This is a genomic window from Paenibacillus nuruki (assembly GCF_963311185.1).
Taxonomy (GTDB): domain Bacteria; phylum Bacillota; class Bacilli; order Paenibacillales; family Paenibacillaceae; genus Saccharibacillus; species Saccharibacillus nuruki.
This window is the reverse complement of record NZ_OY725677.1, coordinates 265,344-323,014: the sequence shown is the minus strand read 5'-3', so window position 1 is coordinate 323,014 and position 57,671 is coordinate 265,344. Positions and strand designations below refer to the sequence as shown.

Sequence of the window (57,671 nt, the reverse complement as noted above, 5' to 3'; positions counted from 1 at the left end):
AGCCTGAGGTGTTCAGAAGAGCTTATTTTTGAATCGGTCATTCATTGCTCAATAACTTTCTTCCCATGGGTTGAACATTTCATGCTTGAAGTACGTGCTGTCTGCTGCTTTTTCGTTCCAATCCCACAATTTTTGGCTTGCTTTTTCGATCTCATCATTTTTGATTTGACGAATTTCATCAAGAATAGTAAATGATTTGCCTGATTCTTTTTGGTGTTCCCAGATTACGAACATAATGCTATCTAAATTATCACCATAACCTACAACATTCACTTGGTTAGCGTGATCGTTTAATCCCACATTTAGAAAATCATTAGTTACGATATATTTGTCATTAGCTACGTGGTAAATTGCTGCCCATTGTTCCATTTCATTAGCATTGTTTTTAATTTCGCTATTTTCTACAAATCGGAACCATCCACCAGAAGTTGCTTTAGCTTTTTCCATAATTTTTACGTTGGATAATTTAGTATAATTCATAGGTTGAATCCCCCTTAGATTTTAGGTAATATTGGAGTCTTTCATGCGACTTTGTGCCTGTTATATAGTTTATCGGTAAATTTTGCATAATATTTATAGCACTTTCCTCTCATTCGTTCTTTTTCGACATTTTTATATTCCTATATATAGGTATAGGAATAGGAATAGCATGTCTATAGAACCATAAATCAATAGGAGTAAGTAGGTATTATTACTCATCAGTAACTTTTATAATGAGGCTGATAAGTACTGTTGTATATATTGTAACCACAGTGTATCAAACAAATCTGAAAAGGAATATTTAGTTATTGACCAAGCCTTATTCTGTTTCAAAGGTGTTCTACTTATATATACGTAAAAAACAAAGAAAACGATTAGTATTTTATCAAAAAACATTCAAATTTTACCACTTTTTTTATATTAAAAATGTAAAGAAAATATAATAAAAAAAGCTTTTACCCCTATAAAAAGGATAAAAGCTTTTTGGATAGACTATGCAGCTCATAGGTTTAATGAATGTGTTACTTAAAAACCGCCACCTGTTGCAAAAATATAAAGTATTAAAAAGATATTTAAAGCAACAATAATGACTGTAGCGATCCATGCCAAAATTTTGACCCATGCTGGATTTACAAATGAACCCATCTTCGCCCGGTCGCTTGTAAAGCGTACCAATGGAATAATTGCAAATGGTAATTGGAGACTCAGTACTACCTGACTCCATAATAGCAATTCTCCTGTTCCTTTAGCACCTGCAATCCATGTCACAATAAAAGCAGGAATAACGGCTAATAAACGAGTAATGATTCGGCGTAACACTGGCGAGATACGTAAGTTGATAAATCCTTCCATTACTATCTGCCCTGCAAGTGTACCTGTAATCGTAGAATTCTGCCCTGAAGCCAGTAAAGCTACTGCAAATAATGTACTGGCAATTCCTACTCCTAGTGTTGGACTAAGTAAGGCATACGCATCTTCGATCCCACTTACATTCAATCCTGTTCCAAAAAAAGCAGAAGCTCCCAAGATAAGAATCGCCGAGTTGATTAGAAAAGCGACCGATAATGAAAGAATCGAATCGATATTCGCAAATTTCACAGCTTCTTTACGACCTTTTTCGGTTCGCTTGTATTGACGTGTCTGTACAATCGATGAATGTAGATATAGATTATGTGGCATCACTGTTGCACCCAAAATCCCCAAAGCGACAAATAACATCGCTGGATTCGTAACAATCTCGAACTTCGGTACATATCCACCTAATAGTGCATGAATTTCCGGCTTAGAAATAATCACTTCAAACACAAAGATACAGAAAATCGTTGCCATCAATACGATAATAATGGATTCGATAATCCGAAATCCTTTTTCTGCAATAGTAATAGAAGTAAAACGTCAAATGTAGTGATGACAATACCCCATAATAGTGGAATACCAAATAATAAATTCAGTGCTATTGCGGAACCGATAACTTCAGCTAGATCGGTAGCAATAATCGCAAGCTCTGTCAGTATCCAGAGAAACACAGCTGTTCTTTTGTTAGTCGTATCACGGGTAGCCTGTGCCAAATCTCGACCTGTTACTATTCCTAATTTGGCAGACAGACTTTGTAATAACATAGCAATGAGATTAGAAATCAGTACTACTGATAATAGGGCGTAACCAAAGCGTGCTCCTCCTGCTATTGAAGTTGCCCAGTTCCCCGGGTCCATATATCCAACAGCAACCAATGCTCCCGGACCGGAAAAAGCGAAGAATTTGCGCCAGAATCCAGCATTTTCAGGAATCTTAACGGTATTATTGACTTCTTCCATACTGATACTTGAACTGGAATGTAACCAGTTTGATTTTTTGACATCTATCTTTGCATTTAATTCTGTGTTGGAATCCATTCTTCATCTCTCTCCTTTCTCTCTATCCTTCTATATATTTGACTGATTTGATTTAGAATATAAGCGCAACAGCCTATCTATCTTTATATCAATAGCAACATAATACATTGACCATATTTTGCACTAGGGAAACATATTTGTCAACAGCTAATTTTTATGGCTAATGACAATATAAAAGGCATCGCTTTGCCATGTTCATATTATAAAATATGTATATGATCTATTACACATTACCCATTAATCTTATCGTTATGATGTTGCTACAAAAATTATTTTTATATTCTCATGCCCTCTATACGGTATCTACGATTTTAAAAGAGGGTTTGAACATCAATCGATTTGATTTGTGGTTAAAATTTTCGCAATTGGAGCAAAACGTAGTAAAATAGAAACATACGCTTTTTGATGATAGAAATGATCTATCAGATTTAAGCAATGATCTCTATTTCCCAAGGAGGATTATATAATGACGAATTATGCTACATATTTTCAAGAAAACCGTGAACACCATTTAAATGAGTTAAATGAATGGTTATCGATTCCAAGTATTTCTGCTATTTCAGAGCATAAGCCTGATATGCAACGTGCGGCTGAATGGTTAGCTGCAACATTGAAAAAAGCAGGTTTAGAACATGTAGAGATTCATCCAACAGCAGGTCATCCGATTGTTACTGCTGATTACCTTCATGCCCCTGGCAAACCAACGGTATTGGTCTATGGTCATTATGATGTACAACCTGTTGATCCATTACACTTATGGGAGACACCTCCATTTGAACCTACGATTCGTGGCGACAAATTATTTGCTCGTGGTGCAACCGATGATAAAGGTCAAATCTTTTTGCATATCAAAGCAGTTGAAGCCATTCTGAAGCAAGAAGGAACCCTTCCGGTTAACGTCAAATTCTGTATCGAAGGCGAAGAAGAAATTTCAAGCGCAAATCTACCTGGCTTTTTGGAAAGCAATAAAGAAATGTTATCTGCGGATGCGGTATTAATCTCAGATACGTCTTTGATCGAAAAAGGTAAACCAGCGATCTGCACTGGATTACGTGGACTATGTTCACTTGAATTTACAATTCATACTGCCAATACAGATCTACACTCTGGTAGCTTCGGTGGTGGTGTTCCAAATGCTCTTCATTCGATTGTAGAACTGTTGAACTCTTTGCATGACAAACAAGGTCGTGTGCTGGTGGATGGATTCTATGAAGGCGTATTGCCTTTGTCTGATGAGATGCGTAATGAATTTATCAAACAAGCTTTTGATGAGAAGAAATTACAACAATCTTTAGCTCTTGAATCTCTTCATGGAGAAGAAGGCTATTCGTTTGTAGAGCGTGTTGGTGCTCGTCCGACACTTGAAATTAATGGATTGTATGGTGGTTTCCAAGGCGAAGGTAGCAAAACCGTTATTCCTAAAGAAGCAAGTGCCAAAATCACTTGTCGTCTAGTGGCTAATCAAGATCCAGCTTATGTATTGGATCAAATTATCAAGCACTTGGAAGCCAATGTACCAACAGGTGCAACGATTGATATCAAACCGGGTGAAAAAGCACGTGCATTCAATATCGATCCTTCTAGCGAATTGTTGCAAAAAGCAGCTGATGCATTCAAAACGGTCTATGGAACACGTGCCTTATTTACCAAAGATGGCGGTTCCATTCCAATCGTTGAAGCTTTCTCTCGTCTGATTGCTCCTACAGTAGTATTGATGGGCTTCGGTCTGCCTGATGAGAACCTTCATGCACCGAATGAGCATTTCAACTTGGAGAACTTTGATAAAGGCTTGCTTACCATTGTAGAATATCTAAACCAAATCTAAATGGATAGCTACATTTAATACTGAATTGTCTTTCTTTCTATAATTAGATGATTATTTCTCAAACAAAACAGACTGCTTTCTAGATACCTGTATGTCGGTATGATAGAAAACAGTCTGTTTTTAATTATGATGAAGTTTCTTTTTCAAGCATACCTATTCATCTATCTATTCATTATTCATGTGTGAAGTGGTCGTTACTGCTTGGGTAGCTCGCCATGTCTTTATAGCATGATGCAATCGCTCCATCGCTTTTTCTAATAAAGAACGTGAACAAGCGATATTCATACGCATATATCCTTGACCTGTTATCCCAAATGCATTGCCATCATTCAGCGCAATTTTGGCATGATCCAGTAGGAAAGAAACTAAATCCAATTGTTCCATTCGCAGCTTACTACAATCGATCCATAGCAAATACGTAGCTTCTGGTAGACGTACCGATAATTCCGGTATATGCGTAGCGATATATTGCTGTACATATTCCATATTTCGATAAGTATAGACTTTGCACTGCTCTAACCACTCTTCGCAATACGTATAAGCGGCTTGGGTGGCTACAGCACCAAATGTATTAATTTGTCCCACACCGAATTGATTGATTTTTAACGCAAATGCATTCCGTAATTGTTCATTCGGGATAATAATATTAGATGTATTCATACCGGCGATATTAAATGTTTTGCTTGGTGCTGTACAAATAATACTACGGTTCATCGCAGATTCAGACAGACTGGCATACGGAATATGAGCATGAGGTGCATAAACAAGATCGCCATGAATTTCATCGGACACGACAATAATATTCCACTTCGCACATAAATGTTCTAACTGTTCTAACTCTGTACGCGTCCACACTCGCCCTATCGGATTATGTGGATTACACAAAATCAACATTTTCACCTGTTCGTCCAGCACAGTCTCTAACTGTTCAAGATCCATACGATAATCTCCATACTGATCTTGCATAAGGGGATTTTCGACCAATTCTCGTCCATGCCCTTTGACTACATTATAGAAGGGAGGATACACCGGTGTCTGAATAATCACTTTATCTCCAGGCTCCGTATAGGTTTGCACCGCAAAGTTCAAGGCAGATACAACACCAGGTGTGAAAACAATCCAGTCGTTTTCTATCGTCCATTGATGCTTACGCTCCATCCAATTTACAATAGATTGATGATACTCATCGGTACGAAATGTGTATCCAAGTACGCCATGTTCAATCCGTTGACGTATAGCCTCCTGTACAGGCAAAGGTGCCGCAAAATCCATATCTGCTATCCACAAAGGAATAATATCTTCTTTGCCAAAATGCTTATGCAGTGCATCCCATTTCTCTGAACCAGTCCCTATGCGCTCAGGTGTATGATCAAATGTTGAAGTATAATCCATACAAGTCCCTCCATATCCATCTATCCAAATATTCTATCTATTCATTGTCTTTATCCCAGAATGAATTTAAGATATATTCATCATATCAGGTTTTGGAGGGTGTTCAAGTTATAATACTAATTCAAGCAATTCATCGACACTTTCCAGATAGTAGTCTGCATCTGAACTACGCAATGTTTCACCTACAGCAGCCACATTCATTTTACCTGCAATCGCCGCCTCCACACCTGCTAACGCATCTTCTACAACCAGACATTCTTCCGGTACGATATCCAGACGAGTTGCCGCTAGCAAAAAGACTTCAGGATCAGGCTTACTGCGAGTAATATCGTTACCATCTGCTATGGCATCGAACTCTTTATCCAGACCAATCTGCTTCAGAATAGTCGGTGTGTTTTTGCTCGAAGAACCAATCGCGATTTTGATATTATTTTGTTTCAATGTTTTTAACGTATATTCTACTCCCGGTAAAAGATCACTTGGGCTTAAATGTTGCAATGATTGACGATAGTACTCATTCTTTTTCTCTGCCAATTGCAATTTCTCTTCATCCGAGTATGTTTTGGTCGCACGTTGCAAAATAATATCCAGACTCTCCATCCGGCTTACTCCGCGCAACTGATGATTGATCGTTTCATTAAAAGGAATGCCTTCTTCTTCACTGATTTTACTCCATGCCTCAAAATGATACTGATCTGTCGATACAATCACGCCATCAAGATCAAAAATAACTGCTTTAATTGTCATTATTACTTCCTCCTCGGGTATGTTCAATGATTTGTAGTGATGGGTTAACAAATTAAGTATGTTCTTTATTAAACAAGAAACAAGGATACTAGACAGAGAACGCTAAATTATATTTGCAAATGAAGTTGAAAAATAGGTACTTTAGTGTGAAGTGAATCGCAGATATGTGAGGCTGGTAAAGGTCATTCCGCTACCCAAACGGATCATTCTTCTGATCGCTGTTAAGAATAGATATCTTTGAAATCTGCTGTCGCAGAGGATATCTATTCTTAAAGGCGAACGCTCCGCTTCTCCAGAACGATTCCGTTTGCTCCGCTAGAGGTGCTTATCTACATTATTGTTTTATATATCATTTCTTACTTTAGCATATGCCCGTAAAGTTAATTTCCCTCTAAAATTAAGCAACAAGATTAAACAATACAATTAGATGAATCTATTTTAATAACAAATAAGATTTGTATGTTTTATCCATTCATCCTTCACTCATTCCAAATAAAATATAACTATATTTTATTCCCTTATCCTCTTTTCTACCTCCTCCCCCCTGATTGAAAATAAGCACTCCCTACTAAACACCCGGCAAAGGTGCTCACCGAACCTAGCGGAGGTAAAGGAATCCTTCAGCAGAAGCGAAGCGTTCGCCTTTAAGATCGGATATAATCTGTTGAAAACAGAATTCAATATATCCGATCTTAACAGCGATCGTATGAATGATCCTTTACCAGAGCGATATTCTCTCACACCCTTCGCCACTCCCCCACCCCCCGTCTTATGTTCAATCCCCCTTGTATCCATTTACATAAAAATAAAGATTGACGCTCTTATCGTTCACCATTATGATAGATTAATAATTGAGAACGATTATCATTATTAAGGAGTGTAATTTAATGAAAGCACGTGTAACTTTACCAGCTACAATTCTTTTATCTTCTGTACTGTTTGCCGCTTGTGGGAATCAAGCTGCTACCAATACAACCACAGCTCCAGCAACAACAGAAGCAACGACTACAACACCAGCAGCGTCTACCTCATCTACCGAAGCAACAACTACAACAGCTGATTTTAAAAATGAAACCGAACAATATCGTACATATGCGATCGGTGAGATTGATTCCTTTGTAACAGAGACAGAGAAATTTACGGAAGCGGTCAAAGCAGGGAAATTAAAAGAAGCTCAAGCGCTATATGCTCCAGCTCGTATGCATTATGAACGGATCGAGCCGATTGCCGAAGCGTTAGGAAATCTTGATCCTGATATCGATGCTCGTGCAGGCGATGTGGATGATAAAGACTGGCGTGGATTCCACAAGATTGAACAAGCTCTTTGGGAAAAGAAAACAACCGATGGTATGAGCGAATATGCGGATCGTCTTTTGCAAGATGCACAGTTGTTACGTGCTAAAGTCGAAACGGTTGAAATCGATGCAAGTATGCTTGTGGTTGGAGCCGTTGAACTACTGAATGAAGTTTCTTCTTCCAAAATCACAGGTGAAGAAGAACGTTACTCTCATACCGACTTGTATGATTTTGTAGCCAATGTAGAAGGTGCAGAAAAAATCTACGAAATTCTCAAACCACGTTTGGCTGAAAAAGATCCTGATTTAGAAAAACAAATCGGCGAACGTTTTGATGCGTTAAATAAAGAATTGGCTCCTTTTGCTACTAAAGACGGTGGATATGTTACGTATGACAAATTAACTAAAGAAGATATTCGTACATTAAGTCAGAACCTTGATGCTTTGGCTGAACCTTTATCCCAGATGGGTACAATTTTAGGGGTGTAATTATTATGAGCAAAAAAGACTCTTCCGAAAATAAAACAAACTCAACTCCTGTTCAATCTGATGTCGATTCTTCTACAGAAGTGTCGACAGAATCTCAAACTGGAGTATTCAAAAAGCCTGTTAGCCGTCGCGATATGTTGCGGTTAGCAGGCGCTTCTGGCGTTGGGCTTCTTTTAGGAGGTTCAGGCGCGCTTGGAATTATGAAAGCTACGGGACTGACCAAACAACCTTTATCAGATACGCCGGGTAGTGCTGAAAATGTAACGACAGGTATTACGAACGTAGGCGATGAACATTCTTTTTATGGCACTCATCAATCAGGGATTGTTACACCAAGTCAGAACTTTATGTGCTTTGCTTCTTTTGATGTAACGTTAAGTGATGCAGCAGGTTTACGTCGCTTATTTCAAGCATGGACGAAAGCCAGTGCTTCGTTGATGGCTGGCGAATTGTTAGATGGGCAAAATGAAAATCCGAATCTTCCGCCTGCTGATACGGGTGAAGCGGCTGGACTTTCTTCTTCCAAGTTGACGATTACATTTGGCGCAGGCCCTGCTTTATTTGATCATCGATTTGGACTATCTGGCAAAAAGCCTGCTAATTTTGCAGACTTGCCTGCCTTTAATGGAGATAATCTACAATCGGAATGGTGCGGTGGCGATCTAGCCGTACAAATTTGTGCAGATGATATGCAGGTCGCTTTTCACGCAATGCGTAACTTGATCCGAATTGCTCGTGGTTCTGCGGTTCTCCGTTGGAGTCAAGAAGGATTCCAGCGCAGTAGTGCAGCAGATCCGAATCAAGCTACTCCACGGAATCTAATGGGCTTCAAAGATGGTACAGCTAATCCAAGTGTCAAAGACAACTCGATGATGAATGAAGTTGTCTGGGTGCAACCGCAAGATGGTGCAGGTTGGATGACCAACGGCAGTTATATGGTCGTTCGTCGTATCCGGATGCGTATCGAAGTATGGGATCGCTCCAGTCTAGCAGATCAGGAAAATACGTTTGGACGGGAACGGGTCAGTGGTGCTCCAATCGGTTCACATCACGAATTTGATCGGGGCGATATGGAAGCCAAAGACGCTTCAGGCAAACCTGTTATTCCGATGAATGCACATATGCGTGTGGCTCGTGGAGATGGAAGTATGCAGATTTTGCGTCGTCCTTATTCTTACTCCAGTGGGATGGATAAAGTTACCGGACAATTGGATGCAGGATTGTTTTTTATCAGTTATCAGCGCAGTATCGACAAACAATTTATTCCTATGCAGCAAAGACTCGCACAGATTGACGCATTGAATGAATATATTCAGCATATCGGAAGTGCTGTTTTTGCTTGTTTTCCGGGTGTACAGCAAGGCGGTTATATCGGAGATGAATTGATATAACCGCTCGTTATTTATTTTGATATAGAAAAGAGGGTTCTAGGCTATGCGTAAAAGTGCCCTGTTGATCAGGTTTATGCTTTGCTTGAGTCTATTGATTGTTTTAGGTGGAACACCTTTGAGCGTAGGAATATCTACTGCACAAGCATCTGCTACCGATTCTTCCTCTATCGATCAACTGTTACCGCTTGTAGGTAGTGCGCTTGTCGATGCTGGACAGCAGAAATGGACAGATGCCAAGCAGGAATTAGATACTTTCGCCACAGCATGGCAAACGATTGATACATCTACCGCTCCAACAGAAGCTGGCGCAGTCAATACAGCTCTGACGGATGCACAGACAGCGCTTGCTGGGGCTTCGTCTGATCCCAAAGCTGCTACCTCTGCGCTAGGTACACTAGCACGTGCAGTCAATACGTACGCAGAAGCAAGTCAAGCCAAAGCAAGCGGTACAACGACAGATAACAATGGACCTTCTCAGCAAGGATTGACCGCTGTGAAAGTGATTCTTCCACTTGCAGATACCACGATTCAACATATTGATGAGCGTAACTGGCAAGCCGCTCAAGATAGTTATAAACAGATCGTCAATTCATGGCCGGATGTTGAAAATGCGATTCGTGCCGATAATTTTACGGTGTATAGTCAACTAGAGATCAAAATGAGTATGATTCGTGTAGCTTTACAGGCTGATCCTCCACGTGAAGAACAAGCCAAAGCAGACACTCAAGCTCTCATTAAACTACTCAACGAATATGCCGCAGGTGATATTGCAGATACGGCTCCTGCGAGTGGTACCGTTCGCTTAAGTGATGCTGTAACGTTACTTCAACAAGTACAGACAGCAACAACAGCTCAAGATCAGAACAAAGCGTCTGATCTGATGACTCAATTTATCTCGATGTGGCCTCTGGTCGAAGGAGAAGTACAGATTTCTTCGGCTTCGACCTATACTTCGATTGAAAATGAAATGGCTGAAGTACAAGGATATTTAGTATCTAATCCTCCTGTATGGACACAAGCTAGTACTGTAATTCAGACCATGCTGGATGAACTCACTCCTTTAACATCCAAAACATCATATACAGCTTGGGATGCAGCGATTATTTTATTACGTGAAGGTCTAGAAGCGATTCTGGTATTAGCTGCTCTACTCGCTTATGCCAAACGTAGTGGTAGCCGTACCGCAGGACAGTACATCTGGTCTGGTGCTATTTCAGGTCTAGTGCTCAGTGGTGTTATGGCGGTGATCTTTGTCTATGCGTTCTCTCAAGTATCAAGTAGCGGTAGTACACGTGAAATGATCGAAGGCATTACCGGCCTCGTCGCTGTTGTGATGATGCTTAGTGTAGGACACTGGTTACATCAGAAAGCCAACTTAAAAAATTGGAATACTTATATTGAAAATCAAGTCAGTGGTGCTTTAGAACGTGGTAGTCTATGGTCATTAGCGATTGTCTCTGGACTCGCCATTTTACGTGAAGGTGCTGAAACAGCGATTTTCTATATCGGTATGGCTCCTGCGATTGCTCTTTCGCAATTCATTTTGGGTATAGCGATTGCCCTTGCTATTCTGATTGTAATTGCTGTACTGATTATCAAGTTCAGTGTGAAATTACCGATTCGTCCGTTCTTCTTAACGGCAACAGTATTGATTTATTATCTGGTATTTCGTTTTCTGGGCGAAAGTATTCATGCCCTTCAAGTGGCGGGTAAATTCCCTGCACATACAGTGGCAGAATTACCTTCGATCAGTTGGATCGGTATGTATCCGACATGGGAGACCTTTATCCCTCAAATGATTGTCTTGATCTGGATGGTATGGAGATTGATTTTACCAGAATATCGCAGTCGTAAGCAGACGGCTTAACTAGGGTGTTATGGAGTTAAGAATGATAGTGTGATCCGCTCTACACCATAATAATGATGAGATGAAGTAAATTTAGAGAGTCTGTATCCTTTTGTATAAGGATGCAGACTCTTTTTGTTAATATATTATATGTAGTCCATTCTAAGCACGATTCATTATGCTAAAGGAGAATACGATGAAAATTATTTTTATACGTCATGGTCAAGGAGAACATACATTATCTCCACCTGAAAGTTTGCAAATGTCTGATGCCACTCTGACGGAAAAAGGAGTTCAACAAGCCCAACAATTAAAACAGACTTTTCCTTTAACGAATAAAGATATCATCATTATCAGCCCTACTCGTCGTACGATTGAAACAGCACTTATATGGGCAAAAAAAATCTCTTGTACATTGTACGTTCATCCTTTAGTGAGTCCGCGTATGTTCCCTTTGTTAAACCCTGATCAAGCCTATGCTTGTGATCAAATACTTCACTATACCAAAATCAAAACAGATTACCCTTCCCTACATATCATTGAAAGCTCAGAAGAAATATGGACAAACGGAATAAATACAATAAGTGAGGAAGCATTTCATAGAGTAGCTAAAGCATTTACGATCTGGTGTAAACAACTAAACCAACACACATTGTATATTGTTTCTCATGATGGAACGATTAATGCTTATCGTTCATTTTTGGGGGAATCCGTTACTCGTGATCATTTTTTAGATGAGTCCGGATCATATATTGTACATCTGTAATGGAGCAACATTTCATACTTCATCCACTCTAATCTGCTTTATTTATAATCATGCCCCAAAATAGAAATTTATGAGTTGCAATCTTTGTTAGGGTGCTTTAAGATAATGGTGAAAGAAAATAATTTTCTATATATATTATTATAAAATAAAAATAATTTTCATTAGGGAGGGTTAAACTTGTCTCCTATTTTGCATATGTTGGAGCAACGCATCGAAAGTTTATCTCCTCAAGAGCGCCGACTGGCTCATTATATTTTGCAACAACCTTCCACTGTTATTCGGCTTGGGATTACACAGTTAGCGACTCAATGTGGGATCAGTCCTGCTACTGTTACTCGCTTCTGCAAAACATTTCATTTCGAAGGCTTTCCTGATTTCAAAATGAAGTTAGCTAGTGAATTAGCGCAACAGTCGATTCCAAGTTCGTATCAAGATATTATTGCAGGTAATCCGCTTGCCGAGATTGTTAAAGCGATTGAAACCAATCATATTACATCGATCAACGATACTACCCGTTTACTCGATTTACCCAAGCTTGAGCAAGCGATAGGTTACCTTACCCGTGCACGTCGGATTGATCTGTATGGTATCGCCACTTCATCTATTGTAGCGCAAGACTTTTATCAGAAATTGATTCGAGTCGGTAAAAACAGTACATCGTTTTCTGATTCTCATATGCAAATCACTTCTGCTTCTACACTTTCTTCAGAAGATGTAGCGTTAGCGATTTCGTATTCTGGGGAAACTAAAGAAACGATCGATGCATTATCGTGTGCCAAAGATAATGGTGCGACTGTATTATCACTGACTCAATATAGCAATAATAAGCTCGCTTCGATGGCAGATATCGCTTTATTTTCATCATCATTGGAACAAGGTGTTCGTCGTGGAGATATGGCTTCACGGATTGCTCAACTGCATATTATTGATATTTTATTTACCGGTATGATTAGCGCCCAATTTAACGATTCTGTAGCGAAGTTGGAGCTATCTTATAAAAATGTGCAACGTTATCGCAAAGACTCAGGAGGTTTTGAATAATGGCTAATGTAATCAAAGTGACTCATGAAGAAGATTTTCACAAGGTAGCTGCTCATATTGTTGCTAGTCTGGTACAAACTTCTCCTCGTGCTGTATTAGGATTGGCTACAGGAGGCACGCCTGTAGGCTTGTATCGTGAATTGATTCAGATTCATAAGCAAGGATTAGTCAGTTTTGCCAAAGTGAAAAGTTACAATCTGGATGAATATGCAGGTCTACCTACAGAACATCCGGCTTCTTATCGTACATTTATGAACGAGCATTTATTTAATCATATTGATATTAATCTTGAAAATACTCATGTGCCTGATGGACAAGCAACCGATTTGGATGCCGAATGTCGCCTGTATGATGAAATGTTGTCCGAAGCGGTGATCGATCTACAAGTTCTAGGCATTGGACATAATGGGCATATTGGATTCAATGAACCGGATGACAGCTTGAATCCTGCGACTCATGTCGTGACATTATTAGAACAGACCCGAGAAGCGAATTCTCGTTACTTTGGTTCGGTGGATGACGTTCCAGCACAAGCGATTACGATGGGTGTAGGTAGTATTATGAAAGCTCGTCAAATTCTACTGCTTGTACGTGGTGCAGACAAAGCTGAAATTATCCATCGCGCTGTAACAGGTCCGATCACAACACAATGCCCTGCTTCACTATTACAACTGCATTCCAACGTTACTGTACTGCTGGATGCAGAAGCAGGGAGGTTGTTCCAGTAATGTCTATTTCAACAGATGTACCACATTCCTTTCAAATTATTCATGGACGTGTGGTTACACCTACAAAAGTGATTGAAAATGGAACGGTACAAGTCCAAGATCAGACGATTACGTATGTAGGTTCTACAGCGAACGCTCCGATATGGAAAGAACAGACAACATATGATGCCAAATCTGGACTTGTGATTCCCGGCTTTATTGATATCCATGTGCATGGTGGGATGGGTGCCGATTTTATGGATTCCGATCCACACGTATTAGATACGATTACTTCTTTTCATGCCAGTCAAGGAACGACAGCTCTACTAGCGACAACGATGACCGCACCTCATGCTGATATCGATCATGTATTAGAACAAGTCTATGCTTATATGCAAAATGGACAAATGCCCGGTGCACAGATCGAAGGCGTGCATCTAGAAGGCCCTTTTATCAGTCCTAAGTGGCCAGGTGCTCAAAATCCAGAACATATCGTACTCCCAAATATCGAATGGTTAGAGCAATGGGAATCTCATTATCCAGGGCTAATCAAACAGCTTACTTTAGCTCCTGAACGAGAAGGTGCTTTGGAACTGATCTCATGGCTACGTCAGCATGACATTACAGCCGCCGCAGGTCATACCGATGCTTCGTATGAAGAGATCATGTTAGCGGTTGAACAAGGACTTAATCATGCGGTTCATACATTTAATGCAATGACTCCACTTCATCATCGCAAACCGGGAGTAGCCGGTGCAGTACTAAGTACCCCTGCGATTCATGCCGAAATTATAGCAGATGGGATTCATGTTCACCCTGCGGCGGTATCGATCTTAGCTCAACTTAAGCAACAAGATAATTTAATCCTGATTACCGATGCGATGTCCGCTGCCGGGCTTGGGGATGGCGAATATATGTTGGGTGATCAACCTGTCAAAGTCCTCAACGGTATAGCGACTTTGCCGGATGATAGCGGAACACTTGCAGGTAGCCGTTTAACCATGATCGAAGGTTTCCGCTTTTTGATTCAGCAAGTAGGGCTATCAATTCTACAAGCTTCTGCCGCAGGTAGTGGTAATCCTGCGCGTGAACTAGGATTATACGAAAAGACAGGTAGTCTTGAAATCGGTAAACGTGCTGATATCCTAGTACTGAATCCAGATATGGAATTACAGCATATTTTTATTAAAGGGTTATTGAAATCATATAATGAATAGAAGCGGTATTAGCAAGTTCTCTGTTTTTGATCATAGAGAACTTGCTTTTTTTGTGATTTTGGACTTCAAATTATTGTTTTAAGATTAACTATTGATTAACTTTTGATCATATGTTATATTTTGAGTACTATTTTCAACAAGACAGGAGTTCAATCGTATGAAGGAAAAAAGGCTACAACATCTTGAAGATTATATTCACTCGGTGGGTACAGTTTCTTTAGATGAACTTTGTGAATATTTTAACGTTTCTAAAAATACCGTCCGTCGTGATGTGAATCAAATCCTTGAAAAAGGAACGATTCAAAAGGTCTACGGTGGAGTGACTTCTGTAACCCCTGCTCTAATTCCATTTGAAAATCGAGATCATACTAATCATCCTGAAAAAGTGAAAATTGGACAACAAGCGGCTGCACTCGTAGAAGATCAAGATTTGATTTTTATCGACTCGGGTACAACAACTCGCAATATGATTGAGTTCCTTCCTTCTTCTCAACAGTTAACCATTTTGACCAACAGTCTGGATGTGATTAATGCGGCTGTTGCTTTTGAAAATATTACGCTGATCACAATTGGTAATCGCTACAAACGCAAAACCAAATCATTTGTTAGTATTGATGATCTACATATTTTGGATAAATATAATATCAGCAAAGCTTTTATGGCGGCTACGGGGGTATCGATTGCTCATGGGTTGACCAACTCTGATATTTTGGAGTACGAAATAAAAAAACGAATCGCTGAAAAAGCTCAGACTTTATATTTGCTAGCAGATGCCTCCAAATTCGGCAAATCTACTCAGCTTACCTATGCTCCTTTGCATGAAGTCGATGTATTGATCACCTCTGGTGCATTATCAGAAGAATACCATTCGTTCTGTCGTGAGCATCGAATTGAATTATATATTTGTAAATAAAAGGACTCAAAAAGACATATCTTACTCTAAGAATAACTTAGAACAAGATATGTCTTTTTAATGGAATATTAGCTTTATCCTGATGGGAAGCGACTTATTATACTTTAGAATAGTTGGCATTCGCTTGACCACTTGTACCAAATTCCTGCATTTTACTTTGCACCACTGCTTGGATCGCTTCAGTACCGGGGGTAAGAATTTTACTTGGATCATATATATGAGTGTCTTGATTCAATACTTGGCGAACAGCTAATGCCCATGCTTGAATACATTCGGTATTTACATTGATCTTGGCATGCCCTAATGCGATGGCTTGCTGGATCTGATGCTGTGGAATACCTGAACCTCCATGTAGAACTAACGGAATGCCTGTTAAGTCTGCAATATGCTTCATTTCAGCAAATCCAAGTACAGGCTCGCCTTGATAAGGGCCATGCACTGAACCGAGTGCAGCGGCTAATGCATCAACCCCTGTTTCTTTGACCAGTCGATCACATTCAAGCGGGTCTGCATATTGAATGCCTCCGATGAGTCCATCTTCCATACCACCTACAGTACCCACTTCTGCTTCAACCGATACGCCATATGCTCTAGCGTACTCTACCACTTCACGAGTCATGGTTATATTTTGTTCGATCGAATGATGTGAACCATCAATCATGACAGAGCTGAATCCACTATCGATAGCTTTTTTACAACGTTCTACACTGATGCCATGATCTAAATGTAAAGAGACAGGTACTGTAATGGATAACTCTTGTATCGAAAGGTCTACGATAGCAGCAATCAGTGCATATCCACCCAGATAGTCTACCAATCGATCAGAAGCTGCTAGAATCACAGGTGCTTGTTCTTCTTCTGCTGCTCGCAAAATCGCTTGTACCCACTGCACACCGTTTATATTATACTGCCCGACAGCATAACCACCTGCTAGAGCTTCTATTAGCATAGATTTCATTGATACGGTTCGCACATGTCATCTCTCCTTTAATCATCATCATTTCAGAAGAGCCTATTTTAATATTGTTTAGCTTTTTTTAACTGATGTTGTCTAGCTTCAAATACTTCATGAATCTTTTCGTTGTCAGAGACTTCAGCCACGCCCACATTCCACCAGCTATCATAGCCATTGGTCATTGTTTTCGGTAATACTTTGATCTCGATCAATGTGGAGTTCGATTGCTGTGATGCATCTTTCAAAGCCGCCTGCAATTGTTCTATCGTATTCACTTTGTAAGACTTGGCGCCATAACCTTCAGCTACTTTGGCATAATCAATATTCATAATCCGTTGATCGTGAGTACGGAATTCGCAGAAATAGCTATCTCCACCGTTCTCCATTTGTAGATTATTAATACAGCCAAAACCTGCATTATCAAAAAGAATAATATTGATCTTATGATTGTATTGAATCGCTGTAATCAATTCAGAGTGTAACATGAGAAAGCTACCGTCACCGACAATAGAATACACTTCTTTGTCAGGTACAGCTAACTTAATACCTAGAGCACCAGACACCTCGTATCCCATACAAGAGTATCCATATTCCAAGTGATACGTGTTAGCCACTGTAGGATTCCAAATGCGTTGTAGATCACCTGGCAATGATCCTGCTGAGCCAATAATAATGCTATCTGCTGGAATAACCTCATTGATAGCGATCAATGCTGTCGTCTGTGGTAATTCAGTCTGAAGTGCATCGGCATATTCATTGAGCATCTGTTGATCAAATTGATCGCTCACTTCTGGCTTAAAATTGTCCCGCTGAAAAGTAATCTTACTTAAACGATCTCGCTCCTGATTCCACTCTGCTTTGAATTGCTGAATCTGATCTCCAAATTCACTAACGTATCCTTCTAATAAAGGAGACAGTTGTTCCAAGGCTGTTCTAGCATCCGCTACCATTTGAAAAGCATCCAATTTGTATGCTTGAGCACGGCTAACATTAATATTTAAAAATCGAGCATTTTCAAAATCAAAAGCTGTTTTGGAAGATGTCGCAAAATCAGTGTACCTTGTACCAATACCAATCACTAAGTCAGCTTGTCTTGCCACTTGATTCGCGGCAAGTGTCCCGGTTACGCCTATACCACCTAGATTATTAGCAAATGTATATTCAACTGTTGCTTTACCTGCTTGTGTTTCTACTAATGGAATATGATGCTTTTCAGATAATTGGATCAATATATCCCGTGCTTGCGAATATTTAGCTCCACCGCCTACAATAATCACTGGCTTACGACTGGATTGGATTAATGCCGCTGCTCCTGTTAATTCGCGCATCGTAGGCAATTTACGATCTAAATAATGAACCCGACGTGCAAAAAAGGCTACATCATAATCATAAGCTTCTCCTTCTACATCTTGCGCAATACAGATCGTAGCTGGGCCAGCTTTGGCAGGATCAGTCATCACTTCAAAAGCTCGTAGTAAGCTAGACATTAATTGTTCAGGACGAGTGATCCGATCCCAATAGCGTGATAATGGTTTTAACGCATCATTGGTTGTAATCGCTGCACTATATTCTTGTTCAATCTGTTGAAGTACAGGATTAGGCTGTCTTGTAGCAAACGTATCTCCAGGTAAAAATAATACTGGAATGTTATTAGATAATGCTGTCCCTGCCGCCGCTGCTAGATTCGCTGCTCCTGGCCCTACCGATGTGGTAACCGCATATATTTTTTGACGTAACATTTGCTTGCTGTATGCGATAGCCGCATGAGCCATTCCTTGTTCATTTTTACCTTGTATGACTTTGAGATGACCGGATTCTTGTTCTAATGCTTGACCGATTCCCAGTACGTTACCATGTCCAAAAATAGTAAATATCCCTTCGACAAAAGGAAATTCTTGACCATCTACATGGATATATTGGGCATTCAAAAAACGGATTAAGGCTTGTGCTGTTGTCAGCCGAATGGTTTGCATTATGTCACCTCTATCTGTATTGTGCCTCTTTTTCATCTGCTGTAATCAATTGTTCAATTTCATTTACTGTAGGCATGGCTTCAGAAGAACTATGCTTACTCACCACGATCGAAGCTGAAGCACTGCCGTATTTAAGAGCGGTCTCGATATCTTTACCTGCAAATAAAGCATACAGAAAAGCAGAAGCATACGAATCACCTGCACCAAATGTTTTCAATACTTGAGTGATATACGCTTTACTTTGAAAACGTTGACCTGACTTTGTATAGGCATATGATCCTTCGACACCATGCTTGATTACAATCAGTTGCGGAAGATGCTGGAATAAATAAGCGATCGTTTGCTCATTTTTTCCTTTACGATGTTCAAGAATATCGAATTCATCGCGTGTTCCGATCACAATATCTGCTTGCTCGGCAACCAGTGCATAATAGATAGCCGTTTCTTCTATAGAGTTCCATGTATATGGACGATAATCTAATTCAAAAATCACTTTTACGTTGTGTTTACGCGCAAGACTGACTGCTTTGAGTACAGCTTCCCGTGAAGGACTTTGCGAAAGAGCAGTACCTGATACTAATAAAGTACTTGTTTGTCGGATATAGTCTTCATCTACTTCACTAGGTTCCAAGTACAGATCGGCTACATTATCACGATACATCAGAATACTGCATTCTTCAGGGCTTTTGATTTCGGTAAAAGCAAGCCCTGTTTTGTGACCTGCTCGATCAATTACGACTCCTGTGGTATCGATACCTAAATTCTGAATATAGTTAGCAATAAAGCGACCATGTTGATCATCTGCTAGCTTCCCGATAAAGCCTGTTTTGAGCCCTAATTTGGAACTTCCAATTGCGATATTAACAGGTGATCCACCGACGTATTTGGTGAACGTCATCGTTTCTTCCATAGGACGATTGTATTCTGTAGCGTTCAGATCTATACAGGCTCTACCAATCGCAATAATATCGAAAACACGTTCACTTTTTAATTCGTACTTCATCTATTCTTCCACTCCATTTCCTTCACAAATTTCTATTCTGTACAAGCTTGATCATCAGATTAACGTTGCAATATCCATTCATGATCAGGATCGTTGTGGAATTTCCAGATTCGCTTGGGTCCTGCCATCACATTAAGATAATACGAAGTGTATCCGTCAGGCACACCTACAGGATGATAACCGACAGGCACGATCACAACATTCCGATGTTCAACCGCCATCGTCTCATCTAGTGAACGATCATCAGTATACACACGTTGAAATACAAACCCTTGCGCAGGATCGATCTCATGATAATATGTTTCTTCTAATAATGATTCCGCAGGCAATTGATCAACATCATGCTTATGAGGTGGATAACTGGACCAGTTCGCACTTTCTGTGATGACTTCAACGACCAAAAGACTATTCACCGTCTGATCAGAGTCTGGCAAAATATTATGCACCAGACGCTGATTGTTGTATTTCCCGCGATGCTCGACCCCATTTTCGGCAGCTTGAATCATACGAGTTGGACGTTGTTCGATAGAAGGTGAATAACATAAAGCCACTCTAGCTGTTGTCTCTGCGGTAACAGTAAATGCACGATCATTGGAAATATAAACGCTATCTGTAGGCTTTTTCTCAAAAACACTTGCACGTGTTCCTACTCCGGTAAACGTCTGTTCATGATCGCTGACTGTAATTTGGCCTGTGACGGCTACAATACAACATTCGGTTTTTCCCAGTGCTTCGCTATATGTCGCACCGGGTTCGATATCTATCATTTTGAATCCTACATAGTGTAAAGGAGAATTATCTTGATTCACTTCATGTAGCAGAGTTACTCCTGTGCTGAGAAGTTGTTGTTGAGGTTCACGCAATAAACGACTCATGATTTGGAACCCTCCTTATTCAAACGTAGGCGTAACATAACGAGCAGTGACTACTTTTTTGTGCGTATAAAAGTCTACACTGTCTTTTCCATTAGCATGTAGCGTACCGAAAAAGGAAGATTTCCAACCGGAAAATGGAAAGAATGCCATCGGTGCAGGTACACCTAAGTTCACGCCTAACATCCCGGCATCTATATTTTCACGGAAATAACGAATCGCTGAAGCATTGGATGTAAAAATACAAGCTCCATTAGCAAATTCCGAGCGATTAGCCGTTTCGACTGCTTCTTTCAAATGCTTCACACGAATAACCGATAAGACAGGCGCAAAAATTTCATCTTTCCAGATCGTCATATCTGTTGTGACATTTTCGAAAATAGTCGGTCCGATAAAATAGCCTTCTTCTGAAATGTGTTCACGACCATCGTAGACCAACGTTGCGCCTTCGCTAATCCCTTTTTCGATGTAGCTTATAGTGCGTTTCTGATTTTCTTCTCGAATCACCGGACCTAGAAATACACCGTCATCAAGACCATTTCCGATTTTGATCTCGCCTGCTCGCTCTTTCAAACGGGTGATAAAAGCATCTGCGATGCCTTCTTCAACAGCGACAACAGCACATGCCATACACCGTTCACCTGCTGAACCGAAAGCAGAAGCGATCACATTGGTCACCGTGTCTTCTAGATCAGCATCGTTCAGTACAATCGTATGATTTTTGGCTCCTGTTAATGCCTGTACTCTTTTGAGATTATTACTTCCACGCTTAAATACATATTCTCCTACAGGCTTCGAACCAACAAATGAGATTGCTTGTACCGAAGGATGATCCAGAACACCATTCACCACGTCATGCGCTCCGTATACGATATTGAATACGCCTTTAGGCAATCCTGCTTCAGTAAATAATTCAACCAGACGTCTAGTTAATAACGGTGTACGTTCAGAAGGCTTAAGTATAAATGTATTGCCTAAAGCAATCGCCATCGGGAACATCCAACAAGGCACCATCATAGGAAAGTTAAATGGAGCAATCCCACCAACTACGCCTATCGGGTACCGATAATTTACCGCTTCTACATCTGTTGCAATAGAAGCCAGTGAATCGCCCATCATCAATGTAGGCGCACCCGCGGCAAACTCTACATTTTCGATACCACGACCTACTTCACCTAATGCTTCGGTCAAATTTTTTCCATTTTCTAAAGTGATCAGACGAGCTAATTCTTCTTTATGAGTAGACAATAATTGTTGGAAGTTGAACAGAATGCGTGCACGACGAGGAACAGCTATTTTTTGCCAGGATTGAAAAGCTTGGTGGGCTACTTCAACAGCATAATCAATATCTTCTTTGGTAGACAGGGGGACTCTTGCAATAACTTCTTTGGTCGCTGGATTGTAGACATCTTCGTAGACGGTTGTTTTACTTTCGACCCATTCCCCATTGATATAATTTTTTAGCTTTTCTACTTGTAGCGCTTCTGTCATTTTTGTTCCTCCTCTAATTGAATACACTTCAATAGATCATCACAATAGTTGCATCATTGTTATATTTTGATTCACTTATCACTTTTTGATTATGTTTTGATTAATTTATAGTTAAATATTATTCTCAAAACTGCTTACAGTCAATCATTTTATCGATTTGACTTCTTTTTTTATCAAATAAGATCAACATAGATAGATATTGATCTCAAAAAAACACCTTTTACCAAGTATGCAATCTACTCAATAAAAGGTGTTGGTTGTGAATTTTCACTTTATTGGCTGTGGATAACTGATAATTAGACAACGATCATTGATAACAGATAAGCCTATCATTTAGAGAGCGCTTGTGCCGACTGTATCACTTGATGGATCGATTCTGACGGTAGACGATACGCCCACATATGAGTAGGATCGGTCACCCAAATTGATGTAGGATCATCGGCATTTTGAAATCCTTGATACGTATCTACAACCGTATGCCCTTGCTCTGTTCGAGTCACTTTCAAAGTGAATACAGACGATTGCGATGATTGTTTAGAAGCAGGTTGTGGCAATTGATCAGTTGGTATATTTTTGATACTATCTGTCAAATTGGATGCTTGTTCAGCAGTAATAGAATGACCATTAAAAGTCCAATGATCTTGCGATGGATCTTCTACATTGGCTTGATGATGTACTGTCCAATGGCTCTGATCTTTGGAATCTGTCCAACTCAAAGCTGTCATATCTTGATCATTCCAACCGATTGGCGTTGTATCAACAAATCCAAAAACAGTAGCTGACAAATCCGTAACGGTCTGCTGTGCTAATTGGATAATTGCTCCTTCATTTAAGCGTGCATAATAATATCCATCGGTTGGTAATTTGCTCCCAATATACAGTCTATCTTGTTGCCCTGTCGATGTGGTTAATACCATATTAGGTTGCTGTGGATCTATCCCGTATTTGGTTACATCGGTTGGTGCTTCTTCTACAATATTGTGCACTGTCGCAGCTTGTAATGTGGTTAACCAATCTGCAATCATATATGAATTGGTAGGGTAGCTAGCAGGTAGACTCATTTGCCATTGATCCTTATTTTTTTCAAGCACAATCGGTGTTGAAGATCCTGATGGTGTAGTCGCTTCCTGATGTTCAGGTAAAGGTTTGATTTGGATCTTCTGCACAGTATCAGGTGTAAACGAAATCCATTTGGCTTCTACAGGAGTTGTCTGATCTTTTTGAAAAAAGTTCTGTGAATACGCATATACTCCACCTACCAGTAAAATGATAACCATACTTATAGTCGGTATCCATTGACGAAATTGCACGATCTGCAAGACTCCTTTCTATCCTCTCCGTCGTCTCCACCATAGTACAATCCCTATAATGACAAAGAGTAAAGGAAATACAATCACCGTTCCGATGAAAATCATTTTCGCTTGAGATAATGATAAATTCGCAGTCTGGTATTGTTCTTGTACTTGAGGTCGAATCGTGATTTTACTCGTATTACCTAACAGATCATTGATACTATTCAGTGCAAAATCTAAATTCGCTTGCTGAACAATTTCCTGATCCATCATAAAAGTAGATCCACCTAAAATCACTGCTTTGGGTGCACCTTTGCTATCAGCGACAGCAAATCCCAGATCGAAAGGGCCAGGTAAGTCTTTCTGATCTCGTTCTGTTTTGGATTCTAATAAGCCTGACAGATTGGTTTCTCCATAACTATTACTCGAAGAAGTCAGTAACGGTGTTGTTGTCCAACCTTGTACCGCTTCTAATTGCAAACCAACTGACAGAGACATCATCGTATACAGCTTGCTTGCTGCTAATTTGGATGTAATCTCATGTTGTCCATAGTCTGGAATAATCGTCAGTGGATCATATAAGGTCGTGTCTTTAGGTTCTACAGCTACAGTATGAGTATCTTTAACCCCATACATGCTCATTAATGAGTCCAAGTTCTTCCAACTGCTACTCATTTTTTCATTAAATCCAAGAGATAAGAATAACTTGCCTCCATTACTCAAGTACTGCTTAATGAGCTTGGTTTCCCCATCACTCAAATCATTTTGCGGGCCTACAATCATAAGTAGACTTGCGTCTTTCGGAATAGCGCCTTCTTGTAGTAAAGACAGATCGCTCACCGTAATATTTTCTTCTTTTAAATGATTCACCAGTGTACTGATATCAGTGGTTGCAAATTCATTATGCCCGTTGAGCAGATATGCTTTGTGTGTTGTAGATGAAGATAGAGATAATAGACCAGAAGTTAACTTCTCTTCACCACTAAATTGATAAGAAGTACTGGCTTCTGCGCTTTCTGCACTCATATCACTTGCTCCTGCCCCATCAGCAAACATATCATATACCGGAACGATTTTGGTACTATCTCCTTTTTTGAGCACTACTGCACTTTCAGTCACTCCGTATTGCTTGGCAAGTGTTGGATTGGTCAGCAGATCATACGTTTTGACTTGCAACTTGCTGTTCACTTTATGGTATTCTGCTAATAAATCTGTCACTTCACGGGTATAGACTTCAGCATCTTGCGAGTTAACAAAGACCAGTGCTTCGACATTCTGGTCTAATCCTTGCAATGTTGTTATCGTCTGATCGGATAACGTATATTGTTTATTTTTGGTTAGATCGACTTGAAAAGTGCCAATCGAATTTAGAAATAGTGTCACAATAATAAAAATCCCGATCACTGCTACTGAAAAGACAACTGCATTTGTACCTTGTATCCATTTTTTCATATTGATCACCTCCACCTTTTCCGTTCCACGACTTGTATACTCAGCACGAGGAACAATAGAGATAACGTAAGATAGAACAGAATATCAGGTCCATGCAGTATGCCTTTAATTAAATTATCGATTCGACTCGATATTGAAAAAGGTTCTAACCATTTCTGTGCAATATCTGAATTCATTGTAAAAGAATCAATAATCCATAGTCCCAGTAAGAGTACAAATGCGATCACTGCCGATATCATCTGGTGTTGAGACAGACTAGAAGCAAATAGCCCTATCGCCATCATTGCAGCACCGAGTAAAAATACCGCCAATAAAGATAACAATAACATTGGCATATTCATCGTACCGAAAAAAGACATCGTCACCGGATACACTAGATTACATGCAATCAATACTACTAATAAACCAAGCGAAGCTAAGTATTTACCCACCACAATCTCTGTCACTGTGACAGGCGAAGTGAGCAGAAGTTCATCGGTTCCTTGTCTAAATTCTTCAGATATCAAACGCATCGTTAACAACGGAATAATAATCAATAACATAAAAATCGTATTCCCCAAAATCAAACGGTAATCCAATATACTTGGCTGATAACCGACAAAACTAACATAAAACATATAACTGGATAGCAATACATAGACGGCAATTGCAAAATAAGTCGTTGGATTTAAAAAATACAGCTGTAATTCTTTAGAACAGATCGCCCACATACGTCTCACTTGGATGTATCCTCCTTTGTCTCAGGAGTATCTGTAACATCGACAGATGATACATTGGTTTCTTTACTCGATATCGAATCTGTTGTTAATTTGGCAAATAGATCTTCTAAACTGTGACCTTCTTTACGCATTTCTAATACAGGTATTCGTGCTTCGGCTAATAATAAAGAAAGTGATTCTCTAAAATCTTCCTGATCGACTCCAGTTAATTGGATCGTAATCAATTGTTCTTGTTGTTCATTGGTATCTGAATACTGAAATTCCATATGTGCAAAGACTAAATGTTCCAGTACTGATCGTACGATCGCAGGCTTAGACTTCACTTCCAATTGCACCTGGAAATTCTCATGCAATGAATCACCAATATGATCAGCTGCTCGATCCAGTACTAATTTGCCTTCATGGATAATCAACATTCGGTTACAGAGCATACTGACTTCTGGCAAAATATGAGTGCTCAACAACACAGTATGTTGCTCACCTAATTCTCGAATCAATTGACGAATTTCCATAATCTGATTCGGATCAAGCCCAGATGTTGGTTCATCTAGAATCAATAATTCCGGTTGGTGAATAATCGCACCTGCTAATCCTAGACGTTGCTTATATCCTTTAGATAAAGAACGTATCACCTGTCGTTCTCTTCCTTGTAGTCCAAGCCGATCCACCATTTCACTTATTCGTAACTTCTGTTCTCGTACCGACACATCACGTAGATCCGCAACAAACCGTAAATACGAACGCACAGTCATATCGGGATAAAGTGGCGGTGTCTCTGGCAAATAGCCGATTTTACTACGGGCTTGTCTGGATTGTTCATGCATCGGTAGTCCATCTACCCATATCTGTCCCGTAGAAGGGGTTAAATATCCTGTAATCATCCGCATAGTTGTTGTTTTACCCGCTCCATTGGGGCCGAGAAAACCAACAATTTCACCACGCTTCATCTCAAAATCTATTCCATCTACACTACGACGCTGATCAAACCATTTGCTTACTTGCTGGACTTGCAGCATACCTCGTTCCCTCCCGCTTTTCCCAAAATCCTTTTTACTATAACGTAAATGTTATAAATTCAGCTTAAAGGAAGGTAAAGGAAAGCTTAAAAAAAGCCGCCAGATCATGATGATCTTAGCGACTGATTTAGGAGGAAGAGTGAGCAGAATGATCCAGTTCAAAAAACCATTCTAAAAATGAATTAAAATCGGACCATTGCGGTTGTAATTGCCCTGCCCAAAAGTCTTGTAACGGTTGACCAAGACTCAACTCTAACACTTGTCCCGTCTGCCGATTATAAAAGTATCCACCTTCACCGACAAAAGCATCCAGTGGAAGATATTCTTCTGGTAATTCCAACGTCGTGCGGGCACTATGTACACTTAAATCATAATTCGAATACAGTACAAACCAAGCAATATGGTAAAGTTCACGATGTCTACTATAAAACGTAGGCCCTGTCTCAGCATGCAAATAAAATTGAGCAAAGTCTGAGTCTAGCGGAATATTTAACTGTTCCAAAGCACCTACATAGTCAGACGAAGCTTCTTCATACCAGCCATTTTGTTCTTTGAAGTATTGTTCAACTTTGGATGATAACAAGGTCTGCCTCCTTTTAATTTCATGAAGCTCTATGAAATATAAAATAATAATCAAAATTAAATCCTACATAAATATTCTATAGAACTTACTACTATATTATAAAAGATACCTCTAAAAGGATACAAATTCTAGAATACAATCTGATCACAAAAAAAAAGACTAGCTCTTTAATAGAAATAGTCTTTTTATATTTGCTTTTATATTTTCTCTATATATTTTAATTATGCATGCAGTTACTTTTTATCTACAGGAACTTGTACGATCAATGGAGGCTTAACTGCCTTTTTCCAATTTACAAATGCTATACTACAAGCAATCATAACCAGACCGATCAATAAAGGTAAAGTGATCGACTCATTCAATATCCAGATACTAAAGATATTAGAGAGTACCGGAATTAAAAAGGTATATGTTCCTACGGTACTCACTTCTCCACTGTCGATTAGTTTGAAATACACCATCCAACCACCAGCAATAACAAAAAGGGAAATAAATAATAACACTTCGATAAAAGAAGGCGTCCACTGAATATCACTCCAACGTTCGGTAGATGATCCAAGAATCATCAGTACAACTCCACCGATTAACAATTGCATGGTCACTGTCCATAAAGAATCCAATTGCTGATTATTTTTCTTCATATAAATCGTACCTAGCGCCCAACATAATGACGATGCCAGAGCCAAAACGATACCTGTTACCGATAAGTTGCCTTCGATTCCGCCGGAACTAATCACAGCCACACCGGCAAACCCAAGTACCAATCCAACCACTTTCATCGTATTCATTTTTTCACCTAACCATAACCATGAAAACAATCCAAGTAAAATCGGTTGTAAAAATACTATCGTTGAAAATAAACCTGCTGGCAAATAGCCAATACCTATCGTCTGTAGTCCGTAATATCCGATAATATTCAGAATAGCGAGCACCACATAGATTTTCATATTCCGTTTCCATTGCAATCGTTCAATATGTTTTAAAGCAAAACCTAATAAAATTAGACCTCCTATTAAAGTCCGCAGTCCTGAAAATAAAAGAGGTGGCACATCAGGTAATACTAATTTGGTTAAAGGCCAGTTGATTCCCCAGATCGTAACAAGGAAAATCACCAACCATAATGTTGTTTTAGGGGATAATGTCTTCATATTATTCATCCTTTCATCTACTGCGTTTACACTGTTTTAAATTTGTGCTTCTTTAGGTTATACTGTTATCACTTATAAAGAAAATGAATGTTTTGCATAAAGGAGATAACGATATTGTTATGACCATTACTCAGATTATGACTTTTGTACGTGTTGCTGAGACATTAAGCTTTACTCAAGCTGCTCATGATTTGCATATGACCCAACCTGCGGTGAGCCATGCTATAGCCAGTATTGAAAATGAATTAGATACTCTATTACTACTGCGTGATCGCAAAAAAGGAGTTTTGCTGACAGAGATCGGTGAGCAAGTTTTGGTGCAATTCCGTACTATTTTACACAGCATGGAAAAAGTACAACAACAGGTAGCTGCTGTCAAAGGGCTTGATGTCGGTACAATCTGTGTAGGAGCTTTTCCATCAGCATCTGCTTATTTTTTACCGCCTATTATTCAAAAAATCAAACAAAATTATCCTAATCTGGTCTTCGATCTTCATGAAGGCTCTGCAAACGATGTGAAAGAATGGGTATACAATCGCAAAATCGAAGTCGGTATTGTTCTTCTGCCTGCACCCGAATTAGATGTGATTCCGTTATGTGAAAATGATATGGTGCTTCTTTTACCTGCTAACCATCCGTTACAACAACAAGCTCATATTACGATTCAACATCTTCATAAAGAAGATATGATTTTGTGCAAAGGTGGACACGAAACAGCAATTATTGAAGCTTTTGACAACGAAAATTGTGAGCTTAATATTACATTTACTACTCATAATGTGAGTGCATTAATTAATATGGTACGTCAGGGGCTAGGCATCGGTATTGTATCCAATCTAGCCTTATCTATGCACCCCCATCAACTAGATGTTCGAGAAGTTACACCACGGATCACAAGCCAAATAGGAATCGCTATTCCTTCATTACCAAATGCTTCACTTGCTGTGCAGTTACTGATCAAAACCGCTGAAGAATTATTTATCGAGTCGACTATATTTATTCCTTCGTAAATACCGACTTAAATAAATACCCTCGTAAATAAACACAAAAAGTCTGTATCTTTGACATAAAGAATACAGACTTTTTGTATATCCATTTTATATTATTCATATAGAGGTTTGATTGGAGATACATGGTATTAATGCGTCACCGAAGATTGGAAGTCATCTTTACTTCCTTTATTCGCATGATAAAATATCACATCACCATCTTGAAGCTCAAATGTAAATCTCCACGGATCATTGAACTGCTTTTGAAATCCTTCCAGTTGCCATTGATTCATAAGTGGCGCATGGATGTACTGAAGATGTGGATGTTCCAGATCTCCATTCTGAATCGTTTCGATATTAAAATTAACAACGATATAGCCATCACTTAGAAAAATAGAAGAATGATCATCCAACCCTTTTGGAGTATTTATCGCAGATATAGATGAATGCTTAGACTCTGTTGTTAAAGATGGATTGTTGGAACGATTGGTAGACGTTGACCCTGTTACATCTTGCAAACGAGTTCCTTGCTTCACGACATATACATCAGCAGGCAGACTATATTCACCGTACCATTTCTGCACAGCTGCTAATGAACGCATCGTATTATTGCCTTCAGGTAGATGTTGCTGTGGCCCTATCAATGTACGTAAAGGCTGAGTCAGTAACAATTGAGTGAACTTGCCTATATTGACTTTGCGCTTAGCACTAGCATCTGCAAACATAGCAATTGCTTCTTCTGAATTAGCAGGTAATGACTTCGTCGTATGTTGTGTAAATGAAGCGGGTGTATCTGTATTATTGTTACTATGGCTTAATTTTTGCGCGATTGCTTGGATCTGTTCAGCTGTAATTTCCCACGAGATTCCCGTTTGATTAACCCAGATGGATTCGGCTACTCTTTCGATCAGGGCTGTCCAGAAATGATTGGATTGTTGTTGGTCTACGATTGATCCATTAGACTCCGAGCTACTAATTGGTTCAGTTGATTGTTGTAATAATCGATCATACATATAAAGAGCCGTATTTTGGAGTTCTTCAGCAGTTACTTTTCGCAAAGGATCATTCAAAATCGTATACCGTTGTACTTGGTCTTGCGCCGATCCTATTTGAATAAAGTTTTCACTCGCATTCGAATAATATAAATCGACTGGAAACGGCTTTCCACCCTGACGAGAAACATAACTGAATGAAGGTGTAATTCGAATACTATCCTGTGCTCCAAACATATTGCCTTTGGTTTTGAGATCGAATTTGAAATGATAACCGGTTTTGACCGCTAAGTTGCGATAAATAGGATGACTTCCTTGACGAACAGGCAGTATATAAGGAGCCGTAGTTCCTCGCGTTTCACCATCTATTCCTTTATCACCAACCCAATAAGAAGCTGACTGAGGAATGTCTAAGTTCTTCCACGGTGCAAATACAATCTGCCAGTTATAATCAGCAATATCGGTAATATGAAAATCGTAGACACGTCCAATCACATCAACAGGAACACTTTCTACAGCGACATGATTGTCTAGAGTCACATTAGCGTTATGTTGAACTGTAAAAGCAGCAGGTGCATTTTCAGCAATGGTACGAAATAAAATATCATACTTGCCTTCATCTACCCATACCGGCAAAAAGAAAGATGTATCCAATTGATTTACCGGTATATCTATCCATGTATGTTTAGGAATAAATGTGGTCTGTTCGTTGTTATATACATCAAAAGGAAACTGTACTTGTTTGGTACGCATATATTTCGCATAATCTCGATTTCCATAGCCCGGATAATTTGTATGCTGTCCACTCGTTGGAATCCGAACAGAGAAAGGACGATCTAATATAAGCGCAGAACGATATAGATCCGGAATTGTTTTCTGATTATGTGATTGATCATCCGCTACCAATGAATAGTTGACGACAGGTGTATGTACAGTCACCGTATTGATACCTTGGATCGGCTTTTGAATAGGAGTATAGTTTCCTTTACCACCTTCCATTATGGTGTAAAAAACGGTTCCTGTACTTTGAGTATCTTTCCGATTCACTTTTGTTTTTTCAATTCGATTTCCACTTTTATAAAGAACATTACGTCCGATCATGGACGGGATAGGCATAGTGTTCGGTGTTGGTGTAGACACTGTTTTTTCTTGAGCATCCATAATCAATTGTCCTACAACAATAAGCTTATCATTATGCACTTGAATATCAGGAACTTCTTTTTCTGCAAATCGGTTTAAATCTTCTGTAGGTACAGAAGGTGCTGACTTTTGCCGTCCTCCATTAAGTGAAGAAGAAGGGGCATCTGCTTTAACCGATTCTGGCTTTGTAAATCCTCCTGTATATTCTGCCTGATAGGATGGCGGACGATATCCATTTGGAGTGAGAGTAATTTTCCCATTAGGTAACGCATAATTCGCAAGTTCCGCTTGCGACAATTGGTACATCGCTAATGATGGAATCGTCCAATATGAATAAGGTCGGGTAATCGTATAATTTTTAGTTACTTTTTTATCATCGCTTTTCCAATCGGAATCCCAATACCGATTGCCATTGCTTCGTTCTTTATATTTTCCTGCATCCCATTTACGATGATAGACTTTGGTAATCGGTACTTTAAAATCACATGTTCCCGTCATTTGCGTAAATGTTGCATCATATAAATATTCACGAGATAGAACATTCCCATATAAATCTTCAGAAGTGGGAATCCCTTGAGCGACATCAAATGTTTCCTGATCTCGTTTGTCTGCTTTGATCACGCCAGTAGGTGTCGGGTCTATATAAGCAGGATGTAACGTATTACTGACAGCAGGTATAGTACAAATTACGCCTGCATCGGGTTCTTCTGACCCGTTACAATCGACCACATGCACCGTAAACGTATCTTGTACGTCTAAAGCTTGTTCGGTATCTACAAAATGCGCTGTAATCTCTGTACTTCCAATAGTTCCCGTAGGTGTGAGTACACCATTTTTACCTATCGTCGCAATACTTGAGTCTGAACTTGCCCATGATAATGAAGGATGGGATTGCAAGCTATATGTAGTTTCATCCATCTTGGTTAATGTAGCTTCTGCTTGTATGGGTGATGTATCAGTCGTACATATTTCATTTGGCAAATCTATCGTAATTCTTGCTCCGCCCTCTCCAACAATAACCTCTGCTGTATCGGAGATCAGATACTCTTCTTTTTTCCATATCGCTCGAATCGTCACTTTGCCTTCACTAACAGCAGTCACCAACCCAGTTGTCGGATTGACTGTAGCAATCGACTCATCCGAAGACCACCATTTCAGTTCGTCTGTTCTAGAAGTGATATCAATGTAATTGCCCCATGTATCACTTCCAATACTTTTAGTACGAATAGATGCTTTAAGTTGCTTCGTATCATTAATTTGCAAAACAGAATCTGGATCAACTTCAATTTCTTTTTCTTCTATTAAATCTCCCTGCCAAATAATATCGACAGGAGTATCATAGCCTACTGTTACTTTAGAACAGTTGCCGGAGGGTCTGTTCATGAAAACATCATACATACTATAGTTTAAATCGCCGCCAGTTTTAGTTTCTATTTTAGCTTTTGTTGCAGAAGTAATAATAGGTTCTCCTACTTTTTCAAATGTACCTTGAGGATGGAATAATACAGATTCTAATTTGATATTTTTCACCCAATTACTTAGTACGGTATTATCTTTATACTTTTTCCATTCAGTAGGAGGCCATTTAGCTAAGTCAATTTCATCGGGTATAGTTGTTTTTTGAGGCAAAGGAACTTTGCAAGTGCCTGTCATTGGAGTATTAGTAGTTTTCCCATTAGAATGATCTGCATTAAAAGAACCATCATCTAATTGATACCAATAAACTCCAGGAGTTCCAGTTCTCAAAATTGAAGAAATTTCGCTTACTACTTTTTGAGTTTTAGGAGGCACAGATTCAGCCGCAAAACTTTTATTTTCTTCAATTGAAAATGAAAAAAATGAGAATATAGAAATTAAAATTACTATACTAAAAATTATAAAACTAAAATATTGAGTCAGCATTTTAAAAGACAACTCTTTACACCACCGTTGATCTAATTAATTTTCAAACTGAACTTTAGTGCCATCATCTACTTTTAAAGAATATCCAACTCCTGAAGCATTGATATTAGATTCAGTCCAAAATGTTGTAGTTTTACCTTTTGTATCAAAATTGCTAGAGTTCATAGATATAGTATTAATTCCCATTTTTTTAATATAGTCAAAATCAGAAATTCTATTTATTCTAATTACACCATTTGTTAAACCATTATTGAACGTATTCATATTTGAAATAGCGTACTCTATATTTGAAGTAAACGTTATATCTGCATACGTCAAAAACAATCCTTTTTGATAAGATTTTAACCCTTTTTGTGGATCAATAAATAAATCAGAATATACACTTCTAGGTTTGCTATTACGAGCATCAATAACAATATAATGATGTAATTTCAAGGAAGCTGACTTATTGCTTAAAGTCATTTTCGCATCCATAATCTTTCCAAAATCGCCTTCAGTGTATTTATAATTCGAGATCGTCAACAAATTAGTCCCTGTTGTCCCTACCTCTCTCATTTCATTCAGATCAGCATACTTACTGGCTTCTTGACCTTCAACATCGATATATCTTAATAAAATAGCAGCAACTTCTGCACGGGTTGTCGGTTCTTCGGGTTGTAATGAACCGTCTGCAAATCCGCCTACAATCCCTGTACCTCTAACAAGAGCAAGATAAGGAATTTGAGCTTTAGCAATTTTACCTTTTGTCGCTTCTGGTGTAGGCAATAATGTATTTTGAGTATCTTCAAAGGCTTGCTTAAAGCTGGCATTGGACTGCACTAATCCATTGCTCATCCATTTCATCATTTCTAAGCGCGTTAACTCTGTATTAGGCTTGAATCCATTTGGATAATCACTGTTATTAATAAAACCAAGTGCTGATAATCTAGTGACTGCACTTTCTGCCCAATGCCCTTTCATGTCTTTGAAAGATGAATCACCCGTTTCGCTTCCAAGCTTGGTTGCTCTTGTTAATAGTGAAGCATATTCAGCACGTGTTACTTTGGCATTAGGACGAAAAGTACCATCTTGATAACCTTGAACAAGTCCCATAGCATACGCTTTGGCAATTGTAGCTTCTGCCCAGTGTCCTTTGACATCTTTAAAATTCCCTGAGGAGCTGGCTGCGTAAGCCACAGAATGGGGTTGGGATGCTGTAGACGAATGTAACAGCGGCTCTGAATAAGTGATGCCTGCACAGACGATAGATGTTGCCAAAACAGATACTATTAATTTTTTCATATAAGTTATTCCTCTATTCATCAATTTTTAGGTATTTAAACCTAATTTTTGTACCACAAGCATCATTATATGGGATAAATAGGATTCTTCCAAGTACTTATTTAGTTAGCAAATAATCAGCTATACCAAGAATTAAACACAAAAAAGCGGACTACTCCCTTGAATAAGGAATAATCCGCGTGCTTCGCGATATTATAGGTATTAAGACATAGTTTTCTTTTGGCAAGAATATCATATCTATTCTCACCTGTAAATAACTTTATGATTATCCGATTGATACCGCAGCAGAATCGCCTTCTATCGGTTGGTCTTCAGATGATCCAGAGGCTGGCTGAATTACAATCTGCAATTCGTTATCCACCACACTCACTACAACAGTCGATCCTTCTGACGCTTCACCAGCAATCATTGCACGAGCAACTTTGGTTTCTAACGCTCGCTGAATAAACCGTTTGAGGGGTCTTGCACCATATGCAGGATCAAAACCTTGTTCAGCGATTAGATTCACGGCTTCATCGGTCAATTGTAGTGTAATCTGACGATCATTTAGGCGTGCTTGCAAATGCTCGACCAATTTACGAACGATCTGTCCAATTTCAGCTAAGCTTAATGGTTTGAACAACACAATATCATCGACACGATTTAGAAATTCAGGGCGGAAATGATGACCGAGTTCACGCATCACATGTCCACGTACCGTCTCGCTCCACTCTCCATTTGTATCTAATCCACTAACCAGATGAGCAGAACCAATATTAGAAGTCATAATAACGATCGTATTTTTAAAATCCACTACTCGTCCTTGCGAATCGGTTAATCGTCCATCGTCTAGTAATTGCAATAAAATATTGAATACATCTGGATGAGCTTTCTCCACTTCATCCAACAGCAATACTGAATATGGTTGACGACGTACAGCTTCTGTTAACTGACCGCCTTCTTCATAACCGATATATCCTGGTGGCGCTCCGACCAGACGAGAAACGCTATGTTTCTCCATATATTCTGACATGTCAATTCGAATCATACCGTCTTCACGATCAAATAAAGAAGCAGCGATCGATTTGGCAAGTTCAGTTTTCCCTACTCCTGTCGGTCCAAGGAATAAAAAAGAACCTATTGGACGATTCGGGTCTTTAATCCCTGCGCGCGAACGAATAACAGCATCAGCAACCAATTGTACAGCTTCATCTTGACCAACTACACGCTCATGCAGACTGTCTTCTAATCGTAATAACTTGTCTCGCTCTCCTTCAACCAGACGACTCACTGGAATACCCGTCCAGCGAGAAACGATATCTGAAATTTCTTCTTCAGTGACAGCTTCACGTAATAAACGATTGTCTTGATCTTGATAAGCTTCTTCTTCGGCTTGTTTCAATTGACGTTCCAGATCTGGAATAATCCCATAACTGAGTTCAGCTGATTTGTTCAAATCATATTCTTCTTGTGCTTCTAATAGATCATTGCGTGCTTGCTCTAAATTCTTTTTGAGATCCCGTACGATTTGAATCGCTGACTTTTCTTTTTCCCAACGTGCTGTCATTTCTAATTGTTTTTCTTTAAGATCTGCAAGTTCACGTTGTAAATGCTCTAATCGACGTTGACTGGCGTCATCGGTTTCTTTAGTCAGTGCTGCTTCTTCGATCTCAATCTGCATAATACGACGTGTGACTTCATCCATTTCACTTGGCATCGAATCGATCTCTGTACGAATCATCGCACACGCTTCATCAATTAGATCAATGGCTTTATCTGGTAAAAAACGATCTGAAATATAACGATCTGATAACACACCCGCTGCTACAATCGCACTATCATGAATTTTAACACCATGATGTACTTCAAATCGTTCTTTTAAGCCACGTAAAATAGAGATCGTATCTTCAACATTGGGCTCATGTACAAGTACCTGTTGGAAACGACGCTCCAAAGCTGGATCTTTCTCGATATAATTGCGATATTCATCCAGTGTGGTTGCACCAATACAATGAAGTTCTCCACGTGCCAACATCGGTTTGAGCATATTACCTGCATCCATGGAGCCTTCTGTTTTCCCTGCTCCAACAATCGTATGCAATTCATCAATAAATAAGATAATCCGTCCATCACTTTCACGAATTTCTTTGAGTACTGCTTGCAGACGTTCTTCAAATTCACCCCGATACTTCGCACCAGCAACGAGTGCACTCATATCTAATGAAAAGATCGTTTTGTCTTTCAGCCCTTCCGGTACGTCTTTACGAACAATTCGGTGAGCTAGACCTTCTACGATGGCTGTTTTACCGACACCTGGTTCACCGATTAATACCGGATTGTTTTTGGTTTTACGCGATAAAATACGAATCACACGGCGAATCTCTGCATCCCGTCCGATCACTGGATCGACTTTGCCACTACGCACTTCTGCCACAAGATCACGACCGTATTTTTGCAACACTTCATAAGTGGCTTCCGGTTCACGACTGGTTACCCGTTGATGACCTCGTATTTCAGCCAATGCTGCTAATAAAGGATCACGTGTTAATCCTTGTTGTTCTAGCATTTTGCGTATCTCTTGATTCTCACGATCATTTCCCGATAAGATAGCCAGTACAGCATGTTCTACCGCTACAAATTCATCTTGCATCTTATTGGCTTCTTGCTCGGCTTGATCTAACACAGATAATAAAGCAGGTGATGCATAACGACGCACTGCCCCAGAAGACCCGCTAATGGTTGGTTTGCGACGCAATAATTCGTTATTCAGTCTGGTTACTTCTGACAATGAAATATTCATCTTTTGCAATAATCGAGGTAATAAACCTTCTGATTGTTCTAGTAATGCTTTTAACAGATGAGTCGTATCAATCTCTTGATGCCCCATCGTTGAAGCAATGGATTGTGAAGAAGCGACAGCTTCTTGAAGCTTTTGAGTCAGCTTATTATAATCCATTGTGAACTCCTCCTTAGTTATTTTTGATTTGAGGCTGGAACGGGTTAAATTCTGCTAATTGACGATACAACTTACGTTCTTGCTCGTCGATATCATTAATTTCAGGAATAATCATTTCGATACGGATGAGTACATCACCATAGTTATGTTTATCTTTGCTTAATCCTTTGCCTGATAGTCGCAAGGTGTGACCAGTCTGTGTGCCAGCAGGTATTTTAAGGCGAACTGTAGATTGATCAGGTAAACGTACAGGTATATCTCCACCGAAAATCGCTTGCCATGGTGCTATTTGAGCCACTGCAACAAGGTTACTTTCTTCTATCATATACATGGAATGATGTACAATATGGAAACTAATCAATAATTCTTCGTTCGGATCAAGTCCATTGCTACCATTGCCACGGATTTTTAAAGTACTATTATTTTTGATACGGACAGGCAGTTTAAGTTGAATCGACTTCCCACTAACCCGTACAGAGATACGATCTCCCCGGTAGGCTTGTTCTAATGTAATATCTAGATTGGCACGTAACGTTTGAGTGATATTTCCCATACCCATCCCTTGACCACCGGTACGACTATTGAAAAACATATCGAATAGGTCTTCATCAGGAAAACCTGCATTATCAAAACTATCAAAATTGTAAGCTCGACCTGCGTTATTTTCACGGGTTGAATATGCGGTATTCGCTCTTGTACGACGAGCAGGATTTTCTTGAGCATATAGTTGTTGATCATATTGTTCTTTTTTAGAGGTATGACTTAACGTTTCATAAGCTTCTGCAATTTCTTTAAATTTACTTTCCGCTTCTGTTGCTTTATTAACATCAGGATGCCATTTCTTAGCTAGTTGTTGATATGCTTTTTTAACCTCTTTGGATGAAGATTCGCGATTAACCCCTAGAATCTTATAGTAATCTTTGACCATAGGTTCTCCCCCTTTCCTGTAGCTCTAATCTTTCTATTTATTAACGTACTTTACAGGAAAATAAGCGGAATGGCTTCTTTTTACTTAAAAAAGGTGCATCATAGCTGTTTAATCTACAATGCACCTCTAGATATACAATTATTTTACAGCTAACCTGCGAATGATGCGACCTTTATTCAGAAGACGTTTGCTGTCCGTCTTCAAGTCGAGCTGTAGAGGAACTTCCATCATCAATCTGAATTCGTCGTCCTTCAGAGCGCTGTTTTTTCGGAATAGTTAGTAACAATATCCCATCTTTCAGAGTGGCTTGAATCTGATCTTCTTCAATATCTTGTACATAAAATCTCCGGACATATTCTCCATAACGACGTTCTTTACGCACTATACGTTGATCTGTATTTTCTTCTTGGCGTTCTTGTTGTTGAACAGCTTTGATCATCAGATAAGGAGCGGCATAATCAATGTCGATATTCTCTTTTTGCAAACCAGGCAATTCGGCTTCAACTAGATACGCTTTTTCATTTTCTCGAATATCCGTACGGAAGGACAAGGTCGATCCTTTGAACGGAGTTAACAAATCATCTTCAAATACATCTTGAAAAGATTTCATCCATTGACTCAACATATCCTCACGACGTTTACCAAAAGGAACTAAATCAAACATATACAATCTCCTCCTTAAATGATTTTAACTGCTTTTGATGTGTTTGACTTTGTTTGACCTTATGTCTTTATTATAGTTATGACCTTGGATTTGATCAAAATTGATTATAGACAAAATAAGTTCATTTAGATCGATTTTCAGGTCTTTTTTATATTAAAATTCTTGTTTTCAACTTCTTTAGCGATTTTGACCTATTTTGACCTTTTATTTAAAAAGAAATAATTTCCAGCAAAAAAAGACTGTTTCTTGTCTATCTCGAAACAGTCTTTTAGCAATATATCTATACTTTATCCGAAATGTTTCTGCACAAATTCCATCGTTTTACGTTGATGATATGGACTCACCATATGCCCATCAAACGGATACAAGCACATTTCTTTTTCCGAATGAATCCGGTTATAGACAGCATAGACCGTTTCAGGCATACAGACCGTATCTTTAAGACCACATGAGATCAAGATAGGCACCTGAATACGATCAGCTAGATTAATCATATCAAAATAACTCAACGTCTCTAACACTTGATCCAAATGCTCAGGATAACGACTTACCAATTGAGCAGCTTCACGTAGTGAACTTTCTGAATTTAAGATCCCAAAGTCCATATGACTCATATTCGGAATATTAGCGACAGCAATCACTGGAATATCACTAAGTGCAGACGTGATCAGTGCCAGCCCACCACCTTGACTGCTTCCGTAGACAGCAATCTTGGTATGATCTACATCGGCTTGCTGAGCTACCCATTCTATCGCTTTAAGTGCATCCACCGTAATCGCTCGATAATAGAAGTGATCTTTGTCCAACAATCCTTGAGACAACCAACCACTACTCATCCCAAAATCAGAATTCAAATGATTGCCTGTATCTCCACCCTGACCGCGAATATCAATCGCGAATACCGCATAACCCATCGCTGTCCAGTGTGCATAATCTTCAGGATACCCTTTGTTCATCGTATACCCGTGGAACATAACGATACAAGGTATCGGTTGCCCTTTTTGATCGGCAGGACGTACATAAATGCCATGTAAAGGCGTATCGTCAAACCCTTCATAGATCACTTGATACGATTCAATAGCTTTCATCGGTGTCACTTGCTTCGTTTGCTGTGCATGTAAAGGCTTATCTTTAAATTGCTGTAATGTGTATTGCCAAAAATCAGCTAAATCAGATTGTGCTGTGTGCATCGGGGCATATTGTTCCAATTCACGGACTCGTCTAGCAATCGCATGATTTTTCATCATAATGACTCCTTTGTAGGTCTAAACTTTCATTTATTCGTTAAGCTTTACAATCCATCCTGTAATCAAGCGGAAAAAGAAACTAAAAATAGCCGCTGGAATCAGTGCAGTTACAAGTGTAATCAATACACCTAGAAAAGTAACACCATCTGGATTATTTTTCACTTCTAATACAGTCAACAAAATCGCCATAATCACATACCAGGTAATAAAATCAGATATTCTAAAATTATTTTTGATCGTATTGATCAATTTCATGCTCATCCCTCTTCATCTGCATATATAATCCATCATTTGAATGCTATCAATAATACAGATGAAATACAACAATTTACCGCATATCAGCAAACTTTTTACCGATCGGGGTTGTGATGCCATCGATTGTGGTTGAATTTTTCTGCTTACGATACTGTTCCAATTGTTCTTCGCCTTTATTGCCTGCCCAATCTATTAATGTATTTCGTTCACCTTCATACGTATAGAAAGGGATACTATACCCGCAAGAAGTCTGCACCCGGTGAATATTCGATACAATAATCTGTCGATATCCGGGATGTAGATCAAATAGTGAGGCATATTGCTCCCATGCAGGATCATCAGGTAAAATAACTTGTCCATCTCCATACAAGCGTAGAATCTGGGGCTTGCCTTCCAAAGCAATAAACATATACGTCATTCGATTGTTATCTTGCAAATGCGCACTGGTCTCATTACCACTACCTGTCAGATCAAGATAAGCGACCTGATTAGGAGATAACATGCGAAATGAATCGTAGCCTTTAGGAGAAATATTGACATGACCGTCTACTCCAGCACTACCTACAAAAAACATCTTCTGTGCTTGAATAAAATTCGCATGCTCGGGAGAGATCGAATCAAATGCTTTAGCCATCATGAACATCCTCTCTATACATAGATGTGATTATTCTGATATAGACATATTATACTCTACTGAATTATAGTTTTTTGACAAACCCTGTGGATAACCCTGCAAAGCCCAATTTACGATAAAATTCATGTGCTCCTGTACGTTCATCACGATTACCACTATTTAGAGCTATCGCTTGAGCACCGACACTGCCTGCCCAACCTTCTGCCGCTTGTACTAAAGAATGTCCAATTCCTGCTCCGCGGTATTGCTCATTCACGACTAATGAACCGATACGTACATGTACACCATCTCGTTCAAATCGAAGTTCACGGATTAATCCAATCATCCCAACCACTTGCTCATCCACTTCAGCAACAAAGATTTGATAATCTTCATGTTGCTCTAAAGCATCCATTCTTATTTTAAAAACTTCTTCTGTCGTCGGATAACCTAATTGCTCCATTAACCCTACTAATGGCGTGATATCTTGCTGATGTGCTTCGCGAATAACAACCGTATGATTATTCATTATGACAAGCTCCTTTAGATAAATATGTATTTGTTAGCAGTTTAGCAGATACGATGAATGACCACAATAAATACACATTTCAGGTAAGAATGCGATAAGAATACTTATTTTCGTTTTCGTAAGTAGGTAAATTGGATAAAAGTAAAGTAGAGATATAGCGTACATCGTAGCGCTTAGAACGTTAAGCCCCTATTTTATACCGACAACTATACAAAATGGTGGAAAACACTTTTAACAACGAACATATAATCAGCTTGCAGATGGAGGAACAACGATGATACGCAAATGGTGGAAAGAAAATGCTATTTATCAGATTTATCCAAGAAGTTTCAAAGATTCTAACGGTGATGGTATCGGTGATTTTCAAGGAATTATTTCCAAACTAGATTATCTGCAAGAGTTAGGGATCGGTGCGATCTGGCTATGTCCGATCTATGAATCTCCTAATTTTGATAACGGATACGATATTAGCGATTTTCAAGCGATTATGAAAGATTTTGGAACGATGCAAGATTTCGACGAATTTATGCGAGAAGCTCATGAACGTGGAATCAAAGTCGTGCTGGATATGGTGCTGAATCATACATCCGATAAGCATGATTGGTTTGTAGAATCACGTTCTTCTATCGATAATCCGAAGCGCGATTATTATATCTGGCGCAAAGGGAAAAATGGCGGTTATCCGAATAACTGGGAATCTTACTTTAGTGGATCGGTCTGGGAATATGATCAAGAAACTGAAGAATATTATATGCATCTCTATGCTCGTCAACAACCCGATCTTAATTGGGAAAATAAAGAAGTCGTCAACGAACTTCATGATATGATCCGCTGGTGGATGGACAAAGGGGTCGATGGATTCCGCTTGGATGCGATTGCTCATATTGTCAAAGCTGTTGGTCTCCCTGACGCAGATAATCCGCAAAACTTACCTGTAGTGCAAGCTTTTCAATTTTTCTCTAATCTCGAAAAAGTACACACCCTACTCAAAGACCTTAATCAACAGGTATTTGCAACTCGTGATCTAATGACTGTCGGCGAAACATCCGGTCTTGGCCCTGAACAAGCATTAGAATATGTAGGTAATGAACGTCATGAACTGGATATGGTATTCCAATTTGAGCATATGCATCTGGATTGTGTGGGTACAGGAAGTTCCAAATGGGTTGGACGAAGCTGGAACTTACTTGATATCAAAAAGATTATGAGTCACTGGCAGACCGTTCTTCATGGTAAAGGCTGGAATGCTAACTATTTCTCTAATCATGATCAACCCAGACATCTATCCCGATTCGGAAATACAGGCGAATATCGTAAACAATCTGCCAAAATGCTAGCCACTCTTATCCATTTACTGCAAGGAACGCCTTATATTTATCAAGGTGAAGAGATTGGGATGACGAATGCTAGCTTTGAACATATCGAAGATTATCGTGATGTAGAGACGATTAATTACTATAATATTTCGTTAAAAGAAGGCAAAACCGAAAAAGAAATTCTTCAAAATCTAGCTAGACGTAGTCGTGATAATGCCCGTACCCCTATGCAGTGGGACAACACAACCCATGCGGGTTTTACAGACGGTAATCCGTGGATTCAAGTGAATTCGAACTATACCGATATCAATGTTGAACAAGCATTGAATGATCCAGATTCGATCTTTTACTATTACAAAAACCTGATTGCTTTACGCAAAAAATATCCGGTCGTGATCTATGGTGATTATCGTTTACTATGCGCACTGCATCATCAAGTGTATTCATTTATACGCAGTTATGAAGGTACAGAACTGATGGTCATTATGAACTTCTTTGACGATGAACCCACATTTGAATTATCGGAGCGTATTAGTGATGAAGGTTGGGAATTGGTGTTGTCTAATTATGATGAGCATGAACATCATCATCTTCATTCGTTGCCATTGCGTCCATATGAGACCAGAGTATATTACAAAGACACCCCATCTGTATTGCCGAAAGCGGCTCAATAAATCTTAACTGCTACACGATCTACTTCATCTTAGATCATGTAGGTTCAAATTTTCATATTCAAATATTATAAATAAACAAGAGCGCCTTAGAAAATAGGCGCTCTTGTTTATTTCTCCAACAGTACACGATACCAATAACGATAGACTTCCTCAAATCCTAAACCTGCATATAACTGAATAGCCGCTTGATTATGTTCGCCCACTTGTAGATAGGTGTAACTTGCTCCATGTGATTGAGCCCATTTCATTAAATGATATAACATCATTTTGGCGATACCTTGACGACGATACGCAGCGCCTGTAATCACATCATAGATACCCATATAATCATGATCTAGCACACCGATAACACAAGCTACAGGTTGATCGGCTTGATATACAGTCATGTATGCTTTGGGCAATGTATTTACACTCATCAACTTGGCGATAGAATGTCCCACACTGTCAGGCCATTCTCCAAGTGCACTTGCTTGCTTAATCCATTCTTCACTCCACTGCTCTTGAATTGTATAGGTCAGTTGCGATAGTTTATCTGATCTGGACTCCTGGTACTGCTTATATTCTTCCTCTATTCCTGCTAATGATCTGCACTGCACACGGGTCTCATCTTGAATCTGATAATTTCGTAGGTGCAACTGTTGATCTAACTCTGATGGTTGGGTAAAAGGAGTCATCTTGAAGACCACAGGTAATCCTGCCTTATGATAATTCGCTTCACAACTCGCAATCTGATCTTCTAGTGTTACATTGGGATCAATATCTTCTAAAGTGCTGACTGAATTGGAACGTTTACTATATCCATCTGACAAGCGTATATTCCATCCTCCTACTTTTTTACTATGCAGTGCAGGCCAAGTCTGTAAAGAACTTTGTTCGATCTTTTTCCATAATGAATGCATGATTGACACTTCCTTTAGATCTGTATATTCAACATAAAAAATTACAAAATTTGTATCTTAGTACAAGTACGTTTATAATAAAGAAAGAAATTAATATGTAAATAAATATATAAAGGTGGAGGAATATGATGAATCAAGCTACCAAGAAATATGCCAACTACATTCCTATTCGAGAACTAGCGGCGATAGAAAGCCAGCTTTCTCCCTTTAACGTTTATGATGAAATGAGAGAACAGACTCCTGTTCGTTATGATGAAAATCGCAAATGTTGGGATATTTTTCGATATGAAGATGTACAATATGTACTTAAAAATCCGAAATTGTTCTCGTCCCAACGTAACCGTGCCAATGAAAGTATGTTAACTACGGATCCACCCAAACACAAACAATTACGTGATCTAGTCAATCAAGCATTTACTCCACGGGCGATCGAAGCACTGGCACCACGGATTCAAGAGATTGCTGATGATCTGTTAGCTCCTCATTTAGCTACAGGACAGATTCAGATGGTACATGATCTAGCTACACCCCTACCTGTGATCGTAATCGCTGAATTGATCGGTGTGCCTTCATCGGATCGTGAACGATTTAAAGAATGGTCTGATATTCAGGTCAAAGGTGCTAAAAATGATAGTGATGAAGCTTTTCAAGAGTTAATGGTTGAAAAGGCTAAAAATCATGAAGAATTGTCTTCGTACTTTATGAATATTATGGAGCAACGCCGTGTTCAACCAAAAGATGATTTGATATCGTTATTATTAGCAGCTGAAATTGATGGACAGAAATTAACAGACAAAGAAATCGTCGGTTTCTGTATTTTATTATTAGCAGCAGGTAATGAAACTACCACTAATCTGATTACCAATGCTGTCCGTATTCTGGCAGAACAACCTCAGTTGCAACAGCAATTGCGTGAACATCCTGAAATGATTCAGACCGCTGTAGAAGAAACTCTACGTTATTATCCACCAATTGTCGCTATTGGGCGTGTTGCCAAAGAAACCGTTGAATTAGGTGGACAAACAATTCAAGCCGGTGATCAAGTCATCTCATGGGTCGGCTCAGCCAATCGAGATGAACAGAAATTTGCGAACGCAGATTCATTTATTCCTGATCGCAAACCAAATCAACATATGGGATTCGGATTTGGAATCCACTTCTGTCTCGGTGCTCCGCTTGCTCGCTTAGAAGGCAGAGTTGTACTTCAGACCTTATTAAGTCATATGGATCAGATTCAATTGGTTCCTAATACACCACTACAACCGATTCAAAGTGCTTTTGTATTTGGAGTCAAAGAGTATCCTGTCACATTCACACCTCTACACGTTAACGAATAGAAGTCATTATATACGAAGAGCCACTTCAACGTCTACCTGACACGAAGTGGCTCTTTTTGTTGTTTCTACAAGTATGTAAACGGTTTAAAGTAAAACTTGCACACTTGTAACTATATAAGTTACAATCATTTCATCCATACAGGATAGACAATGTTTTTATACAAAGGAGTGTTATTCATGATGAAGAAAACAAGTACGTTAGCGATCAGCTTTACATTGGTATCTGCACTAGCAGTGACAGGAGTACATGCAAGTCCGCTTACAGGATCAAAAGATAATACATGCACTTCTTCTCCTACCCCAATGTCTTCCACCAGTGTTACAGCAGCTAGTGCGACAACAGCCAAGTCTACTGAAGCTCAACTGGCCAAAAATAAAAAGCTGGTACTCAACATGTACAAAGATGTTTTCAATGATCATGAATTGAACAAAACTAGCTTGTATATTGCTTCTAATTATAAGCAACATAATCCGTTAGCTGGTGACGGTCGCCAAGCTTTTGTGAAATTTTTTGGATCTTATCTGAAGCAGAATCCAAATTATAAATCCGAAGTCAAACGTATTATCGCTCAAAATGATCTAGTGGTTGTGCATAATCATGTGACAACAGGTGCGAAAGATCGTGGAAGTTCCGTAGTCGATATTTTCCGTATCAAAAACAATAAAATCGTCGAACACTGGGATGTTTTCCAACCGGTTCCTGAGAAATCAGCAAATACGAATACCATGTTCCCTGCTAAAGGCACACCGGTAGAAGTGACTCCTCTCAGTCCAAGTGAAGTCCAAGCCAATGCCAAAATGGTGCGAACTTTTTACGATGATCTATTCAACAAACATGATGTCTCTGTAATCAATAAATATGTTGCTGAAGATTATATTCAACATAATCCAAGTGTACCTACAGGCAGAGAACCTTTGAATCAATTCGCTTCTTTCTTGCAATCGAATAAAAGCAGCAGTAACAAAATTATTCGCGTGATTGCTGAAGGCGATATCGTTGTTCTGCATAGCTGGAGTCGTATGGATAAAAATGATCGTGGGTCTGCGGTTGTCGATATTTTCCGTGTAGCTAATGGTAAAATTGTAGAGCACTGGGACACTGTTCAAGCCGTCCCTGAGAAATCAGCAAATAAAAACACAATGTTTTAAATCATTAGGTTAAAAAGCTAGGAACACGCAAAAGCCACTTCAACGTATTCTATGTGATGTAGAATAGCGAAGTGGCTTTTGCGTGTATACATATCAGTATGTTTATCCTCACATCACTATAACCAATAAGTAAATTACTATTAATAGTTACAGCCTATAAACGAATAGGATATAGGTATTTGACGAACTATAGATTCAGACGTAAATTGATAATATCGTACTGGAAAGGATGAATATCATTTGATCATGAATCTGTTACACACGTTATACCAAGTTTTTTTACCGATTTCGCTACCTGTGATTGGTGGTATTCTACTCAAGCGCTTCCGCAATCTGGATAGCAAACCGATTGCTACGATGTCACTTTATGTATTAACGCCTGCGATTGTTTTTAATACGTTGCTACATGCGGATATTTCTTTAAATGATATCGGCACCACGATTAGTTTCTCTTTATTAAGCCTTGTATTGTTATGGGCAATTGCAATCGGTATGAGCCGTATCCTGAAATTAAATAAAGAAGAACAAGCAGGTCTGACCCTTATTTCTACATTTACGAATTGTGTGAATTATGGATTACCGTTGGTGTTGCTTGCTTTTGGACAATTGGGATTAGATAAAGCTTCTGTCTATGTTATCGGGCAAATGATTATTGTAAATACGGTAGGTGTGTTTTTTGCAGCTCGTTCTCAATTTTCCGTTAAGCAAGCAGGGTTGGCTATATTCCGTCTGCCTGCCATCTATGCCACACTGATTGCTGTGATCTTGAGAGTCACTGATATTGCGCTCCCTACTGCACTCGATTCAGGATTTGCGATGTTAGCTGCTGCCTATTCACCCGTCGCTCTTGTCGTGCTAGGTACACAAATGATCAGTGTAGGCTCTACAAGCGCTACAGTTACTGCTAACCAGACAACACAGTCTAGCAACAGAGCGTTCTGGGCAGGTCTAAGTATCCGTCTGCTGGTCGCTCCGTTGCTGTCATGGCTATTGTTAACATGGTTACAAGTAGAAGGGATATTATTTAGCGTCTTATTAATCTTGACCTCAATGCCAACAGCCGTTAATGCTGTTATTCTTGCAGGGCAATTCAATGCCGCACCTAAGCTTGTCTCACGTTGTATTCTCTGGACTACACTGGCTTCATTTATTCTAATGCCTGTATTGATTGTCTGGTTACAGTCCTAAGCTGATCCTGAGGATGGATAGATTTTATGAGTATCAATCGCAAAATACGGTTTTGTGCGGACTCTTCATACAATCAAACATTTTCAACATTTGCTCTTCTGTATTACGTTCAACCGATAAAGGTGGCAATTCATGCGCAGCAAAAAAGCCTACATCGGATGTCTCGTCACCTACAGTTGCTTCTCCACCGACAATACGGCACAAAATAAAAAACTTATACACATGCCACGGAGAAGGTGGGTGATTGTGAAAATTTTTGTCAGCCACACCAAGCAGACGTACCGCTTCTACTTCAAAGCCAGACTCTTCTCTAGTTTCTTTCACAGCGATCTGCTTGGGCGACAATCCGATATCTCCCCACCCACCCGGTAATGCCCATGCACCGTCCTGCTTTTCACGTACCATTAGTATTTTATCCTTTTGAAAAACAACCGCACGTATATCCACTTTCGGTGTAGCATAACCAGTTTCACTCGCAAAAAGTTCTTGTACTTTTTCTACTTCTACATCGGTGTACTGATGCATAATCTCTACACTAAGTGCGCGTAACTGTTCAAACCGTTCAATATCATACATGTCTTTAGAATATTCTAACCCTGCTTGACTGATTGCTTGAATTTGTTTGGCCCACTCTAGCCACTTTAATTGCATGATTATGCTCTCCTTTGATCAGCCACACTCTGTCCCTTTTAGTCTAATGCTTCAGCTTCAGACGGCAACAAATGCTGAGTACAATTGTATAATTCACAGCTCCATACATGATCTTCATTACAGTGTACAACAGTCATCGACATATTTTCCAGTCCATGCCATTTTGGTTCGTCAGATAGAATCTGATTCAGCACATGATTAAGTAGCACACCATGACTTACAATCAGAATACGTTCATTGGGATATAAGCTTACCAGTTCTTCCAGACAGCTCACCCCACGTGCCGCTCCTGATTCTGGTGTTTCCAGTCCAAGATCCTGACTTTTCCAATCTTCTCCCCAGCGTGCGATCCGATCAGCTTGAGTTGTACCTTCGATCAATCCTCCATCTAATTCACGTAGACGAGGATCCGAGCTAATCTGCAAATCTCCACCTTCTGCAATCGCTTGAGCCGTCTGCTGTGCACGAATCAGATCACTTACATAAATGCGATCCCAAGATTCAGTTTTGATGCGTTTGCCCAGTTGACGTGCTTGTTCCCAACCACCTTCATCCAGAGGAATATCTGAACTTCCCTGTGCTCTACCTTCTTTATTCCAAATGGTACTTCCGTGTCTTATTAATCCAAATGTAGTCATTCTTATTCCTCCATTCACGTACGTGTTCTATCTATTTTATCATTGTTAGGTGACGATTCGTAGGCTGATTTTAGATACGATACTGTCACATTTGATTCAAAGCATTGATTTCATGTGTTATATATGGCAATATAACGTAGCGCACTAAAGAGCTTTATTGTAAGATATTTTGCTTTGCAAAAATCACTTTTGATTGTACTATGGTCGCGCTTATACTACCAAGCGCTTATCGTAAGATATTTTGCTTTGCAAAAATCACTTTTGATTGTACTATGGTCGCGCTTATACTACCAAGCGCTTATTGTAAGATATTTTGCTTTGCAAAAATCACTTTTGATTGCACTATGGTCGCGCTTATACTGCCAAGCGCTTATCGTAAGATAGTTTGCTTTGCATCTTTATCGTTTTCCCGAATGTAGAAAGGGGTTCAACTTGATTATGGCCAATACAGTGTTTCGCCTGATGACCGAGTTATCTTCACGCAAGTGGGTTTCGCGGCTTACAGGAAGCTTCGCTAAATCACGGGCCAGCCGGAAATTTATCCCGAAATTTATTCAGGCATATCATATTCCAGCGGAAGAAGCAGAAAAAAATATACAAGATTATAATAGCCTTAATGAATTTTTCACACGTCGACTTCGTCCGGGTATGCGTCCGATTGATGCCGATCCAATGTCGCTTGTGAGTCCAGTGGATGCTGTGATTACAGCAATGGGTCCACTTCAGCATAATGTTATTCCTCAAGTGAAAGGCCAAGATTACTTACTGGAAGAACTACTTAATTATTCTCCACGTATGGAGTCATACAAAGACGGATATATGTTTGTGTTGTATTTAAGCCCAACCGATTACCATCGTATTCATTCACCCGTTACCGGTAGACAAACTGAATCAGAGCATATTCCGGGTAAAGTCTATCCTGTTAATGATAAAGGCATGACCTTTATGCGTTCTGTACTTAGTCGTAATGAACGATTAATTACGTATATGTCTCATGATTGTGGCGAAGTGGCTGTCGTCAAAGTAGGTGCATTAAATGTAAGTAGTATTCAATATGCTGATCCTGAACGCACCTCATGGCAAAAAGGTGATGAACTTGCTTATTTTGAATTTGGTTCTACCGTTGTGCTTCTGGTACAACAAGGAACATTTGTAGCTAATGAACAGTTACAGATTGGCAGCAAAGTCAAAATGGGTGAGAGTCTAGGTACATTAGTGGATCTACAAGCAACTCGACCGTATCGTCGTGTTGCACCTGAAAGTATAGGATCTATCAAAGAATAGGAATAGAAAGACAGCCCTGCTTGAAAGAATACTTTCAAATAGGGCTGTCTTTCTGTTATGCATCAACCAATAATGATTGAGATATGCTATATATAGTAGATTGCTGAATAAGCATTCAACAAGCTTCTTATGAGTTAAATGAACGGCTTAAGTATATGGTTTGCTTAAAACCATGATTCAGTTACAGTCGTCGATCCTTTAAATCGACGCAGCCGATTGCGAAAAATGTTTTTGCCTGCTGTAGATGAACCGCCTCTGTTACGAATCCGCTGTCTAAAACGCATTAGGTATATTCCTCCTTCCATTTACATTACGTTAACATGACAAGTATTACCCGTTGACAATTATTGTGAAACAAACTGTAATCACGAGTATACTCATCTTAAATCAAGCATCATGTAAAATGCAAAGTTCGCAGAATATCCTGATACGCAGTAAATCGATAACTTTATCTAATTTCTGAGGGGCTTTTGCCTGTGTATTGCTTGAATTGACGGCTGAAAAAGAAAATATCACGATACCCCAGTGCATCGGCGACCTCAGTCACATTCATTCCAGTATAGACCAGTAAATGCTCTGCCCGCTCAATCCGCATCTTAATGATATACGATTGCACAGATACACCTATTAACTCTTTGAATTTGATCGAAAAATAGCGTGGCGACAAACCAGCCCGAGAAGCCAAATCTTCTACCCGGTGAGCTAGACTTGGATGCTGACGAATATAGTTAGCAATCTCTTGCACCACTTCACTCAGTTGGTTACTGACTTTACGTTCAACGGGTTGACGCTGATCTTCACGCAGTAAATGAATCATTAATTGCTTCAGAATCAACTTCGCTTCTTCTTCTGCGGCAAAAGCGTGTTCAAGAAATAGTCTCACATACCGTACAAGCATATATTCAAAATCAATCCGTTCGTCTAATTTGCGATAACGTACAGGAATCATTTGTGCAGGTTCAGCAATATCGAAGTGAATATAGGTAAGGACTAGCGGCTTTTGCGGATTGTGTGTTGCTGTTGTCTCATCCCCGGGATAAAACAAAAAGCAACTTCCTTGACTGATTGGATAAGCCTCGCCGTTCAACATTAATTCTCCTTCGCCACTCCATACATAGAACAAGTCATAGTTCGGCATCGGTTTCTCTCTTTTGGGCCAGCGCCATTCCGGTTCGCAAAAGATTTTGGCAAACGCTGGTTTTAGTATAAATGAAGAAGGTGACAAATTCAGCATCACTCAACCCTCCTTGGTTTTAGATTTATTTTCAATTTGAATATAGGTTGATGATGAAATAGTTTGTATAGCTATGTTTTAGATAACTTTACTTTATATTGACCAAAAAGTCTGTAATCGTCAATCCTTCTATTGTAGACTTTCCCAAGATTGCCGAAGACGCTTAACACCTTCCATGATCTGAGGCTCTGATAAATGAGCGAAAATAAAGCACGCCGATGGAGCGCTAGGCGTTAACTGATAATCAGCAGCATCGCGCCAGATCACACCGTATGTGCGAGCAATTGTCATCCATTGATTGTACCGGGTAGCATCGTGCTTCCATGTGGCATAGGCATGTAGACCGCAATCGGTTTGTTGCCAATCAAATAGTTCATCCAATCGCTCTTCTTGAATAGATTGTTGAAAAACATCGTAACGGGAACGATATAATCGGGTCATACGGCGCAAATGGCGTACATAATCACCACGGATCATAAATCGTGCCAGTGCTCTTTGTTCTAATCGAGCAGGCGGTAATGGATCATATAATCGCTTGGCAGCCGTTAAAGCTTCAGCAAGCACAGTTGGCAAGATCGCATAACCAAGACGAAGACTGCTGAACATGCTTTTGGAAAAGGAACCGACATAGATAACGCTATCTGTTTGATCCAATGCTTTAAGCGGTTCGATAGGACGACCTGACCAGCGAAATTCGCTATCATAATCATCTTCGATAATCCATGCACTATGGGTATTCGCCCACTCTAGTAGCTGTTGACGACGAGCCAATGGTAAAACAGCACCTGTAGGAAATTGGCGACCCGGCGTTACAAATAACAATCTAGCCTTCCAATCTTGTGGAATAACACCATGCTCATCTAGTGGAGCCGGCTGGATCACTCCTCCGCAAGCTATAATCGCACGCCGCATACCCGAATAACAAGGATCTTCCAGAATCACTTGATCATCTTCATTGATCAACAACTGGCACAACAATGTAATCACTTCCATCGAACCGCTACATAATACAACTTGTTCAGCAGTCGCTGTAATTCCTCTTGTTCTTCCTACATGATTGCAGATCGCTTCACGTAACCCGATATCTCCTTGCACAGTCGTAAGTGCTGCATCAGTAGTAGATTTTTGCAAATCTTTGCTAGCAGCAGACATGGCACTTTTCCAAGAAGTCTGCGAACTTCCTTCTAACATAATGTCTCCTGATTGAAAAGAAATCTGCTCTAGTGGCGGACGAGTGTTACTTATAGCAGAAGGAGTCTGGTCATCTCTCTGATCAGAATGATCTTTTCGAAACTGTATAATTTCTTGTTCCATTTGGATAATACGCTGTCCCCATACAGATAAAGAAGACAAAGGTGCTTTTTCATTTATGTAGGATGATGCTTCAATATGTACTTCTTTGCCAGACACAATAGGCTGTTCAATTACAAATGTTCCTTTACCGACAGCAGATTGAACATACCCTTCAGCCAGTAACATATCATATGCTTCCGATACACTTCCACGCGATAATCCGTACATCGCAGCCAGATCACGAGTAGAAGGTAAACGTGTTCCACTGGCAAGTGACCCACCTAGAATCCCTTCCCGTAAGGCATGATATAACGCTAGATATTTGTGCTGATACGTCTGAATAGCACGCTGATAAGCAATAGTAATATCCATAACGTTCTCCTTTATTGGACTACTTATTTTCATTCAAATTGGCTCTTTTGACTAATCCAATTGTAGCATATGCTGAAAATAAGATTTGGTCAACAGAGAGAAGGAGAGATACGGATGAGAAGAAAAGAATTTACGATAGAGGAAGAAGAAGAATTGGCGTTATTTTTGGAGGAAATGAGTTTTGGATTTCTGGGAATGAGTCATGAAGATGGATTTCCACGTGTGACTCCACTTAATTTTGCTTATGGTAATGGTGTATTTTATATTCATGGTAGTCGTGCAGGCGAAAAAATGAAATTGCTTAAAAATGATACACGTGTGACGTTTTCAGTGGCGAAAGAGTATGCGTTAATCCCTTCTTACTTTACCGATGCTGAAATGGCATGTCCGGCTTCTGCCTTTTTCAAAAGTGTTACGGTACGTGGTCATGCAGAATTGATTACCGATCTGGAAGAAAAAGCAGATGCCTTTTCGATCTTTATGCACAAGCTTCAACCTGAAGGGGGTTATGATACGATTGATGCCAAAGATCCTCGTTATATTCCGCGGCTAAACGGGGTCGCTTTGATCAAAATTGTCCCGCAGGAGTGGACAGCCAAGTTCAAATTTGGTCAAAATGCTAAAGAAGAGGAACGTCAACATATTATGGATGGACTACAAAAACGAGGTCTGGATGATGATCTCACAACGATCGAAATGATGAAAAAGTATTGCCCATATCACCAAAGTTGAAGCATATCGTCTTAAATCATTTAATATTCACATCATATTCACAACTAACCCATCAAATTTCACTTCCTACACGGTGACACTTCCGCGCGAAAAATGATATACTAGGGCAGCAGAAATCAGGCGAACTTCTACTGTTCCATTATCATCAGGTGCGGCTGATTCATTATTTAACAGACCTGGAAGGATGAAAACGATGAACCCACTGGCTGGACAATTGAACGCGAAATTGAAAACAGATAGCCCTCACATTTATGAGATGCTATCCACTCTTGGTAAAGAGATTTATTTCCCTAAAGAAGGCATATTAAGCCAATCGGCAGAAGCATCAAGCCAGGCTAAAAAATATAATGCAACGATTGGAATTGCAACCGAAAATGGCGGGCCCATGCATTTGAAGGTTCTACAAGATTCGTTGTCTGCTTTTGCACCTAAAGATCTGTATCCTTATGCTCCTCCTGCTGGCAAACCAGAATTGCGCAGTGTATGGCGTGAGAAAATGATCAAAGATAATCCTTCACTACAAGATAAAAAATTCAGCAATCCTATCGTAACCAATGCGTTGACTCATGGTCTAAGTATTGTAGCGGATCTGTTCGCAGATGTAGGCGATGCTGTTATATATCCAGATAAAAACTGGGAAAATTATGAACTTACTTTCGCAGTTCGTCGCGGAGCTGAGATCATCACTTATCCATTATTTACAGAAGAAATGACATTCAATAGTGATGGATTACGAGATGCTCTACTCGCGCAAAAAGAAAAAGGTAAAGCGATTGTCGTCTTGAACTTCCCAAATAACCCAACAGGTTATACCCCAAGTGTGGCAGACGGTAAAAAAATTGTAGCTGCTATTAACGAAGCCGCTGAAGCTGGAATCAATGTCGTTGTGGTTACAGATGATGCTTATTTCGGATTGTTTTTCGAAGATTCTCTACATGAATCGTTGTTCGGATCATTGCTTGACTTGCATCCTCGTATTTTACCGATCAAAGTCGATGGTGCGACAAAAGAAGAATATGTATGGGGATTCCGTGTCGGTTTTATCACGTATGGCGCACAAGATCTTGAAGCGATTGTCGCGTTGGAACAAAAAACATTGGGTATTATCCGTGCAACTATTTCCAGCGGACCGCACCCATCTCAGACATTTATTTTGAAAGCATTACAAGACCCTAATTTCGAAGCGCAAAAAGAAGAAAAGTTCCAAGTGATGAAGGGCAGAGCGAACAAAGTTAAAGAACTGCTCAACACTGATCAATACGCAGACACATGGGAATACTATCCTTTTAACTCCGGTTACTTTATGTGTTTGAGATTAAAAGATGTCTCTGCTGAAGATGTACGTCTACGCTTACTACGTGAATATGAAGTCGGTACAATCGCACTAGGTGCACATGATCTACGTATCGCTTTCTCTTGTATTGCAGAAGAATATTTGGAAGACCTGTTCAACTTGATCTATCAAGCAGTTCAAGATGTGAAAAAAGGCTGATTGATTTACACTTAGCTTTTCTTATTTATAAGCAAAAAGCTCCTGTCGAGATCACTACACGACAAGAGCTTTTTTTACTTTGTATCCATAAAGACCACCATCAGTGACAATAAGAACAACGTATTTGCTGTAGCGGTTATATTCAACTATGTTCAAAACCAATGAACTTATGCCAAATAAGCTTCCCTCACCTGATTATTCGTCAGAAGTACCTTCGCATCATCCTGCAAAATAATCTCCCCTGTCTGAATCACATATCCCCGATGCGCAATCTGTAATGCTTGATACGCATTTTGCTCTACCAGTAAAATGGTCATTCCTGTACTATTTAACTCCTGAATAATCTCAAAAATTTGATCTACCAATACGGGAGCCAGTCCCATCGAAGGTTCATCCAAGAGTAGAATTTTGGGATTCATCATTAGTCCTCTAGCAATCGCAAGCATCTGCTGTTCGCCACCACTCATCGTTCCGCCAGTCTGATGATAACGCTCTTTGAGCCTCGGAAAATAAACAAATGACTTTTCAATTCTCTCTTTGATCAGCTTTTTACTTTTGACTGAAAAAGCACCCATTTCCAAATTCTCTTTCACAGTTAAACGTGGGAAAATACGTCGTCCTTCCGGTACATGAGCAATCCCACTTTGAGCAATCACATGCGGTTCAAGCGAGGTAATCTTTTGGCCATCGAACCAGATTTCACCTTTAGTCTGTACTTGACCGCAGATTGATTTGAGTGTCGTAGATTTGCCTGCACCATTAGAACCGATTAATGTTACGATTTCGCCTGCTTTGACTTCTAGATTGATTCCTTTGAGTGCTTCGATTCCACCGTAAAAAGCTTGTACATTGTTCAATTCCACCAGACTCATATCTGTATCTCCTCCTCGACCGCACTTTTACCGAGATACGCTTCGATCACTTTCGGATTAGAACGAATATCTTCTGGTCCACCTTCAGCAATCTTTTCTCCATGATCCAGTACAAGAATATGATGAGATAATTCCATCACTAATTTCATATCATGCTCAATCAAAATAATTGAAATATTGAGTTCTTGCTGTATTCGGCGAATCAATCCAGTCAATTCAGATGTCTCACGGGGATTCATGCCTGCGGCGGGTTCATCTAACAGTAATACTTTAGGCTTAGCGGCAAGCGCGCGGGCAATTTCTAAGCGCCGCTGTGCTCCATACGATAGACTGCTTGCTTCTTCGTTATACCAATCAGCAAGACCTACGTATTCTAATAACCGATAAGCTTCACGTTGAGCATCATGTTCTTCATGACGGACACGAGGTAAATTTAATAATGTGCCGACAATCCCTGTTTTGAGATGAATATGCATACCGACCTGCACATTTTCAAGAACCGTCATACTCCCGAACAAGCGAATATTTTGAAAAGTACGTGCAATCCCGCGACTGGTAAT

Annotated in this window: 47 protein-coding genes and 1 pseudogene (1 of these 48 only partly in view); 17 read left to right on the top strand and 31 right to left on the bottom strand. The window is 39.5% G+C overall.

The features are described from left to right. Positions 1-48 precede the first annotated feature (48 nt). Together RCP16_RS01600 and RCP16_RS01595 are read right to left on the bottom strand one after the other, a co-directional pair. On the bottom strand, positions 49-480 hold the full coding sequence (locus RCP16_RS01600) for a hypothetical protein (protein WP_069325552.1): 432 nt from the start codon (positions 478-480) through the stop codon (positions 49-51). Between the two features lie 525 nt (positions 481-1,005). Continuing rightward, positions 1,006-2,372 (bottom strand): annotated as a pseudogene (locus tag RCP16_RS01595) (Nramp family divalent metal transporter). A 466-nt stretch (positions 2,373-2,838) separates the two neighbouring features. Here RCP16_RS01595 and RCP16_RS01590 point away from each other — a divergent pair. Then, positions 2,839-4,197 (top strand): dipeptidase, encoded by a 1,359-nt coding sequence (locus RCP16_RS01590; RefSeq protein WP_069325554.1) that lies wholly within the window; start codon positions 2,839-2,841, stop codon positions 4,195-4,197. A 165-nt stretch (positions 4,198-4,362) separates the two neighbouring features. On the opposite strand, the gene RCP16_RS01585 is transcribed toward RCP16_RS01590, so the two are convergent. Together RCP16_RS01585 and pgmB are read right to left on the bottom strand one after the other, a co-directional pair. Next, positions 4,363-5,589 carry a MalY/PatB family protein gene (locus RCP16_RS01585; protein WP_308641503.1) on the bottom strand — a complete coding sequence of 409 codons (1,227 nt, stop codon included), beginning with the start codon at positions 5,587-5,589 and terminating at the stop codon, positions 4,363-4,365. Between the two features lie 108 nt (positions 5,590-5,697). Then, positions 5,698-6,336, bottom strand: coding sequence for a beta-phosphoglucomutase (pgmB, locus tag RCP16_RS01580; RefSeq protein ID WP_308641502.1), 639 nt, complete (start codon positions 6,334-6,336; stop codon positions 5,698-5,700). Between the two features lie 887 nt (positions 6,337-7,223). On the opposite strand from pgmB, the gene efeO reads away from it, so the two are divergent. The 8 genes from efeO to RCP16_RS01540 all read left to right on the top strand — a co-directional run bounded on the left by efeO (position 7,224) and on the right by RCP16_RS01540 (position 16,001). Continuing rightward, complete coding sequence (gene efeO, locus RCP16_RS01575) at positions 7,224-8,120, top strand: iron uptake system protein EfeO (RefSeq protein ID WP_069325557.1); 897 nt, start codon at positions 7,224-7,226, stop codon at positions 8,118-8,120. A 5-nt stretch (positions 8,121-8,125) separates the two neighbouring features. Continuing rightward, the gene (efeB, locus tag RCP16_RS01570; protein ID WP_308641501.1) at positions 8,126-9,511 is read left to right on the top strand and encodes an iron uptake transporter deferrochelatase/peroxidase subunit; all 1,386 of its coding nucleotides are present in this window, start codon (positions 8,126-8,128) and stop codon (positions 9,509-9,511) included. A gap of 115 nt (positions 9,512-9,626) precedes the next feature. After that, positions 9,627-11,378: an FTR1 family iron permease gene (locus tag RCP16_RS01565; protein ID WP_308641500.1), complete on the top strand. Its 1,752-nt coding sequence runs from the start codon at positions 9,627-9,629 to the stop codon at positions 11,376-11,378. 175 nt (positions 11,379-11,553) lie between these two features. Further along, positions 11,554-12,123: a histidine phosphatase family protein gene (locus RCP16_RS01560; RefSeq protein ID WP_308641499.1), complete on the top strand. Its 570-nt coding sequence runs from the start codon at positions 11,554-11,556 to the stop codon at positions 12,121-12,123. A 177-nt stretch (positions 12,124-12,300) separates the two neighbouring features. Further along, the gene (locus tag RCP16_RS01555; RefSeq protein WP_069325559.1) at positions 12,301-13,164 is read left to right on the top strand and encodes a MurR/RpiR family transcriptional regulator; all 864 of its coding nucleotides are present in this window, start codon (positions 12,301-12,303) and stop codon (positions 13,162-13,164) included. Further along, entirely contained in the window at positions 13,164-13,892 is a 729-nt protein-coding gene (gene nagB, locus RCP16_RS01550; protein ID WP_069325560.1) for a glucosamine-6-phosphate deaminase, read from the top strand. Before RCP16_RS01555 ends, nagB begins: the two co-directional genes overlap by 1 nt. Beyond that, complete coding sequence (gene nagA / locus RCP16_RS01545) at positions 13,892-15,088, top strand: N-acetylglucosamine-6-phosphate deacetylase (protein ID WP_308641498.1); 1,197 nt, start codon at positions 13,892-13,894, stop codon at positions 15,086-15,088. Before nagB ends, nagA begins: the two co-directional genes overlap by 1 nt. Positions 15,089-15,245: 157 nt before the next feature. Further along, positions 15,246-16,001: a DeoR/GlpR family DNA-binding transcription regulator gene (locus RCP16_RS01540; RefSeq protein ID WP_069325561.1), complete on the top strand. Its 756-nt coding sequence runs from the start codon at positions 15,246-15,248 to the stop codon at positions 15,999-16,001. A gap of 97 nt (positions 16,002-16,098) precedes the next feature. Here the strand turns inward: RCP16_RS01540 and fba are convergent, their stop codons facing one another. From fba to RCP16_RS01485, 11 genes are all read right to left on the bottom strand, one after another. Then, positions 16,099-16,974, bottom strand: coding sequence for a class II fructose-1,6-bisphosphate aldolase (gene fba, locus RCP16_RS01535; RefSeq protein WP_308641497.1), 876 nt, complete (start codon positions 16,972-16,974; stop codon positions 16,099-16,101). Between the two features lie 44 nt (positions 16,975-17,018). Next, a complete protein-coding gene (gene iolD, locus RCP16_RS01530) occupies positions 17,019-18,932 on the bottom strand; it encodes a 3D-(3,5/4)-trihydroxycyclohexane-1,2-dione acylhydrolase (decyclizing) (RefSeq protein ID WP_308642432.1) in 1,914 nt (637 codons plus the stop codon). Positions 18,933-18,939: 7 nt separating this feature from the next. After that, a complete protein-coding gene (gene iolC / locus RCP16_RS01525) occupies positions 18,940-19,932 on the bottom strand; it encodes a 5-dehydro-2-deoxygluconokinase (protein WP_137223623.1) in 993 nt (330 codons plus the stop codon). Positions 19,933-19,991: 59 nt separating this feature from the next. Then, the gene (gene iolB, locus RCP16_RS01520; protein ID WP_308641496.1) at positions 19,992-20,807 is read right to left on the bottom strand and encodes a 5-deoxy-glucuronate isomerase; all 816 of its coding nucleotides are present in this window, start codon (positions 20,805-20,807) and stop codon (positions 19,992-19,994) included. A gap of 15 nt (positions 20,808-20,822) precedes the next feature. Further along, positions 20,823-22,295 (bottom strand): methylmalonate-semialdehyde dehydrogenase, encoded by a 1,473-nt coding sequence (iolA, locus tag RCP16_RS01515; RefSeq protein ID WP_308641495.1) that lies wholly within the window; start codon positions 22,293-22,295, stop codon positions 20,823-20,825. 329 nt (positions 22,296-22,624) lie between these two features. Further along, on the bottom strand, positions 22,625-23,605 hold the full coding sequence (locus tag RCP16_RS01510) for a DUF4340 domain-containing protein (protein WP_308641494.1): 981 nt from the start codon (positions 23,603-23,605) through the stop codon (positions 22,625-22,627). An 18-nt stretch (positions 23,606-23,623) separates the two neighbouring features. Beyond that, a complete protein-coding gene (locus tag RCP16_RS01505; RefSeq protein WP_308641493.1) occupies positions 23,624-25,039 on the bottom strand; it encodes a GldG family protein in 1,416 nt (471 codons plus the stop codon). A 5-nt stretch (positions 25,040-25,044) separates the two neighbouring features. Further along, positions 25,045-25,758 (bottom strand): ABC transporter permease, encoded by a 714-nt coding sequence (locus RCP16_RS01500; protein ID WP_273592351.1) that lies wholly within the window; start codon positions 25,756-25,758, stop codon positions 25,045-25,047. Beyond that, positions 25,755-26,774, bottom strand: a complete 1,020-nt coding sequence (locus RCP16_RS01495) for an ABC transporter ATP-binding protein (protein WP_308641492.1) — start codon at positions 26,772-26,774, stop codon at positions 25,755-25,757. The genes RCP16_RS01500 and RCP16_RS01495 overlap by 4 nt, the downstream gene beginning before the upstream one ends. 127 nt (positions 26,775-26,901) lie before the next feature. Further along, positions 26,902-27,357 carry a hypothetical protein gene (locus RCP16_RS01490; protein ID WP_308641491.1) on the bottom strand — a complete coding sequence of 152 codons (456 nt, stop codon included), beginning with the start codon at positions 27,355-27,357 and terminating at the stop codon, positions 26,902-26,904. A gap of 233 nt (positions 27,358-27,590) precedes the next feature. Beyond that, entirely contained in the window at positions 27,591-28,505 is a 915-nt protein-coding gene (locus tag RCP16_RS01485) for a DMT family transporter (RefSeq protein WP_308641490.1), read from the bottom strand. 119 nt (positions 28,506-28,624) lie between these two features. Here RCP16_RS01485 and RCP16_RS01480 point away from each other — a divergent pair, with 119 nt between their 5' ends. Further along, positions 28,625-29,515 (top strand): LysR family transcriptional regulator, encoded by an 891-nt coding sequence (locus RCP16_RS01480; RefSeq protein WP_308642431.1) that lies wholly within the window; start codon positions 28,625-28,627, stop codon positions 29,513-29,515. A gap of 128 nt (positions 29,516-29,643) precedes the next feature. Here RCP16_RS01480 and RCP16_RS01475 read toward each other — a convergent pair whose 3' ends face one another. From RCP16_RS01475 to RCP16_RS01435, 9 genes are all read right to left on the bottom strand, one after another. After that, positions 29,644-33,372: a DUF5704 domain-containing protein gene (locus tag RCP16_RS01475; RefSeq protein WP_308641489.1), complete on the bottom strand. Its 3,729-nt coding sequence runs from the start codon at positions 33,370-33,372 to the stop codon at positions 29,644-29,646. A gap of 192 nt (positions 33,373-33,564) precedes the next feature. Further along, positions 33,565-34,809, bottom strand: a complete 1,245-nt coding sequence (locus RCP16_RS01470; RefSeq protein WP_308641488.1) for an S-layer homology domain-containing protein — start codon at positions 34,807-34,809, stop codon at positions 33,565-33,567. Positions 34,810-35,074: 265 nt separating this feature from the next. Beyond that, a complete protein-coding gene (clpB, locus tag RCP16_RS01465; RefSeq protein ID WP_308641487.1) occupies positions 35,075-37,744 on the bottom strand; it encodes an ATP-dependent chaperone ClpB in 2,670 nt (889 codons plus the stop codon). Positions 37,745-37,757: 13 nt separating this feature from the next. Then, positions 37,758-38,672: a DnaJ C-terminal domain-containing protein gene (locus tag RCP16_RS01460; protein ID WP_308641486.1), complete on the bottom strand. Its 915-nt coding sequence runs from the start codon at positions 38,670-38,672 to the stop codon at positions 37,758-37,760. 172 nt (positions 38,673-38,844) lie between these two features. Continuing rightward, positions 38,845-39,336: an Hsp20/alpha crystallin family protein gene (locus tag RCP16_RS01455; protein ID WP_308641485.1), complete on the bottom strand. Its 492-nt coding sequence runs from the start codon at positions 39,334-39,336 to the stop codon at positions 38,845-38,847. Positions 39,337-39,623: 287 nt separating this feature from the next. Then, positions 39,624-40,583 carry an acetylxylan esterase gene (locus tag RCP16_RS01450; RefSeq protein ID WP_308641484.1) on the bottom strand — a complete coding sequence of 320 codons (960 nt, stop codon included), beginning with the start codon at positions 40,581-40,583 and terminating at the stop codon, positions 39,624-39,626. A gap of 30 nt (positions 40,584-40,613) precedes the next feature. Beyond that, on the bottom strand, positions 40,614-40,838 hold the full coding sequence (locus RCP16_RS01445; protein WP_069326287.1) for a hypothetical protein: 225 nt from the start codon (positions 40,836-40,838) through the stop codon (positions 40,614-40,616). 73 nt (positions 40,839-40,911) lie between these two features. Continuing rightward, positions 40,912-41,472, bottom strand: a complete 561-nt coding sequence (locus tag RCP16_RS01440) for a pyridoxamine 5'-phosphate oxidase family protein (protein WP_069326286.1) — start codon at positions 41,470-41,472, stop codon at positions 40,912-40,914. A gap of 64 nt (positions 41,473-41,536) precedes the next feature. Then, the gene (locus tag RCP16_RS01435) at positions 41,537-41,980 is read right to left on the bottom strand and encodes a GNAT family N-acetyltransferase (protein WP_069326285.1); all 444 of its coding nucleotides are present in this window, start codon (positions 41,978-41,980) and stop codon (positions 41,537-41,539) included. 274 nt (positions 41,981-42,254) lie between these two features. Here RCP16_RS01435 and RCP16_RS01430 point away from each other — a divergent pair, with 274 nt between their 5' ends. Beyond that, positions 42,255-43,970, top strand: coding sequence for a glycoside hydrolase family 13 protein (locus RCP16_RS01430; RefSeq protein WP_069326284.1), 1,716 nt, complete (start codon positions 42,255-42,257; stop codon positions 43,968-43,970). 107 nt (positions 43,971-44,077) lie between these two features. Here the strand turns inward: RCP16_RS01430 and RCP16_RS01425 are convergent, their stop codons facing one another. Further along, positions 44,078-44,869 (bottom strand): GNAT family N-acetyltransferase, encoded by a 792-nt coding sequence (locus RCP16_RS01425; RefSeq protein ID WP_308641483.1) that lies wholly within the window; start codon positions 44,867-44,869, stop codon positions 44,078-44,080. 128 nt (positions 44,870-44,997) lie between these two features. Between RCP16_RS01425 and RCP16_RS01420 the strand changes: the two genes are divergently transcribed. The 3 genes from RCP16_RS01420 to RCP16_RS01410 all read left to right on the top strand — a co-directional run bounded on the left by RCP16_RS01420 (position 44,998) and on the right by RCP16_RS01410 (position 48,543). Then, positions 44,998-46,206, top strand: coding sequence for a cytochrome P450 (locus RCP16_RS01420; protein WP_308642430.1), 1,209 nt, complete (start codon positions 44,998-45,000; stop codon positions 46,204-46,206). Positions 46,207-46,383: 177 nt separating this feature from the next. After that, positions 46,384-47,355, top strand: coding sequence for a nuclear transport factor 2 family protein (locus tag RCP16_RS01415; RefSeq protein ID WP_137223694.1), 972 nt, complete (start codon positions 46,384-46,386; stop codon positions 47,353-47,355). 240 nt (positions 47,356-47,595) lie between these two features. Next, positions 47,596-48,543: an AEC family transporter gene (locus tag RCP16_RS01410; protein WP_308641482.1), complete on the top strand. Its 948-nt coding sequence runs from the start codon at positions 47,596-47,598 to the stop codon at positions 48,541-48,543. Positions 48,544-48,576: 33 nt separating this feature from the next. On the opposite strand, the gene RCP16_RS01405 is transcribed toward RCP16_RS01410, so the two are convergent. Next, positions 48,577-49,194: an NUDIX hydrolase gene (locus tag RCP16_RS01405; protein WP_069326278.1), complete on the bottom strand. Its 618-nt coding sequence runs from the start codon at positions 49,192-49,194 to the stop codon at positions 48,577-48,579. 38 nt (positions 49,195-49,232) lie between these two features. Continuing rightward, positions 49,233-49,832 carry a histidine phosphatase family protein gene (locus RCP16_RS01400; protein WP_069326277.1) on the bottom strand — a complete coding sequence of 200 codons (600 nt, stop codon included), beginning with the start codon at positions 49,830-49,832 and terminating at the stop codon, positions 49,233-49,235. Between the two features lie 438 nt (positions 49,833-50,270). On the opposite strand from RCP16_RS01400, the gene asd reads away from it, so the two are divergent. Then, complete coding sequence (asd, locus tag RCP16_RS01395) at positions 50,271-51,116, top strand: archaetidylserine decarboxylase (RefSeq protein WP_137223700.1); 846 nt, start codon at positions 50,271-50,273, stop codon at positions 51,114-51,116. Between the two features lie 448 nt (positions 51,117-51,564). On the opposite strand, the gene RCP16_RS01390 is transcribed toward asd, so the two are convergent. Further along, on the bottom strand, positions 51,565-52,350 hold the full coding sequence (locus tag RCP16_RS01390; protein WP_137223702.1) for a helix-turn-helix domain-containing protein: 786 nt from the start codon (positions 52,348-52,350) through the stop codon (positions 51,565-51,567). 129 nt (positions 52,351-52,479) lie between these two features. Further along, positions 52,480-54,015, bottom strand: a complete 1,536-nt coding sequence (gene pdxR / locus RCP16_RS01385; protein ID WP_308641481.1) for a MocR-like pyridoxine biosynthesis transcription factor PdxR — start codon at positions 54,013-54,015, stop codon at positions 52,480-52,482. 114 nt (positions 54,016-54,129) lie between these two features. On the opposite strand from pdxR, the gene RCP16_RS01380 reads away from it, so the two are divergent. Together RCP16_RS01380 and RCP16_RS01375 are read left to right on the top strand one after the other, a co-directional pair. Then, positions 54,130-54,747 (top strand): pyridoxamine 5'-phosphate oxidase family protein, encoded by a 618-nt coding sequence (locus RCP16_RS01380; protein ID WP_308641480.1) that lies wholly within the window; start codon positions 54,130-54,132, stop codon positions 54,745-54,747. A gap of 193 nt (positions 54,748-54,940) precedes the next feature. After that, entirely contained in the window at positions 54,941-56,239 is a 1,299-nt protein-coding gene (locus RCP16_RS01375; RefSeq protein ID WP_308642429.1) for an aminotransferase class I/II-fold pyridoxal phosphate-dependent enzyme, read from the top strand. A gap of 167 nt (positions 56,240-56,406) precedes the next feature. Here the strand turns inward: RCP16_RS01375 and RCP16_RS01370 are convergent, their stop codons facing one another. Then, positions 56,407-57,111 (bottom strand): ABC transporter ATP-binding protein, encoded by a 705-nt coding sequence (locus RCP16_RS01370; protein ID WP_069326271.1) that lies wholly within the window; start codon positions 57,109-57,111, stop codon positions 56,407-56,409. Further along, a protein-coding gene (locus tag RCP16_RS01365; RefSeq protein WP_308641479.1) for an ABC transporter ATP-binding protein crosses the window boundary here: on the bottom strand, positions 57,108-57,671 show its 3' portion. Its footprint extends 240 nt past the window's final position; the window shows 564 of its 804 coding nt (coding positions 241-804); the start codon falls outside the window, past its right edge; its stop codon occupies positions 57,108-57,110. The genes RCP16_RS01370 and RCP16_RS01365 overlap by 4 nt, the downstream gene beginning before the upstream one ends.

Excerpts from the sequence above, each read along its gene's own strand:
- RCP16_RS01600 (WP_069325552.1), bottom strand. The coding sequence starts at position 480 with ATGAATTATACTAAATTATCCAACGTAAAAATTATGGAAAAAGCTAAA.
- RCP16_RS01590 (WP_069325554.1), top strand. The coding sequence starts at position 2,839 with ATGACGAATTATGCTACATATTTTCAAGAAAACCGTGAACACCATTTA.
- RCP16_RS01585 (WP_308641503.1), bottom strand. The coding sequence starts at position 5,589 with ATGGATTATACTTCAACATTTGATCATACACCTGAGCGCATAGGGACT.
- pgmB (WP_308641502.1), bottom strand. The coding sequence starts at position 6,336 with ATGACAATTAAAGCAGTTATTTTTGATCTTGATGGCGTGATTGTATCG.
- efeO (WP_069325557.1), top strand. The coding sequence starts at position 7,224 with ATGAAAGCACGTGTAACTTTACCAGCTACAATTCTTTTATCTTCTGTA.
- efeB (WP_308641501.1), top strand. The coding sequence starts at position 8,126 with ATGAGCAAAAAAGACTCTTCCGAAAATAAAACAAACTCAACTCCTGTT.
- RCP16_RS01560 (WP_308641499.1), top strand. The coding sequence starts at position 11,554 with ATGAAAATTATTTTTATACGTCATGGTCAAGGAGAACATACATTATCT.
- nagB (WP_069325560.1), top strand. The coding sequence starts at position 13,164 with ATGGCTAATGTAATCAAAGTGACTCATGAAGAAGATTTTCACAAGGTA.
- nagA (WP_308641498.1), top strand. The coding sequence starts at position 13,892 with ATGTCTATTTCAACAGATGTACCACATTCCTTTCAAATTATTCATGGA.
- RCP16_RS01540 (WP_069325561.1), top strand. The coding sequence starts at position 15,246 with ATGAAGGAAAAAAGGCTACAACATCTTGAAGATTATATTCACTCGGTG.
- iolC (WP_137223623.1), bottom strand. The coding sequence starts at position 19,932 with ATGAAGTACGAATTAAAAAGTGAACGTGTTTTCGATATTATTGCGATT.
- iolB (WP_308641496.1), bottom strand. The coding sequence starts at position 20,807 with ATGAGTCGTTTATTGCGTGAACCTCAACAACAACTTCTCAGCACAGGA.
- iolA (WP_308641495.1), bottom strand. The coding sequence starts at position 22,295 with ATGACAGAAGCGCTACAAGTAGAAAAGCTAAAAAATTATATCAATGGG.
- RCP16_RS01505 (WP_308641493.1), bottom strand. The coding sequence starts at position 25,039 with ATGAAAAAATGGATACAAGGTACAAATGCAGTTGTCTTTTCAGTAGCA.
- RCP16_RS01495 (WP_308641492.1), bottom strand. The coding sequence starts at position 26,774 with ATGCTGCAAGTCCAGCAAGTAAGCAAATGGTTTGATCAGCGTCGTAGT.
- RCP16_RS01485 (WP_308641490.1), bottom strand. The coding sequence starts at position 28,505 with ATGAAGACATTATCCCCTAAAACAACATTATGGTTGGTGATTTTCCTT.
- RCP16_RS01480 (WP_308642431.1), top strand. The coding sequence starts at position 28,625 with ATGACCATTACTCAGATTATGACTTTTGTACGTGTTGCTGAGACATTA.
- RCP16_RS01470 (WP_308641488.1), bottom strand. The coding sequence starts at position 34,809 with ATGAAAAAATTAATAGTATCTGTTTTGGCAACATCTATCGTCTGTGCA.
- clpB (WP_308641487.1), bottom strand. The coding sequence starts at position 37,744 with ATGGATTATAATAAGCTGACTCAAAAGCTTCAAGAAGCTGTCGCTTCT.
- RCP16_RS01460 (WP_308641486.1), bottom strand. The coding sequence starts at position 38,672 with ATGGTCAAAGATTACTATAAGATTCTAGGGGTTAATCGCGAATCTTCA.
- RCP16_RS01455 (WP_308641485.1), bottom strand. The coding sequence starts at position 39,336 with ATGTTTGATTTAGTTCCTTTTGGTAAACGTCGTGAGGATATGTTGAGT.
- RCP16_RS01450 (WP_308641484.1), bottom strand. The coding sequence starts at position 40,583 with ATGATGAAAAATCATGCGATTGCTAGACGAGTCCGTGAATTGGAACAA.
- RCP16_RS01445 (WP_069326287.1), bottom strand. The coding sequence starts at position 40,838 with ATGAAATTGATCAATACGATCAAAAATAATTTTAGAATATCTGATTTT.
- RCP16_RS01440 (WP_069326286.1), bottom strand. The coding sequence starts at position 41,472 with ATGGCTAAAGCATTTGATTCGATCTCTCCCGAGCATGCGAATTTTATT.
- RCP16_RS01435 (WP_069326285.1), bottom strand. The coding sequence starts at position 41,980 with ATGAATAATCATACGGTTGTTATTCGCGAAGCACATCAGCAAGATATC.
- RCP16_RS01430 (WP_069326284.1), top strand. The coding sequence starts at position 42,255 with ATGATACGCAAATGGTGGAAAGAAAATGCTATTTATCAGATTTATCCA.
- RCP16_RS01425 (WP_308641483.1), bottom strand. The coding sequence starts at position 44,869 with ATGCATTCATTATGGAAAAAGATCGAACAAAGTTCTTTACAGACTTGG.
- RCP16_RS01420 (WP_308642430.1), top strand. The coding sequence starts at position 44,998 with ATGAATCAAGCTACCAAGAAATATGCCAACTACATTCCTATTCGAGAA.
- RCP16_RS01415 (WP_137223694.1), top strand. The coding sequence starts at position 46,384 with ATGATGAAGAAAACAAGTACGTTAGCGATCAGCTTTACATTGGTATCT.
- RCP16_RS01405 (WP_069326278.1), bottom strand. The coding sequence starts at position 49,194 with ATGCAATTAAAGTGGCTAGAGTGGGCCAAACAAATTCAAGCAATCAGT.
- RCP16_RS01400 (WP_069326277.1), bottom strand. The coding sequence starts at position 49,832 with ATGACTACATTTGGATTAATAAGACACGGAAGTACCATTTGGAATAAA.
- asd (WP_137223700.1), top strand. The coding sequence starts at position 50,271 with ATGGCCAATACAGTGTTTCGCCTGATGACCGAGTTATCTTCACGCAAG.
- RCP16_RS01390 (WP_137223702.1), bottom strand. The coding sequence starts at position 52,350 with ATGCTGAATTTGTCACCTTCTTCATTTATACTAAAACCAGCGTTTGCC.
- pdxR (WP_308641481.1), bottom strand. The coding sequence starts at position 54,015 with ATGGATATTACTATTGCTTATCAGCGTGCTATTCAGACGTATCAGCAC.
- RCP16_RS01380 (WP_308641480.1), top strand. The coding sequence starts at position 54,130 with ATGAGAAGAAAAGAATTTACGATAGAGGAAGAAGAAGAATTGGCGTTA.
- RCP16_RS01375 (WP_308642429.1), top strand. The coding sequence starts at position 54,941 with ATGAACCCACTGGCTGGACAATTGAACGCGAAATTGAAAACAGATAGC.
- RCP16_RS01370 (WP_069326271.1), bottom strand. The coding sequence starts at position 57,111 with ATGAGTCTGGTGGAATTGAACAATGTACAAGCTTTTTACGGTGGAATC.